Genomic DNA, 57671 nt, shown 5'->3' on the forward strand with positions numbered 1-57671 from the left:
ACGATCAAGGCCCAGGTGATCGACAGCCTCGGGCTGAAGATCCTCTTCCTGACGCTCGTCGCCGTGTACGCCGGCTACCTCATCCTGTTCAAGCAGCGGTCCAAGGGCTGGATCGAGATCTGCACCTCCCTCGTGATCGCCTCGATCGCCACCGTCACCCTGGCCAGCCCGGGCACCTTCCTCATCGGCAACGCCGACGACACCGGCGTGCTGGGGAAGACCAAGCAGTTCTCGCTGGACATCGCCGACGTGATCCTGGAGGACAGGTGCGCGTCCGACGGAAAGTCCCCGGCCAAGAAGGACGGCCAGGCCACCACCTGCGACGGCCAGGGCAAGGGCAAGTCCAAGAGCGATTCGGTCGCCCGGCCCATCACCGACGGGCTGGTCGACGCCTTCATCCAGCGCCCGGTGTGGGTGCTCTACACCAAGAAGCCGATCGACGGCGCGTGCAGCGCCGCGTACGGCAAGGCGACGCTCGCCCGCTACAACTTCAACCGGCTCGTCCTGCCCAGGCTCATCGAGGAGGAGAACAACAAGGGCTGGATGGAGAAGCTCGGTGACGCGTTCAGCGACGTGTTCTCCCTGGACGGGCTCAAGGACAGCCTGCTGATCGCCACCGGTAACCCCTGGGCCATCTACACCGTGGTGAAGGGCGAACAGAAGGAGGCGGTCGAGGAGTTCAAGAAGAAGGCGGAGGGCACCGAAGCCTGGAAGACCTACATCAGCGGCAAGAACGGCTCCGACCAGGCGGCCGACCCGAAGGTCCAGAAGGCGTGCGGCGGCGACGTCCCCATGGACGACCAGCAGATCTCCGCCTCGCTCGACAACCTGCTCAGCGTCTGGTTCATCGCGCTCGCCGCGATCATCGTCGTGGTGCTGGTGGTCGCCGTCTCCTGCACCTTCCTGGTCTCCCAGGTCTGGATGGCGATCGAGGTCATCCGCGCCCAGCCGGCGCTGGTGGCCGGCATCCTGCCCGGTGGCGGCCGCACCGCCATGTGGAACTGGGTGTCGGGGGTCGTACGCGTCATCCTGGCCATCTTCCTGTCGGTGATGTTCCTGGCGTTCTTCCTCGTCATGGTCATCGCGCTGCTCAACGCCGACACCGGGGAGGTCATGACGGTCAAGTTCCTGACCATCGACTTCCTGGCCGTGGCTTTCCTGATCTTCCGGAAGAAGATCACCGCGGCGGCCAAGAACATCTCCACCAACTTCGGCCAGCGGATGGGCACGAAGACCGGCACCAACGTCGACCCGGACGACGTGGCCGCCAACTCCTTCCAGGGCGCGACCGAGAACGGCAAGTCCGGCCTGGAGCAGCTCAAGGACGACGGCGCCACCCTCAGCAAGGTCGGCGGCCGCGCCCGCGACCTGTGGAAGGGCAAGGCACCGGGCGGCGGAGGCGGCACGGGCGGCGGAGGCGGCGGTGCCGGCTCCGGCAGGCCGAAGAAGGGCCTCAAGGACCGGGTCCAGGGCGCCGTCAAGCTGGGCACCACCGTCGCGGCGGCCGTCGGCTCCGGCGGCACCAGCGCCGCGGTCCAGGCCACGGCGAAGGCAGCCCTCAAGGCCCGCCTCAAGAAGGCGGCGAAGAACCGGCTCCAGAAGAACCGCGTCGGCCGGGCCACCCTCACGGCGGCCCGCACCGGCCGGTATCTGAAGAACGACGCCCCGATCACCCGGAGCAGGTTCCGCAACGCCGCCGCCGCCGAGCGGCGCAACCTCGCGGACAGCGTCCCGCAGAGCGACGGCGACCGCATCCGCGAGGCGCAGCGGGAGGCCCGGAGGCGCCGGACCGGAAGCCAGACGCGCAGCGACAGCGAGCCGGACGCGCAGCACCTCAACCGCACGGTCAACGACCGGCGCAACGGACGGCGCAACGCGGGTCGCTCCTCCGGCCGCGGCCGGGGCGGACGCCGCAGGCCACGCGGAGGAGGCGGCGGAGGTAACGGCAGGTGAGCGCAGCCGCCAAGGCCGAGCCGATGAGCAGTGGCAAGAAGTGGGCCATCGGCTTGGCCATCACCGCCTTCGCCCCGTGGATCTTCTTCATCATCGCCACCTTCATCGCGGCGAGCATGCTGCCCGGCGGTGCGGCGAGCGAGGAGAAGGTCCCGGTCCAGGTCAGCTGCGTCAAGGTGTCCGGCATCCCCAAGCCGACCTGCGAGGCGTATCTGTCGGCGGAGGAGAAGATCAAGGAAGTCCGCCCCAAGTGCAAGAACCTCAGCTGGACCCTGCTGGCCGGCATCGGCAAGATCGAGTCCCACCACGGCACGTTCATGGGCCGCAAGGTCATCGACAAGTACGGCGACAAGTACGGCAACGTGGAACCGCCGGTGATCGGCCCGGTCCTGGACGGCACCCACAACACCCAGCGGATCTACGACACCGACAACGGCAAGTACGACGGCGACACCACGTACGACCGGGCCGTCGGCCCCACCCAGTTCATCCCGCAGACCTGGGAGAGCGTCGCCCAGGACGGTGACGACGACGGCGACACCGACCCGCAGAACGTCTTCGACTCGGCGCTGAGCACGGCCGCGCTGCTGTGCGGCAAGGGCGAAGTCGACATGTCCGACGCGAAGACCGAGCACGACGCGATCTTCCGCTACAACCACTCGGAGCAGTACGTCAAGGACGTCCTGAACGCCAAGGCGGAGTACGACGCCCTCGGCGACATCTCCGGGCCGATCAACGCCTCCGGAAAGGCCAAGCAGATCATCCAGGCCGCCAAGTCGCAGACGGGCCAGCCCTATTCCTGGGGCGGCGGGGACACCCTGGGCCCCTCGTACGGCATCTGCTGCTCCCCCGGCGGATACTCGGGCCGGGGCATCAAGGGCTTCGACTGCTCGGGTCTGACCGAGTACGCCTACGGGAGGGTGGGCATCATGATCGGAAGCACCGCGCAGGCCCAGCACGACAGCGGGAAGGTGCGGGTCACCCACCAGCGGAACCTGAAGGACGCGCAGCCGGGCGATCTCCTGTTCTTCTCGGACAACCCGGGGAGCGGCAGAGGGATCTTCCACGTGTCCATCTATCTGGGCGGCAACAGACAGATAGAGGCGCCGAAACCGAACGACTTCGTCAAGGAGTCCGACGTCCGGATGGGTTCGCTCGACAGCATCGGACACCTGAAGTGACCGGCGCGGAGCGCTCCGGCATCGTGATGCTCGCCATGGCGGCGGTGCTGTCCGTGGTCGGCGTCGCGCTGCTCTGGCCCGACATGAGCGGTGGCCGGGCCCCGGTGGCCCGGCCACCGGCCATCTCGCCCGCCCCGTCGCCCACGACGGCCGCCCCCTCGCCCGCGGTCACCCCCACGGTCGGGCCGAAGCCGACGCCCAGCCCCTCCCGCACCGCCGAGGAGCCCTCGCCGTCCCCGTCCGCCTCCGCCCCCCGCGACGGCGACGACCTGGCGGGGGCGGTCAGCGACGCGGCGCTCCTGAAATCGCTGCGGCTGAGCCGTCAGGCGGACATCCCGCCCACGCTGGAGGAGCGGCTCGTGGCCCTCGGCGGGAAGGTCCTCCTCGCCGACGTCACCGGCACCGGCCGCAAGGCCTTCCCGGACTACTTCAAGGGCGCGTCGGCCACGGACCGCTGGCGCGGCTGCCGCATCCGCGCGGGGGTCGGGGAGCGCTACGACAACCGCTCGGACGCGGCCCTCATCCATCTGGTGTGGGCCGGTACGAGCCCGATGGGCGAACGCGACGACCGCCGGCCCGCGACGGTCCTGCTGGTGCGGGACGTGGACGGTACCTGGGCGCCGCAGCCGCTGCCCGTGGAGGACTGACTCAGAGCAGCTCGACGTTCGCGCCGCGCAGCCGCCCCCGGCAGTCGAGGACGTGGCTCGCGTGCTCAGTGATGTCCTCCACGGAGAAGGCGTCGTGGTCGACGAGCAGCAGCACGACGTCCGCCGCGGCCAGCTCCGCGGGACTGGCCTCCACCCGTTCCACACCGGCGAGCGGGGAGCCCGGGTGCGCACCGAAGTCATCGGGCACGTGCGGGTCCGCCGCCCGTATCTCGGCGCCGAGCTTGGACAGCAGTTCCACGACCCGGAGCGCGGGGGACTCCCGGGTGTCGCTCGTGTTCTTCTTGTAGGCCAGTCCGAGAACGAGGACGCGCGCCCCGTTCACGGACCGGCGACGGGAGTTGAGCGCCTCGGTGAGACGGCGTACGACGTAGTCGGGCATGTGGCTGTTGACGTCGTTGGCCAGCTCCACGAACCGGAAGCTGTAGCCGAGGCTCCGCTCGACCTGCCACGACAGGTACGAGGGGTCGATCGGCAGGCAGTGCCCGCCGACCCCGGGACCCGGGCTGAACGGCATGTATCCGAAGGGCTTGGTCGCCGCGGCCTCCAGAACCCCCCAGATGTTGATGCCCAGGTCCCGGGCGAGGACGGCCAGTTCGTTCGCGAGCCCGATGTTGACGTGCCGGAAGATGTTCTCCAGCAGCTTCGCCAGCTCCGCCTCCTTGCAGGAGGCGACGGGCACGACCGTCCGGACGAAGCCGGAGTAGAAGTCCACGACGGCGGCGAGCGATTCCCCGTCCACCCCGGACACGATCTTCGGGGTGTTCTCCAGCCGCCAGTCCGGGTTGCCCGGATCGATCCGCTCGGGGCTGTATCCGAGGTGGAAGTCGATGCCGGCCGTCAGCCCGGACCCCTTTTCGAGCAGCGGCCCGAACAGCTCCTCCGTCGTCCCGGGGTACGTGGTCGACTCCAGCACCACCGTCGCCCCGGGCACCAGGTGCCCGGCCAGCATGGCCGCGGACTCCTCCACGTACGTCAGATCGGGTACGCCGTCCCGCAGCGGGGTCGGGACGGCGACGATCGCCAGGTCGAACCCGGCGCAGTCCCCGGGGTCGGCGCTCGCGCGGAACGAGCCGTCCGCGAGCACCGCCCGCAACCGCCCGGACGCGATGTCCTCGACGTAGGAGTCGCCCGCGGCCAGGCGGGCGATGCGTTCCGGCTCCACGTCGTAGCCGACGACACGGTGACCCGCCTCGGCGGCACAGACCGCCAGGGGAAGCCCCACGTACCCCTGGCCCACGACGACGACACGACGGTTGCTCATGGCTGTTCTTTCCTTACCGGGAAGCCGGGCTGGTCGGGCTGGTCGGGCTGGTCGGGCTAGTTGACGACGTCGGCGCCGATGACCTCGGCGTAGAGCTCGTCGTGCCGGCGGGCGGCGACGGACACGTCGAAGTTCTGCGCCCAGGCGGTCCCGTTCTTCGCGAGAGCGGCGCTGCGCTCGTCGTCCCGCAGCAGGGCGACGATGGCCTCGGCCACCGCATCGACGTCGTTCTCCGGCACCACGAGGCCGGTCTCGCCGTCGAGCACGAATTCGGGGATGGCCGTGTGCGCCGTGGTCACCACGGGGCGGCCGCTCGCCTGGGCCTCCAGGTTGCCCATGTGCTGGCCCTCGCCGTCGCCGCTGGCCGCCGTGCGGCTCGGGGAGACGTACAGCCTGCTCCAGCGCAGCAGATCCCGTACCTGCTTGCGCGGCTCGGCGGGGTCCGGCGTCAGCACCCGGATTCCGGCACCGGCATCCGTCTCGGGGGCCCGCTCCCCGTAACCGAGGAGCGTCAGCTCGGCATCCGGGATCCCGGCCCGTACGCTCTCCCAGGCCCGCAGCAGGACGTCGATGCCCTTCTTCTCCACGAAGCGGCCGACGAACGCCACGCGCGGCGCGGACGGCAGCGGCGTCGGCTCGAAGAACACGCAGTCCAGGCCGCCCGGGATGATCCGGATCTGCTCCTCGGACGCGCCCGCCTCGCGGGCGAGGCGGGCCAGGTACCGGGAGGGGACGACCACCCGGTCGATGTCCTCGAACGCCCCGGCGAACCGTGCCGGGTCGCTCTTCGGGAGCGCCGTGATGTCGTAGCCCCAGAACGAGGTGATCAGCGGCACCGAGAGGCGCCGGGCGATGGCGCGGGCGTCCGGCAGCCCGTACCCGTGGTGCAGGTGCACCAGGGACGGCCGGGCGCCGCCCAGCTTCGCCACGACCACATCGGCGGTGGGGGCGCCCTCGTCGGGCAGGCTGCCGTCCGGCTCGGTCAGCGAGATGACCCCGGGGTACGGATACACGTGCTGGTTGATGATCTCGCCCCGGCTCACGATCGCCTTGCCGTGCTCCGTGGCCGTGACCGGCCCGTGGACGAACGTGTCGCTGAGCCACAGCCACTGGGTGACGTAGTGCAGGACAGTGGGCTTGCTGGAGGTCATGACGGCACCAATCCGTACCAGGGGGCGGGGTCCACCGGCTGACCCGGCTTCGACGTGGTCAGGTGGTCGAGCGCCCAGGCCAGGCCGTCGGCGTCCGCACCGCCGGGCGCGGTGCCGGCGGCCCAGGGGATGCCGGCGACCGTCAGCCCGCGTACATGGATGTCCGTGTACGTGCGCACCGCGATCTCCGGCTCGACGGGCGGGGCCGCCAGCAGGACGGCCCCCAGGCGCGGCGCCGCCACGAGCGCGGCGCCGATGACGGCGGGGTCGCCCGTGGTGTCCACCACGACATCGGCGTCCTCGCCCTCACCCCGCACGGTGCCCGTCGGCAGGGCCCTCGTCACGAGCCGGGCGAGCGCGCCCCCGCCCAGGACCCGGACTCCGCGCGCCGCGAGGTGCGACGCCTGCCCGGCGGCCCGGGCCGCCGTGCCCCACCATTCGGCCGCGGCCTGCCGCGCGATGTCCTCGCCCGCCGGGAACAGCCGTCCCCAGCAGATGGCGCCGGCGCCCGCCGCGTCCACGAAGAGCACCGAATCCGCGGGGACTTGGGCGCTCAGGGTCCTGCCGTCCGCGCTGCTGCGCCGGGCGGGCATCCAACGGGTCATCGGGTGGCTCCAGTGCTGAGGGAGGCCGGCACCACGGGCATGCCGCTCCGGGCTGATTCATATCCCGCTTCCACGATCTCCTGGACCGCCAGCGCGTCCCCGACGGAGACGGGCGCGGGCGCGCCGGCCCGTACGGCGGCCACGAAGTCCGCGATGGCGGCCGCCGTCAGGTCCTCGTCCGCGTACGGGGCCGTGCGCACGCCGTCCGGGACCGTGAGGAGCGAGGAGACCGCGGCGTCCGGAAGGATCTCGGCGTGCCCCGAGGCGCCCCACACCCGCAGGCTCTCGCCCGGACCCTCGGTGACCTGGGCCCCGGCCACGAACGTCGCGACGGTGGTACCGAAGCGCACCACCAGACCGGCCACGTCCTCGATCTCGGGCGCGACATCGGACGGCACGGTCTGGGCGTAGACGCTGTCCGCCTCCACACCGAGCAACGCCCGCACGGCGTCGATGTGGTGGAGGAGGTTCATGATCAGCACCCCGCCGCCGGACCGCTCCTTGGAGAGCCGCCAGGTGGAGGAGGCGCGGTTGCTGTAGCCGCCGTAGAAGTACGACGGGGGCTTGTGGACCAGGTACGTGGAGACGGCGGCCAGCGGGGGCCCCACGACGCCCGCCGCCATTCCCGCCCTGGCCTGGACGAAACCGGGGTGGTAGCGCAGCGGGAAGAGGACACCCGAGGTGACGGCGGAGCGCTCCGCCGCCTCCGCGATGCGCCGGGCCGAAGCCAGGCCCGCCGACAGGGGCTTCTGGAGCAGCACGTGCTTCCCGGCGTCCATCGCCGCGACCGCCAGCTCCTCGTGCGTGTCGTGCGGGGTCGCGATGATCACCGCGTCGACGTCGTCGCGGGCCAGCGCCTCCTCCACGGACCCGGCGACCGCCGCGCCGTACTGGTCGGCCACGTCCTTCGCCAGCGCCTCGTGGGGGTCGAAGCAGACGGCGAGCGTGGCGCCCTCGGCCGACGCCAGCGCGAAGGCGTCCTGCGCGCCGATGTCGCCGCAGCCGAACACCGCGAACCTCATCGGCCCGGTGGTGCCCGCGGTGGGGCCCCCGTGCTCGGCGGCGGCCTCCTGCCGGTCCCCGGCGGATTCCGTTTCCCGCCAGTCGAAGTAGGCCCCGACGATGCTCCGGTCCGAGACGAGCCGGCGGTAGAGGAACGCCGCGTCGGACGGGTCGTAGGCGGTGAGGAAGTCGCCGAACGACAGGGAGCCCGAGCCCAGCAGCCCGAAGAACTCCCCGGTGAACTCGGCCACCAGGTCCCGGCCCGCCCGGGCCGCGCTGTCGTCCAGCGTGTCGATGTGGGCGCCGATCACCTGGAGGCCGCGCCGGTGGATCTCCGCCACCTGCAAGGGCGCCGTGGCCGCGCGCGGAGAGCCGAGCACGACGACCCTGCCCCCGTCGGCGGCCGCGCTCAGGGCCAGCGTCAGCCCGTCGGCCGTGCCCGTGACGTCGACGACCAGCGGATTCCGCTTGCACGCGCCGTCCGTCACGTCGGCGGCCAGGACGAAGGAGGTACCGGCCTCGTTCCCGGCCGGCCCGCTCTTGGCGGCCGAGCGCGCGACGGCCGTGCACACGGAGCCCCGGGCGGCGGCGATCCTGCGGACGACCGTACCCAGCAGACCGGCCCCGACCACCGTGACGGGCTCGCCCGGCTCGTGCCTGCCCATGGACAGCCCGTGCATCGCCGTCAGGGCGAACTGCCAGAGGGCCGCGTCCTCGTCGCAGATCCCGTCCGGCACGGGGTGCAGTTCGTGGCGGGGCACGTTGACCACGCTCTGGTGGGTGACGCCGCGTGCCGCGACGCGGGTGCCGGCGGGCAGGTCCGGGGTGCCGTGCAGGACCCGGCCGCTGGCCAGGTAGCCGGGGACGTGGGGAAAGCCGACCGTCGCGTTGGGGAGGGCGAGGTAGCGGGCGCGCTCGGTGCCGGAGCTGACCACGCTGACCGCGACCTCGATCGTGAGCTCCCCCTCGGCCGGGGGCGGGACCTCGACCGCGTCGTCGGTCCGTGTCACTCCGGGACGCGGCCACACGATGGCGCGGGCGCTGTATGAATCAGGCATGGATGTCTTCCTCGGGAGTCACATGGATTCGGCGAACCAGGAGATCGTCTTCTTGAGGCCGTCCTCGAAGGACACCGTCGGCGACCAGTCGAGGAGCTCACGCGCCCGGGCGATGTCGGGCCGGCGCCGCTCGGGGTCCTCGACGGGCCGGGGCACGTACTCGATGTCCGAGCCGGAGCCGCAGAGTTCGACCACCAGCTCGGCGACCTCCCCGATGGAGATCTCGTCGGGGTTGCCGATGTTGACCGGTCCGGCGTGCGACGAGTGCAGCATGCGCGCGATCCCGTCCACCAGGTCGGAGACGTAGCAGAAGGAACGCGTCTGGGAACCGTCACCGGACACGGTGAGCGCTTCCGCGTTCAGCGCCTGGGAGATGAAGGCCGGGATGACGCGTCCGTCGTTGCCGCGCATCCTGGGGCCGTAGGTGTTGAAGATCCGCACGATCGCGGTGTCGACGCCCTTCGAGCTCCGATAGGCCGTGGTCAGGGCCTCCCCGAACCGCTTCGCCTCGTCGTACACGGCGCGCGGTCCCACCGGGTTCACATTGCCCCAGTAGCTCTCCTTCTGCGGGTGCTCCAGCGGATCGCCGTACACCTCGCTGGTCGAGGTGAAGAGGAACCTGGCGCCCTTCTCCTTGGCCAGGTCGAGGGCGTTGAGCGTCCCGAGGGACCCGACCTTCAGTGTCTCGACGGGGAGTTGAAGGTAGTCGGGCGGGCTCGCCGGGGACGCCATGTGGAGCACGAACTCCACCGGACCCGGTATGTCGAGAGGCTCGGTCACATCGAAGTTCTCGACCCGGAAGGGCCCGATCTCCGACAGCTGCCGGACGTTGTCCGGTATGCCGGTCGCGTAGTTGTCGAGGCTGAGGACCTCGTAACCGTCGAAGAGAAGACGCTCACACATGTGGGAGCCCAGGAATCCGGCACCCCCGGTCACTACCGCGCGTTTCCGCATCACTTCTCTCCTTCTGCACCCGAGTAGACGACGTGCGATGAATGCGCCGAGGTGTCCCGTACGACGGGGCGCCAGATCTGATACGTGCTGCCGCGGTACGCGTCGATGCGTCCGCGCACCTGGGCCACCGCCTCCACGCCGCTCAGCAGGACGAGGTCGCCCAGCACCCCGGGCTTCCTGCGCAGCAGGCGGCCCATCGCCCGCGCGACCATGCGCTTGTGCGTGGTCGCCGGCCGGTGCGCCAGCAGCCCGGCCGCGACGCGGTGCTGGCACGCGATGCGGCGGCGCTGCCCGTACAGCTCGCCGACCGAGTCCGGCGGGAAGTTGCGCACCTCCGCCTCCGGTACGTAGGCGAGGCGGCCACCGGCACCGATGACCTCCGCCTCCATGAGGACCTCGTCGCAGTTGACCGGGGCGGCCAGCTGGTGCGGCAGGAAGGACGAGCGCACCGCCACGATCTCGCCCAGCTTGGGCCGGTCGAGCGCCACCTCGTGGTGCAGCCGCCAGAGCAGGGAGTGCAGCCGCCCGGCCATGGTCGCCCGGCCTCCGGACGACAGCACCTGAGGACCCGTCATGGCGCAGTCCCGGTCACGGGACATGGGCAGGACAAGGCGCTCCACGAGATCGTCCGACGGGATCAGATCCGCTCCGGCGATGAGCACGACCTGCCCGGTCGCCGCTGCCAGGAAGTCATTGATCGCGGCCAGCTTCCCCTGGCGTTCGGGCCGGTCGATCACCCGGATATGGGCGTTCCGCTCCGCGAATCTCCGGGCTATCCCCACCGTGTCGTCCGTGCTCCCGCACGACACGACAATGATCTCCAGTATCTTGACCTCATTCAGCTGCTGCTGAAGAAAGGCATCGATGGACCGGGCCAGCGTCCGTTCCTCATTGTGGGCAAAAATGCCGACGCTAACTTGCATCAGAATCCTTCAACAAGTGCCGTAGATAGTGCCGTGGATTTGTCTGACCTTACGAGGCGTGCTCGGACGAAAGAGCCCACGCGGTGGCGGCCGCACGGCCGTACACCCGGTTCACTTCCGCCCACATTTTTGCCGCACTGAATCTCTCCTGCGCTCGCCGCCGGCCCGCCGCCCCCATGGCCCGCGCCCTTTCCGGGTCATCGAGCAGAAGACGTACGGAATCGAGGAGCCGGGTCCCCGAACCGGCTTCGACGAGCAGCCCGTTCTCCTCGTGACCGACGAGGTCCGGAAGCCCGCCGACCCCGGTCGCCACGACGGGCAGGCCCGCGGCCATCCCCTCGACCACGGCGCGCGGTGTCCCCTCGGTGTCCGAACAGCTCACGAGGACGTCCACGCCCGTCAGCAGCTCCGGGACGTCCCGGCGCAGGCCGGTGAACCGGATGCGCCGCGACAGCCCGCGCTCCTCGACCGCCGCCGTGCACTCGGCGAGCAGGGGACCCGTTCCGATCACGGCGAACGACACGTCGTCCCGCTCCCCGGCCAGGGCGGTGGCGACATCGAGGAACAGGTCCGGGCGCTTCTCCGGTGACAGGCGCCCGACGTAGACGACCTTGGCATGGTCCGCCGGCAGCCCGAGCTGCTCCGCGACCCGGACCCGGTCCAAGCCGACCGCCTTGCGTACTCCGTTGGCCACGTACTGCACCTCGGGGTAACCGGCCCGCCGGAGGCGCGCCGCCTCCGGTTCGCTCGCGGTGATGATGGCGGCGGCGGACCGCAGGCAGCGCTCGTTCAGCAGCGTCATGGCCCGCAGTTTGACGCCGGTGCGGATGAAGCCGTGGCTGGATATCACGAATGCCGAATTCCGCGCACCACTGTCCCCGGGAAACAGTCTGAGCGCCGTGGCGACATAGTCCGACTCATATCCATGGGAATGGATGACCGCGGGACGGGCGGTCCTGACTTGCTGTCGCACGCTCCTCAGCCACCACCGCAGACCCCTGGTCTCGACATGGAGGTTCGCTATTCCCCTGGACTTCAGCAGCTCGGCGTACTCGGGGTTTCCGTAATGGCATACGAGGACGTCTACGCCGCTGCGGATCTGCTCCTCCGCGAGATCGGCTATGTGCAGGTCCGCACCGCCGACCTCGCCCGGCGGCTGCGGCCTGATGAGGTGGAGGACGGACGGGCCCGTCACTGACTCCTCCAGTAGCGCTCGGCCGGAGTCCCGGACCCCAGTTTCCTCGCGTGGCCGGTGATCTCCTGGCGCCGGAATTCGGGCTCGAACCAGAGGATGGGGTGCTGGGACGCGTAGCAGTCGATGGCGTCGAGCTTTCGCTCCCAGTCGTCGTCCGAGAAACGGCAGAGGAACGGACTTCCGTGCGCGAGGGTTTCTTCCCAGCCCGCACAGTGGTCGTAGAGGATGTACGGCAGCTCTTCGTACCAGACGACCGATTCGGCGGAGCGGTCGAGAAGCCTGGCGGCAGCGGAGACGAGAAGGTGGTCGACATGGTTTCCCACGCCCAGGGGCGCCAGAACCAGATCGGCGGACCGGAGAGCGGGGACCGTCGAAAGGGCCTCGGCGATTCGGTCCACCATCTCCTTTTCCCGGACATCCCCCTGCGATACGAAAATGTCCTGGCCACCGGGGTACAGATGCTGCCCCGCGTCATCGCAGCGGTAAAGCGCCTCCGCCATGTCGAGCCGCACGGTGTCCACACCCAGGAGGGCGTGGGCATGGTCGTCCTCGGTCTCACGGCTTCCCATCGGGTCGTCGCGCAGACCGATCGACTCGTGAAAGCTCACCGCCGCCTCGGACAGGGGATTCTGCGGCTTCCCGTTGAACAGGGTCACCGTCGTCGCCTGCCGCCCGAGCCGGACGTACGTACCGAGGAGTGCGCCGCAGGAAAGCACGGCGTCGTCCAGATGCGGCGATATCACGGCGAGAGAATGCGCGTCGCGTATCGCCGGGGGAAGTTCTTCCATGTCGGACCGCCTCTCTAATACCGAGGCAGGTCCCGCGGCGGACCGCCGACCATGTTCAGGTACTCGTGGAATTCCAGCCCGAAGAGCTTCCTGCGCTGCGGGCTCAGCCCCTTCTGAACCTCAGGGGTCATGCTGAGCACCATGTTCTCCTGCTGCCGGATGTACGGTCGGCAGTAATACGCGAGCACCCCGGTCCGCCGGCTCCCGGAGGAACGGTTGGCGCCGGTACCGTGCCAGAGCCTGCCGTCCACGACCATGGCCGTGCCGGCCGGCCCGACGGCCGGCGCGAGTGCGTCGCTCGACGGAGGTTCCGACCGCAGATGGCTTCCCGGGGCGACGAGGGTGGCGCCGTTCTCCTCCGTGAAGTCGTCGATCATCCAGATGACGTGCGCGGCAAGGGCGTTGGGCCAGGGCCGGTCGGCCCAGAACTGGTCCCAGTGCGGGACCATCGCCGTGCCGCCGGGGCCGGTGATGTTGGCGCTGAGGTTGGACACCAGGGGGTCGGGCCCGAGAACCGTCTCCATGAGGGACATGGCCACCGGGTGCTCCGCGAGGCGCAGGAACTCCTCCCCGCGGTTGAACAGCGACCAGACGCGCTGGTTCGAACCGGCCGCGTACACGTGGTCCGCGCTCCGCGCCACGTCGGCAGCAGCCTCGGCCGCGATGCGCTCGCGGATCAGGGCGAGCTCCTCGCCCGTCAGCGCGCCGGTGAGCCGACAGCAGCCGCTCTCCAGCAGATCCTTTTGGGCCGTATCGAGGTCATCGGTCAGGCCGGGCAGCGGTTGCATGGCTGCGGTCGTCACTGTTCCCCCTGGTTACTCTTCACTGAACTCCCAATTCTATAACCATACTTGAGCCGCACTCTACGGTTGCAAAGGAAAGCGTTTTGATGCTTCATCAGTCCCTCACCATCGCGAGCCTCAATCTGCACTGGGGCTGCGGCAGCGGCGGAACGCCCTACGACGTCACGGCCGCCTGCGGAACTCTGGCGTCCGATGTGATCTGCCTCCAAGAGGTCTGGAGTCCCGGAGGCGAACCGAGCATCGCCAGGAAGGCGGCCGCTGAACTCGGCTATAACGTCCTGGAGTTGCCCTTGACGGCACTGGCGGATATCAACGGCTTTCGCGTGGTGCGAACGGAATCCGAGGCCACCGGCTCATGGGGTCTCGCCGTCCTGACCCGGTTTCCCGTGACGGCGAGCGCGGTCATCGATCTCGGCCGGGCGGCCGGAGACACGGTGCGCCGCGCAGCGCAGTTGGTCACCCTCGAATTGCCCGACGGCACATCGATGCAGGTGGCGAATACTCACCTTACGCACCGACTTCTTTACGCGCCTGGACAGTTGAAGAGACTTTTCTCTCAACTGCGCTTCTTCGAAAGCACTGTTGTCATGGGTGATTTGAACATGGTGGGACCGCTGGCCGGCGCCGTATCCCGGCGGCGCCGCCCGGTGAGGGGCCGGACCTGGCCCGCCGGCCGCCCGGTCGCCCAGCTCGACCACGCCCTCGTCTCATCCGATCTCTCCGTCCTGAAGGCGGAAGTGCTGCCTCGTCTGGGCTCCGACCACCTGCCGATCCGCGTCGCGCTCACCGTCCCGCCGGACCGCCGGGGGCGCTCCTGATCACGGAGCGGGAAGGTCCGGGTCACCGTCCGGCCATTCGGTGAAGCGTCCGGCCCCGTCGACCATCTGGCGGCCGAAGGAGAGGTTCAGCGCTCTGTGCCGCTGCTTCGCGACACCGTCGCTGCCCCGGCGCAGCAGCTTGGCCATCCGCGCGAGCGGCGCGTTGTCCCGGAGCTCGACGACGAACCCGCCGTCGAGATACAGGACGTCGAGCTGGGCGGCGAAGAAGGCCGCCAGCGCGTCGTCCAGGTCCGACACCAACGGCTCGTCGTGGATGTTGAAGCTCGTGTTGATGAGCAGCGGTATCCCGGTCCGCTCCTCGTAGGACGCCAGCAGCCGGTGCAGGAACGGATCGGCGCCCCCGCTCACCGCCTGGGGCCGCGCCGTGCCGTCCACATGCACGACCGCGGGCGCCGTGTCCCGTATCCGCGGACGTACCGGCAGGCACATGGTCATGAAGGGGAGGCAGTCGCCGACGTCCGACGGGATGCCGGACAGGTCGAAGACCTCGTCGACTCGCTCCGCCCTCAGGACCGGGGCGAACGGCATGAACTCGGTCCGCTGCAGGCTGGCGTTGAGCCGTTCGTTGACGACCGGGTCCGCCGCGCTGCTCAGGATGGAGCGCCGACCGAGGGCGCGGGGGCCGAACTCCTGGCGGCCCCGGACCACCGCGACCGACTCGCCCTGCGCCAAGTGCGCCGCCAGGGCGCCGGCCGGGTCGTCGGGCCGGCTGAAGACGATGCCGAGCTCCTTGAGCCGGACCTCGGTCCCCTCGCCGGGCGTGGTGCCCAGGGCCATGCTCAGGGGGAAGGCGGCGGCCGGGGACGCTCCGCTCGCCGCGGCCTCCTGGTGGGCGGCCGCGGCCGCGGCGCCGATGCTCAGACCGTCGTCTCCCATCGGCGGTGCCACGAAGACCTTCGAGAAGCCGACCCTCGCCAGTTCGAGGTTGACCCGCACATTGGCGAAGACACCGCCCGACAGGATCAGCGGCAGAGCGGTCCCCTGCGTCTGCTCCAGCCACTGGGCCACGGCGAGGAGCTTCTCCTCGAGAAGGTCCTGGGCCGCGCGCGCTATGTCGGCGTCACTGAAGGGGAGTTCGGCCCGGTAGCGCTGGACCAGATGGCGGTTGGGCTCGTAGAACGGCGGGATCTCCTCGTCGAAGAACCCCACCCAGCCATAGAAGTTGTGCTCGGCCGAGCGAATGCGCCGGTGCAACTCCCATACCTGTTCCCGGCATTCCCTGCTCGGCCGGCCGTGCGCCGCCAGGCCGGTGATCTTTCCCTCGTGTTTGCAGGGACTGAATCCCAGCAACGCCGTCACGTCGGTGTACAGACCGGCCAGGGCGACGTGCTCGCTCATCGAGGCACCTGCGAGCCGGGTGATCTCTCCCCGGCGCACGTGGTAAGCGCCTGCGGTCACGGGGCAACTGTAGGCACCGTAATCGGAGGTGAGGACCAGGGCCTCGTCGTAACCGGAGAGCACGAATCCGGTGTACGCGTGCATGTCGTGGTGGTCGAAGAAATGCAGCGGCTTCCCCAGCGATTCCAGCCGCTCCCGCCAGATGCGCGGGAATTCGTCCACCGGGTAATTCGGGACGGTGTGCAGGAGATCCCGGAAGACCGGGGCCGACTCCACCCGTTCCGGGGCATGGGACAAGTAGGGGATTCCGATTCCGGCCACGTCGCCGAAGTCGATCGTGGAGAGCGCGCGCCGGGGAAAGCGCCCCTCCATCTTCACCCGCGAGAACCGCTCCTCGCTCATGGCGTATACGGGATGCCCATGGCGGTCCGAAAGACATACCGAGCTGTCGTGCATCCCGTTGTAATTCAGTCCCACATAGGCACCGGGACCTGCGGTCCAGAGCTCACCCATTCTGCACGTACTCCAGGAAGAGGTCATGGACTCGGCGCCGTGCCGAGCCGACTGTGGGGCACTCCGAGGCGACGGCCCCGGCCCCGGACTGCACTCAGACGTAGGGCAGAGCGACCGGTCTGAGACCTCGGCGGGCGGCTTCGCCCAGGACCGTCCGAACGGCCTCCACCGTCTGGGACCGGTCCCCGCCGCCGTCGTGCAGGAGCACGACGGCGCCGTCCTCCAGGCCCTCGTTGACGTCGGAGGCGATCCTGTCAGCGCCGGGTCTCTCCCAGTCCCAGGCGTGAGCGCTCCAGAAGACGGGCGTCAGTCCGGCGTCCGCCAGCTCGGCCATCACCTCGTCGGTCACATCGCCGTACGGCGGCCTGACGTAGCGGCAGTCCTTGCCGGTCTGCCGCTCCAGCAGTTCCCGCGTGCGCCCGATCTGCGCGCCTCGCTCCTCCGGACTCAGATCGGGCAGGTGGGGGTGGTCCCAGCCATGGATCGCGACCGTGCAGCCCTGGTCGAGCATCCGGGCGATGAGAGCGGGGCTCTCCGCCGCTCGCGACCCGAGCACGAAGAAGGTGGCCGGGGCGTCGAAGGACTTCAGGACATCCAGCAGATCAGCGGTCCAGGGTTCCACCGGCCCGTCGTCGAACGTCAGGGCGAAGCAGTCCTTCCAGCCGCTCGTGTGCGGCAGATCGCGCAGCGTGGTGATCGGCGTGGGGATGCGTTGCGGCGTAGGGATACGTTTCATCTCAACCGACCTGGGGCCGGCCCCCGATGTACGGCCCGGTGAGCGCTCTGCGCTGCCGGTCGGTCCACTCGTGGTCACCCGCCACGAAGGGCGACGCCTTCTCCCACTGCACGCTGCCGTGGCAGTACTTGTAGAGCAGGGCCGAACGGTCCTGGGCGCCCCGCCAGCCGAGGGCCCCGTGCGTGACCGCCTCGGTGAAGATCACGGCGTCCCCGGCCTTCATCGGCACATGGACGACCTGGGCGCGGCACTCCTCGTCGAGGTCGTCGAGGTCCGCGAAGTCCGCCGGCAGCGGGAAATTGGACTTGTGGCTGCCGGGAATGCAGCAGAATCCGCCGTCCCCCTCGCCGACGTCCTCCAGCGCGAACTGGACGACGACCATCGAGTTGTACATCTGTCCGTTCTGGAAGATATACGTCTGCGTCGGGTCGAACGGGGTGGCGCCGTTGTGCAGGGCATGCGAGGAAGTACGCCCGCGGGCGAAGATTCCATATGAATGGTCGAGCCGGTACTCGGCACCTACCAGCGCTTCGAGATAAGGGCCCAGTTTCGGGTGGGCCACCAGGGAACGGACCGCGGGCCCCCAGTCGAGGAGATAAGAGTCCTGGAGGTAACGGTATCCGTCCGCACCGCTCCATTCCGCGTCGTCGTAGTACTCGCGCGGAAAGCCGGCATGGAGGTACGAGTGCTTTTCCAGTGCGGCGTCGACTCCGTAATCCGACACCTCCTGGCGAAGTGCGCCCAGTTCGGTATCTTTAAGGACAGAACGGACAACAAGGTATCCGTTGAGGTCGAAGAGGTACTGTTCTCGGCCATTCATGAGCGACAGTCCACCACAGGCGAAGCTGATCCGCCAGCAATTTCCTGTGCAGACAGGGCTGTTGACCACCGGTCCTTCGAACTCCTCTGATAGAAACGGCCACATGACGACCACCAGCAGACGAGAGCCTTCAGGCCACGTTCTCATAGTCGCTTACTGGTTCCCGCCGGTGCGTGGCGGCGGGATCCCGCGCCCGGTCAAGATGGCGAAGTATTTGCAGCGCATGGGCTGGCGTGTGACCGTACTCACGATCGAGGCGGACGGCGCCGAGGACCCCGGCCTCTCGGTCGCACCCGCCCGGGTCGTGCGCGTTCGCGAACGCGACATGCGCCCGGCTCTGCGGACGACCGCGTCCGCACTGCGTGGCGTTCGGCAGATGTGGGAGAAGGCGACGAGGCCCGGAGCGGGCGGCGCGGCGGACGCCGACCTGATCGACCTGGGCTTCGCGGAGGACGAGTCGGAGATCGAGGCGTCCAAGATCGGCTGGGTGACCCCGGCGGTCAAGGCGGCCCTCCGCATCCATGACGCGGACCCGGTCGACGTCGCCGTCGTCTCGCTGCCGCCGGCGTCCTCCGGCACGGTGGGCTGGTTCCTGAACCGGCTGCGCAAGGTGCCTTACGTGGTCGAGTACCGGGACCCGTGGACCGTCGGGGCGTTCTGGACGAGCGACGCCAACGGCAGGCGGCGCGCCGATCCCGCCACCCGCACCCGGTACGCGGCCACCCGGAAGCTGGAGGAGACCCTGCTGCGCGGGGCCGCGGCCGCCGTGATCGTCAATGGCAGCCGCAACGTGGAACGCCTGCGCGCGTCGTTCCCCGCCGCCATGCGGGGCAAGCCGGCGGTCCAGATCAGGAACGGGGTCGACCTGGAGGACATCCCCGCCCCGCCCGCGTCGCGCGCGACCGGCAGGCTCAGGGTGCTGCACGCCGGCTTCTTCTACTACTTCCACTCCCCGCACCATGTGATCAAGGCCATGCGGCAGATCCAGGAGACGGACCCCGGCGTCCTCAAGGACGTCGAGTTCGAGTTCATGGGCGGCGGGTTCCCCGACGCACTGCTCAAGGCCTCGGAGGAGTGGGGCATCAGGGACAACCTCGTCGTCACCTCGTCCCGCCCCTACTCCGAGTCGCTGCGGAGCATGAGCGAGGCGAACGGCCTGCTGGTGGTCCTCCCGCCGCTCGAAAGCTACCGGGACTGCATCCCCACCAAGATCTACGAGTACCTGGGCACCGGCCACCCCGTCCTGGCCGTCGTCGCCAAGGACGGAGCGGTCGCCCGCCTCCTGGAGGGCGTCCCGAACGCCCGGGTCGCCGACAACGCAGACCCGGACGCGCTGGCCGCCGGGATCACCGAATACCTCGCACTGCTGCGGCAGGGCGAACCGTCGCGGACACCGGACGACGAGGCCCCCGGCGCCGGGCACCACTACCTGCACCGGGCCGAGGAGCTGCACGAACTCCTCGGCAGCGTCCTGACACGGAACAAGAACGGAAATCGGGGAGAGACGTCGTGACCGAGTACGTGAAACAGGACTACTGGGACGAGGTGGCACGCCACCTCCCCGCCCGCGAAATCGGCGGCGATCTCGTGGCGGGGGACGACACACCGTTCTACCGCATCAAGCGCGCGGCTTTCCTGGAAAAGCTGCTGGCCCCCGCCCTGGCCGATGCCACCACCATATTGGAGGTCGGCAGCGGACCCGGCGGGAATGTCGGCTGGCTGACCAGGAGGGGCAAGAAGGTCACCGGCGCCGACATATCTCCGGAAATGCTCGCGCAGGCCCGGGCGAACGTCGAAGCGGAATTCGTCCAGACCGACGGAAGCACCCTGCCCTTCGACGACCGGAGCTTCGACGCCGTATTCGCCGCCACCGTTCTGCAGCACAACCAGCCCGCCGACGCCGAGGCCCTGCTGCGGGAGATGGCCCGGGTCGCGGCCACGTCGGTGCACCTCTTCGAGGACACCTCGGTGCTTCCCGTACGGGACCGCCCCTCGCACTGGCTGAGGCGTCCCTCCTGGTACGCGCAGGTGCTCGAGGCGAACGGCTTCGTGCTGACGAAGCGTGAACGGCTGCGCCAGACCGCCCAGGAGGCCATGGCGGTGCTGGTGCGCACGGCTTCGCCGCGGACCCGTCACGAGGGGGCGCGCACGACCGAACGGCACCGGAAGATCGAGGCCGCCCTGCTCCCCGCCACCCGTGCGATCGACGCCGTCGTGCCGCCCGCGGTGGGGCTGACCAGGATGTCGTTCAGCCGCCGGGGCTGAGCACCCGGGCGCCCCCGAGGTTCGGCCGCCGGCTCGTGTCCCTCCCCGCGCACACGAGCCGGCCGCCGCCGCGGGGCGACCCGGGGGACCCCGCGCGCCTGTCCGGTAGTCTTGCGGAATGCGTTATTTCATCCAGTACCCCGCCGGAACCAGTGAACTCGTCGCTGATGCCATGTCGCACTTCGTCGAGGACTTCCGCATGGAGTACCAGGACGACAGCGCAATGCTCTTCTCCTCCACTTCCTCCATGGAACGCGTGGCGTCCATTCCTTTCGCGAAGAACGCTTTCGCCGTATGTGCCGAAACGCGCCGCGGGGATATCGACGCGAATGTGTCCCGACTGGCCGCCTCGCTGAAGAAGTCGCAATTCCCGGCGCTTCCGGGTGAACGCGCACGGGGATTCCGCGTCATGGTCCACGTCGACGGCGAACTGGCGTCCATCGGCGGCGCCCCGAAGCGGGAGATCGAGCGCACGGTCGCCGCCTGTACGGGAATGCGCCTCGAACCGAGCGGCCGGGGACAGGAATACTGGGTCATCGGCCGCCTGGACATGGACAGCCTCATGTTCTGCGCCCGACTCCCCAAGCCCGCCCGGCCCAAGAAGGCCCGTGGCGCCCTCTCCCACGAGTTGTCGGCGATGCTCGTCCTCGCCTCCGAACCGCAGCCGGAGGACACCTTCCTCGACCCGTTCGCCGGAAGCGGTTCCTTCGTCGTCACCCGGCTCGGCATGCCCGCCCAGGAGATCATCTACTCCGACCTGGACCTGGCCGAGCACCGCGACCAGCTGCCGGGCGAGGCCCTGCGCGACCGCCGGGTCAGGCTCCTCGCGGAGGACGCCATGAGCCTCCCGTCCCTCCCTGACGGCTCGGTCGACGTCATCGTGACCGACCCCCCGTGGGGCGAGCACGAGGAACTCCCCGTTCCCTACGAGGAGTTCGCGGCGAGCACCTGCGACTCCTTCGCACGGGTGCTGCACCCCGACCACGGCCGCTTCGTCCTGCTCTGCAACCGCCGCGGCGCACCGGTCTTCGACCACGCCTTCGGCGCCGCCGGATTCCAGGTCCGCGCGACACACGAGATCCTGGTCAACGGCCACCCCGCCACCGTCTTCGTCGGCGCCCGCGGTACGACCGACACCCCCGCGCCCCGCCCGCAGACGGCCGCCGCGCCTCGCCGGAAGCCCGCCGACCGCCCGGGCAAGCCCCTGCTCATCGGCATGAACACCTACCGCCGCTCCCTGAACCGCTTCTCACGCTGACCCCGCGAGCGTGTGTGCAGGACGTCCGCCACCGGCGCGGGGTCCAGCGGGCCGACGTGTGACGCGCCGGGGAAATAGCGCACCCTGAAACGGTGGCCGGGGGTGGCCGCGCCGACTTCCGCGACCATCCGGTCCTGGAGCGCGGTGGCGATCGTACGGTCCCTGCCGCAACGCAGGTACGTGCGGGGAACGCGTCCCCAGTGCCCGGCCCGCACAGGCGGTGACGGACTCGTCGGTCTGCATGCCGCCAAGGATCCGGTGGAAGTCCGCGTCCGGACAGTCCGCGCAGATCATCTCCTTCAGGCGCGCCAACTTGCCGTCGCCGCCCGTACGGAAGTTCAGCCTCAGCCCCCGGACCCACCCCGGCGCCAGACATTCGCGCAACACAACAGAAAAAGCCCCAGGTCACGGCGAGTGAGTCCTGAGGCTGATCCGAGCCGCCTTCGGGATTCGAACCCGAGACCTACGCATTACGAGGACCCGCAAGATCATCCCGTCCAGTGCCGGGCCGTGCCACAGAATCCTGTTTCCCCAGGTCAGCCGGGTACGACCCGGCCTCCCCGTGCCGCCCCATCCACCCCATGTCATCCTGTCCGCTCACGCAGCGCTCACGCAGCACAGCCCCCGTGCGCCCAGTCAATCCGCTGCGATCAGCCCCACCGGCGACAGCAGCCTTCAGCTGCTCCGGCTACCAAAAGGTCTTGTCGGAGTAGTACTCACTCCAGTCCTCCTGGGCAAGAGCGTCATGCCACTTGGTAGCGATCAAGGTACCGTCGAGGAACTGCCCCCCAGACAACTCCTCCGGAAGGTGCCGGCTGAGGATGTCGGTCACATCGTCGTGCAGTCCGGACACTCGCCCGTTGTGAGCTTGCTCGACGCGGTCGACGATGGCGCGTAGCACTCCGACTCGGAGCCGGAAACGGCCGAGGGTTGTAACCAGGTAGTCGCCACGCATCTTCTTCTCGCCGAAGTCGATCGCAGCGAGGAACGGCTCGTAGTACGCCTGGATGAACTTGTCCGGGTCCACCTGCAGGTCGACGGCCTCCGGCTCTTCCTCCGGCGGGTCGATAGCGAGAACTCTGAGAAACTCCGAGCCATCAGGTTCTCTCGGAAAGTGGGCGACACACCCGTAGGCGATCTCAGGCCTTTCACCTGCTACCGACCTGATCGTGCGTTTTTGCGCGGTCAGGTCATCCCGAACCTTCTGAGGCACGGGGCCTGAACGCCCCTTCGCCTCCGCCACGACCCAGGTGCCGCTCAGGCGCTGCCCGAACAAGTCCGCGCGCTTCTTGGTGTTCGGAGCGAAGGCCACCCCATGGCGACCCCAGTACCGGTCAACATGCATGAGGAATCGGACCGAGACGACCTTCTCGCTGAAGATTCCGGTCATCGCTTGGCCGAGCATGTACGACAGGGAGACCTTCTCCGACCGGTCCAGCTCGCGCGCAAGGTCGGATCGAACGAGACGACCCAGCGGCGCCCTACGTATATAGGCAGGGATGATCGTGGTTCGGTGGAGCCACTCGTACACCGAGGTCACCCCATGCTTCGACCGATCCTCGGGTGCCCGGCCCGTGACAAATAGCGCATGCGCCAGGTCGTCGGCTGAGAACACCATCTGGTGCGTCCGCGGAAAGCTGGGCGGAAAACTCTCCGCCCGGTACCAGACCTCGAACATGTCACCCTGCGCCACCGCGGCCCCCGCCTCCTCTTTACCACCAAGCCTAAAGGTCCGGCCTGCAGCGGCACTTCGATCGACCGTCGGCCGTACCCGCAACACTCCTGCACACCTCAGATTGACTACCGCCCGCCCGCCGCCGCCTCGTTGGCCGTCACCGACGGTCCCATGGGTGCCGAGTGTCAGAGCCGGCCCGCCAGCTGAGGTCACCTGGCAGCAAAGGCCAAGACCTTCAGGGGAGTCTCAGGCAACCGAGCAGGGAACGGCTGGCCCGGTCCCCAAATGAGACGGCATCGGCTTGAGCCTTTGCCGGGTCATCCGCGAAGTGCAGTTCCTCCTCGCACTCTGGACCGGCGCCTGCCCCACCTGTCACCGCACCATCCCCGCCCCCACCAACCTGACCAAGCCCCACTAGGGCCTGACCTGCAATGTCATCGATCACCCCGCCGCCCTGGCGGGTTGAGGTCACAATTTCGGATCTTCCGACCCAACCTCCGGCTCCGTGCGCGCGCGCCGGGACTGGTAGAGGTAGGCACCGATCAGCCGAATGAGCTCTTCGGCTCGTTCACTCTCGCCGGTCAGCGCGCCAGTCAGTTTCCCGAAGGCCCCCTCGTTGAGCACGGCTGCATCGGTAAGGGCCTCACGCAGGTTGGGGGAGATGAGGAACTGGTCCTGCGCGTTGTTGTCGATCTGCTCGGCGATCCGCGGGTCCTCCTCAGCCATCCCGGCCGCGGCCGTGACGAAGCCGCCGATCTGCGGGTCCGCGAATTCGCCGCCGAACAGGCTGTTGATCTTGGCGATCACTTCCGACAGCAGCACTTGCTGCGGATCACGGGCCACAGCGGTACCGATTCCAGTGACGCCTCGCAGTCCCGGCGTATCCTGGTCGCCGGACAGGGCTATGGCCGCCTTCCCCTGGTCAATGTGCCGCACCCGCTTGAGGACTATCCCGGACAGGTCCACATCGGCGCGTGGATCGTCGACCGCGAGGAGGCGCACCAGCTGGCGCAGGAACTCGGCGAGCTTCTCCAGGTCGGTGGTCGCGTAGTCGACGACCTGAGACATGAAGTCGTAGAGGCGGACGTAGGAGCCGCAGTCCTTGCGGAAGGTCCGCAGTTCGTTCAGTGCCTCACTGTCGTCCCTCTCGGTTGCGTCGGCCCATCGACTGGTGAACTCGTCGCGGGCCGGCGCGATCGCCGCCGTCAGCGCCGAGTGCCGCTGCTGACCCCACCAGGCTTCGGCGTAGCGTTCTACGTCGGCTCGGGTGTAGATGCCGGGCTGGGCGAGCTTCATGGCGAGCTGGTGGACGAGGTTGGGGTCGGTGGCAGTCTCGACATGGGCCTCGGTGTAGTACTGCAGGAACGCTTTCTGGATGTCAACGGGATTGTTGACGAAGTCGAGGACGAACGTCTGGTCCTTCGCCTCGCCAGACGGGGCACGGTAGGTGCGGTTGAGGCGGGAGAGTGTCTGGACGGCGTGGACGTCGGGGAGCGGCTTGTCGACGTACATCGCGCACAGCAGCGGCTGGTCAAAGCCGGTCTGGAACTTCTCCGCTACCAGCATCAGCCGGTGGTCGGGGCGACGGAACTCGCGGGCGAGATCGGAACCGAGGCCCGGGTTTAGGGACGCTTCGGTAGCGTTCTCCAAGCCGTAGTCCTTGTCGGTGATGTCTCCAGAGAAGGCGACAACCGTCTTGAGCTTGTAACCCTTAGCGCGAATGTACTTGTCGGTTTCGATCTTGTAGCGGGCGGCTGCGTGGCGCGAAGAGGTGACGATCATGGCCTTGGCCTGGCCGTCCAGGAGGTGTGCGACGTTGGCCCGGAAGTGCTCGACGATAATCCCGACCTTCTGCCCGATGTTGGACGGGTGAAGGTTCTTGAACCGCATGATTTGTTTCGTCGCGACCTTCGGGTCCACCAGTTGACCCTCGTCGTCGCTGCTGATCGTGGTAACGATGCCCTCGGCGCTGCGTTCTTCGATCTCGAAGGCGGTTTTGTACGTCTGGTAGCCACGCAGGACGTCGAGGATGAACCCCTCCTCGATGGCTTGCCGCATCGTGTACACGTCAAATGACTCGGGCGTGCCATCGTCGCCGGGGCGCCCGAACAGAGTCTTCGTTTTGTGCTTCGGTGTGGCGGTGAACGCAAGGAACGACACGTTCGGTGACACGGCTCGGGCAGCCGTCTCCGCAGAGATCTGCTGCTCGCGCTGGGCACGCTCATCATCGGCGGAGAGGAGCTCGTTGACGACGTCCTGGGCGTCCACCACCTCGTCCTCGTCTACCTGCCCACCCTCGGTGAGGACCTTCTTCAGGGCGTTGGCTGTCTTGCCGGACTGGGAAGTGTGAGCCTCATCGACGATGACGGCGAATGCTTTGTCGCTGAGCGTCGTGTCGATCAGGCCCTTAACGTAGGGGAACGTCTGGATCGTGACCACGACGACCAGCGCAGGCCCAGTCAGCGCGTCGAGTAGGGCCCGGGACTTCGAACCGCCGGAGCGGCGCACCGCGGCGGAATCGATGACGGCCACCGAGTCGCCGGAGTCGTCGACCTGGCTGACGGCATCCTGGAGCTGCCGGTCGAGGACCTTGCGGTCCGAGACGATCAGGACCTTGTCGAAGATCTTCCGATTGACCCCATCGTGTAGCTGGGCGAGGTTGTGCGCGGTCCAGGCGATCGTGTTGGTTTTGCCCGAGCCAGCCGAGTGCTCGATCAGGTACCGCCGGCCCGGACCGCCAGAGCGGGCCTCGTCAACGATCCGCTGTACCGCACGCCACTGGTGGTACCGGGGGAACAACAGCGTCGTCGACCGCTTGATCTTCCCGGTGGCCGGGTCCTCGTCCTCGTCCTTGCGCAGGAACATCAGCGCGCCGAGGATGTGGAGCCAGTTGTGCCGTTCGAGGACCTCCTCCCATAGGTAGGAAGTGGCCGCGCCGTTTGGGTTTGATGGGTTGCCCTTTGCACCGTTGGCGTGGCCCCGGTTGAACGGCAGGAAGTGGGTCTTGTCGCCGGCCAGCTTTGTGGTCATCCAGACTTCGTCGTCGTCGACGGCAAAGTGAACCAGGGCGCGAGTGCCGAAGCCGAGGAGCGGCTGGCCCTTCGGCTGCCGGTCCTGCTTGTACTGCTTGACTGCGGTGCGCCACTCCTGCTTGAAGAACGACTTGAGCTCCAGTGTCGCCACCGGCAGCCCATTCACGAAGAACACCAGGTCTATTGACCTGTTGTCACCGCGTGCCGACGAGTAGTGCACCTGACGCGCCACTCGCAGTCGCACCGACTGGTACGCCTTCGTCACCGTGGGATTCAGGGCCGTCGCCGGCGCGAACTGGCACATCCGGAAGTGCGCTGTCGCACCGCGGGTGTGAGAGAACCTCCGTCGCAGCACGTTGAGGGTGCCGCCGCCCGAGCCCATAGGAACGTCCAGGCGTGCCACGAGCGCGTCGAGTAGAGCCTCCTTGTCGGCCTGCTCGGTCGGGGTGCCAGCCTTGACGACCTTCTCGTACTCCCTGGGCTGCATCGTCTGCAACCACCAGTGCACGTCCTCCGGCCACAGGGCGCGCTTGGCGTCATAGCCGTCGTCGGACGAGCTGTACTCCCAGCTGTGGGCCGCCAGGTACTCGCTGATCTCGGTCTCGAACGCCTCTTCACGAGTCTGATCCGACACAGCCATCCTCAGCCTGCCTTCTGGAAAGTACGCGCGTCGATCTGACCGCCGACTGCGGCCGTAATCAGCGCGGCACGCCGTTCCTTGGTGAACATGATGTGCTCTCGTGCCTTGGCAATGAGAGAATCGACCCGCTCTGTAGCGGCCGCTACCTCAGCCAACAACTGGTGCTGCTTGTGGACGGGCGGCATGGCTAGTCGCAGGGCCCGTAGGTCGCCTACGGTCAAGCCACCTTTCGTAGCGCCATTTTCACTACTGATGCGACGCAGGTATTCGTAGTTCGAGCGTAGGCTCCACAAGAGGTACTCGGGCACCCAGTAGCGCTTGTCAGGCTCAATGTACGCAAGATGCTGGTTGATGGTGGACTCGATCCGGAGGATCGTCGCCGCACCTCGGGTCTTACCTTGCCCGGTGAGCGCAACCAGAATTGATCCAGGTGACACGATTGGCAGATGGCACTCAAGGACAGCCGTTTTGGTTACGCGCCGCGAAGGCTCGCGGACCTCTGGCAGGTTCACCACAGATGAGTTGACCCACGGGACCTCACCGTCAACCCAGTAGCGGTCCTCGCTACTCCGTGGGGTTGATCCGTTCCCCATGCGCGTTCGACGGTGAAGCTTGTCAGGCGGATTCCCGTCTTCCTCAGCCCGAGAGAGGATCTCAGAGACCACAACGCTCCGGCGCTCGCGGAGCAGCGCCACGAACTCCTCCTGCTTGGAGACCAAAGCGTCGATCTGTCCAGTCTCGCGGTCCAGGAAATCAGCAATAGCCCGCTGCTCAACGAGGGCAGGCGCGGGGACCTCAAATTTTGACACCTTGTCGGCGGTGAAGTGAGGAATCGTGGCAGTGCTTGTGACGAGGTCGACCCGGCCACGCGTGAGTGCGTCTTGCAGCGCATAGTCGAGGAACCTTCCATCGGCACGCCCAGAGAGGGGACGCAGGCGAATGATCGAGTTCTGGAAACCCCACCCTGGCAGATCCTCACGAACCACGGCTGACCGGCCGTAACCGGCACCACCTTCGACGATCACAACGTCGCCGCGTCGCAGGTCAAGGGCCCGCAGTTCGCTCGGATGGAACCACATCGGCTGCTCTGGCAGATTAATAATCTTCCCTTGAGGCTGGACGTGTGCCGCTCGCAGGTATGGGGCGGAAATATCAGACGGGCTCTTAGGGTCCGGCTGAACCATTTTCCCGAGTGTGACGCTCGCCAGTCGTTTCACTGGCAGAACAATGCTCACGCCTCTACCTCTCGCAGCATCTCCATGATCTCGCCAACAACGCGGTTGAGATCAGCGTCGATTTTCGCCAATGGGCGGGGCGGAGTGAAGCGATAGAAATGACGGGTGAACGGGATCTCGTAGCCGGTCTTCGTCTTCTTGTCGACCCAGGCGTCAGGAACGTGTGGCTTGACCTCAGCCTCGAAGTAGGCGGCGATGGTCGTTTGAGCGGCATCGTGGGTTTTGGGATGGCCGCCCCAACCGAAGGGGATGTTTTCGGTGTCGCGCAGAGCCGGGTCGGGCTCGATCTCGCCCTTTTGCGGGCCGGAGGTGTAGCGACAGATGTCGGCGTCGTCATCGTGTTCGCCGATCGTCTGCCACAGCGTCTTACGCTGAGCCGGGGTCAACGTGACTGAGCACTCACTCAGGTGCTTGCCGAGGTTCTGGAGGAACTCCTCCCTGTTGAGGTAGAGCTGCTCACCGAAGGAGGTGAGGGCCTCAACTAGGCCGGAAATCTTGCCAAGGGTTTTGTGCTCGGCCACGCCGGCGATCCGCTCAGTGGTGCACTGGAACTTGAGGCGCAGGGGCCGCTCGACCGTGATCGTCCAGTAGGCGAAGTCACGGTTCTCAAAGATTTTCGAGATGTCCGATGCCTCGTGGGAAGTGAACGCCCGTACGATCGCGGTGCGGGCATCCCCAGGAATTTCGACGCGCTTGGAGCCGATCGACTTGCGCAGCTTGGAGCCGAGCCCGGTAGCGTCGATGAGTTGTACGGTGCCCTCGCGTTCGGCGGGCTTGGCGTTCGAGAGGATCCACAGGAAAGTCGGGATGCCGGTGTTGTAGAACATATCGTTCGGAAGAGCGACGATTGCCTCGACCAGGTCGTTCTCCAGCATGTGCCCACGGATGTTGGACGGTCCGGATTCCGCGCCGCCGGTGAAGAGCGGCGAACCGTTGAGGACGATGCCAGCCTTTCCGCCGCGCCCGTTCTCGTCCACGTCGCGCATCTTCGATGCAACGTGGAGGAGGAACAGCATTGCGGCGTCCCCTATACCGGGCAGCCCTGGGGCGAAGCGTCCCTGGCCGCCGCGCTCGTGCTCGGCGGCTACCTGGGAAGCGATCGTCTTCCAGTCGGTACCGAACGGCGGGTTGGACAGGACGTAGTCGAACTTGTGGTCCTTGAATCGGTCCACGACGAGAGTGTCGCCCTGGCGGACGTTAGTCGGGTCCTGGCCCTTGATGAGCAGGTCGGCCTTGCAGATCGCGTAAGTGCGCGGATTGATCTCCTGGCCGAACAGGGCCGTTGAGGCAGACCGGTTCAGGTCATGGAGGTGCTCGTCGGCGACGGTCAGCATGCCGCCGGTGCCGACGGTAGGGTCATAGATGGAACGGACTTGGCCTCGGTCTCGCAGTGCCTCGGTGTCCTCGGCATAGACGAGGTCGACGAGGAGGCGGACAACATCGCGGGGTGTGTAGAACTGGCCCGCGCCGTCGTTGGCGGACTCGGCGAACTGGTAGATGAGGTTCTCGAACAGGTCGCCCATGTCCGCGTTCGAGACGGTATCCGGGCTCAGGTCGATCCCCTGGAAGTGCTTGACGACCGGCGAGAGGCGGTCGCGGGAATCGAGGGTGCGTAGCACGTTCTCGAAGTCGAAGGATTTGAACACGTCCAGATTCGACGAGAAGCCAGAGACGTAGTCGATGAGGTTGGCCGCGAGATTGTTCGGATCCTGCAGAGCCTTCTTCAAGCTGTACTTACTGGTGGTCCAGAAGTTCAGCCCGGCATTGTCCAGGGTGCGCGTCTTGAGCTTCAGGTGGGTACGGCGCTGCTGATCACCTGGGTACTGGCTGATGATCTCAGCCATCGTCTCCCGGTGCGGTTCCATCACGCACTCCAGTCGGCGCAACACGGTGAACGGCAGGATCACCGAGCCGTACTCGGCTTCCTGGTACGGGCCGCGCAGGGTGTCGGCGACGCTCCATACGAATTGGCTGAGGACGCTCACGCAGGTCTTCTCCGGTCAAAGGCTCGGGCGCTTACAGCTCTGCTCGACGAGAGCCGTGTCGCGTTACCCGAACCCTATCCGCGACCGACACCAGGTGGAGCAATAGCCAACAGATGTGGGTTGGTGGTGGGCGAACAGGCGGCAGTGGTCATGACGTGTTCGACGAGGAGGTTGGAGGCGATTGGTTACAGCTCGCGTAGGCCGGTCAGGACTCGCCCGATGAGCATCGGGGCCGCCTGTTGGCCGCCGAAGCCAGGCTCACCCAGGCCGCTGCTGGGACGAGCGGGGACCTCCGCCCAGACGATCTTCCCGGGGTATGGCTGCGTGGGTGAGTAGCCCCAGCGGTTGGCCATGGTCTGGATGAGGACGAGTCCGCGGCCCCCTATGGCCCTGGAGTCACTGGCGCGAGGTGCCGGCGGTCGCGGGTCAGGGTCACTGATCGCGAGGATGATGCCGCCGTAGGTGGGCCAGAGCATGAGCACGATCGTGCCGATGCCGACGGAATGAGCGGCCGCTTCCGTCGTCTCCGCGGGGCGTGCGTGCTGGATCGCGTTGGTAGCCAGCTCCGAGACGAGGAGCCGGGCGACTTCGATGCCCTCGTCGGGGAAGCGCCAGCGCTGGAGGATGTCGACCGTGTGGCGACGGGCCCAGCCGACGGCGTTGGGGGTGGCGGCGAGGGTCAGCTCGCTGATGGGCGGTGGGACCTGGTTCATGTGGGTGGCTCCCTCGGCGGCGTGGCCGGGCGGGTGCGGCGCTTTGGCGTGGGTGGAGGCCCGCGAGGCCGGGACGGCTAGGACGGGGCGTCTCAGCCTCGCGGGCTGTTTGAGGGGGCTTACTTCGTGGCGACGACGTAGACGCTGCCCCAGCGGCGCTTCGGGTTGGCCATGCTGGGGTCGAAGGTCCAGGGCTCGACGGTGGTGAAGCCGGCCTCGGTGAAGAGCTGGACGAGCTTCTCGTGGTCGTACGCCCACAGGTGTGGCGTGTACGTGGGGTCGTCGTCCTGGTCGCGGAAGACGAGGTTCACGAGGTCGAGCCGCGTGTTGATGTCGCCGCGGCAATCGCGCTTGGCGTACCAGCGCTCGATTGTCTCGTCGGAGGTGCCCATGGGGCCGGGGTACTGGCGCAGGGCGAAGGCGGCGTCGGGGACGCCGGTGATGATCCGGCCGCCCGGCGCGAGGACGCGGTGGGCCTCGCGGACGTAGTGCTTGGCCGAGCGCGGGTAGTCGATGTGCTCCAGGAAATGCTCGGAGAAGATCTCGTCGGTGCTGTCGTCCTGGAGGGGGACGCCCTCGCGGATGTCCCAGAGGAGGTCGGCCGGCGGGACAAGGTCGATGTTGAAGAAGCCGTCGATGCGGTGGGCTCCACCACCGATCTGGACCTTGGCGGGCTTGTCGTCGATGCGGCCGTTGGGCCAGGCGCGTCGGCTGGCGTGGTGGTAGCGGTGGAGCTCGATCTCCTTGGCGGCGGCCCGGAGGGTGCGGGCAAGGCCGTGGGTGGTGGCGGGGTCGGCGAGGACCGAGGCGATCTGTTCGCCGAGGAGGTCGATGGAGGGCATGCCGGAGGGGCTCATCACGGATCTCCTGCGTGTGAGGTTGCTCGGGGTGGGGTGTGCCGCAGGTGGCGGCGGTGTCAGGCGGCGCTGGGCGCGGGGGCGGTCCACTGGTTGTTGCGCATGAGGGTGTACTTGATGTCCACCAGCCGCGGAGCGATGGTCAGCGCGAGCTCTTCGGCTGGGTGGAGGTGGCCGGCATCGTCCTGCTCGGCGCGCCAGACCCGGTAGTCGAGGTTGGGGTAGGCCGGGTTGATGCCGATCTCGCCCTTGGGCATCGTGCCGTTGAACGGGGCGACGATGTCCATGTGGTTCCAGTAGTTCCAGGCTTGCAGCGCCTTGTGCTGGTCGAAGTAGAAGTAGAAGTCGGGGTAGCGGCCAAAGGTGCGCAGTTCCCGGTGGATGAGGTGGCCGAGGAGCGGTCCGAGCTGGGTGGCCAGGGAGTCGAACTCCCAGCGCGTGTGGTGCCAGGCTTCGGGTGCATCGCCGGGCGCGAAGAGGCGGGCGGCGACGAGGTAGCTGATCCGCTCGACCAGGTACGCGCTCGCGTGGCTGGTGTCGATGGTCGGGTCGACTCGGTGGATGAGCGCGGCCAGCTGCTTCGGACGGGGACGGAACCTCGCGAGGTCGAACTTGCCGGCCATGGCGGGGAAGGAGGCAAACAGCATCTCCTTGTACAGCCAGTTGTTCAGCTCGCCGAACTCGGCCAAGCGCCGGGTGTGGCGAGACGTCGAGTGGAGCATCAGGTACTCGGCGACCGCTTCGAAGTACAGGTAGCCGAGGATCGGCAGGCGCGGGATCGTCTCGTCGAGCAGCTTGAGGAACGGCTCGGCATCGACCTGGGTGCGCTGGTAGGCGACCGCGGCAGCGGAGGCGAGGAACGCGGCCGAGTTCTTGACCCGGCTGACGACGGTCTCGCGCAGCTGGTGGCGTTCGTTCTTGCTCAGCAGGTACTCGAGGTGGCTGTAGATCTGCAGGTGGATGAGGCCCAGTCGCAGGTAGTCCACGCCGGCGAGCCCGCGATACACCTGCGGCGGGGTGTCGATCTCGAAGATCAGTGGGGTGGGGACCCGATCGGTGACGCCGAGCTTGGCCAAGAAGGTCGGCGCCTCCTTGGTCAGAACATAGGCGCCGAGGTTGTGCATACGGAAGCCCCGCTCGGTCTCGGTGAGCGGCGCGCAGTAGATGCTTCCGACAAGGCAGCCGCCCGACGGGTAGAGGACGCCCTGTCGGCTGATCTCCTCCAGGGCGTGGGTGACGTGCAGCAGGTGCAGTTTGCCGTTTCCGCTGAGGGCCTCGAAGAGAGCGTTCTGCCGCAGCAGGTGTCCGTTCGGGGTGTCCTCGGCAAGGCGTCTCTCCCAGGCCGTGGTGTTGGCGCCGAGTGGCGCGGCCTGTTTGGTGACGCTCGGGATGAGAGCGGAGTCGAAGAAGGCATGGGCGTCGGCCCACAGGTGGTAGGCGTCGAGGAAGTCCATGGTCAGACCAGGCCCTTCTCGGCGAGCGCGTAGCGGACGGCTGCGGGGCTGCTGGCCCCGGTGAGGTAAGCCCGCTCCGAGACCAGGACCAAGTCGAAGGCGAGCCCACGCAGCTGCTCGAAGGCGGGTTCCCGGACGTACCGCGAGTCGGGCCACCACTTGAGTTTGGGCAAGCGGTAGCGGTCCAGGGCGTCGGCGGCCTTGACCACGTCGGTGATGCGCTCGGCGCGGGCGTGGTCGGCCTTGTCGTCGGGCGCAAACTCCTCGTACGGGAGGTCGTGCAGCCGTACGGCCGTGGCCGCCTGCACGATCCGCCGTGGTGTGGCGGCGAGGCCAAAGTGACCCCAGACGGCGTCGGCGTTCGCCGCGAGCCAGACGGCCGCGCGGGCGCCATGCCCGCGGTCCTCTTGGTCGTTGCGCCGCTGGCAGTCATGTACGGCGGCGGCGAGGATCGCCGTGGTGGCGTCGGCGTCGTCGAGGCCGTTCGCCTCGGCGAGGACGGCGGCCAGCGCCGCCGCCCTCATGGCGTGCCGTACGCCGTGAAGCGACGTGTACAGCCGGGGGTCTGCCCACCATCGTGTCGGCATTCCGCCGTGCAAGAGCACTTCCTTCGACTGTGGGCGCAGGACCGGTGCCGGCGTCGGCGGGAGGTCCGGCCTGTGGTCGCTGATCCATGCGACGGTGGCGTGGTCCATGTGCTGGTGGAACGGGAGCTGCCCTCGGGCAGCCAGGTCGATCAGACTTGCGGTCAGCGGGGTCGTGCTCACTCGTGCCCACCCCCTTGGTGGTCTCCGCGGTGATGTTCCCTACCGGATCGGCGCGGCCTGCTGTTCGCGCTCCTTGCGTTCCTTCTCGGCTGCCTCGAAGGCGGCGGTGAAGTCGGCCAGCTCCTGCTCCGTCATCAGGGGCACGCCGAGCGCCTCAGCGACGTCCGTGATCCTGGCCTCGGCCTCGGTGCGGGCGGCGTCCGAGGCCCCGTCCTCCAGCAGGATCTCGAACTCGGCGTGGTAGCCCCACGCCTCACTCCACTTGACCGCGATTTCGACGTCATCGAAGCGGAAGTTGTGACGGAGGTTGAACGCCTCGTGCATGGACGTGTCGAACCCGAGGGCGTTGAATACCTGGACCGCGGCGGGAACGTCGGCGGGAGCGATGGCGAACTCGGTCTCCGCGAAGGCCGCTCCCTGCCCGATCTTGCTCCCCTTGAGGGTGATCTTGGCGGTGCCTGCGGCCGTGTTGTCCGTGACCTTCAGGAGTTGGTCGGGCAGCACGTAGAAGTAGATGTGCTTGTCGTCGGTGCCCAGGTCCTCGCCGTCCGTCTTCAAACGGGTGACGAGCTGGTCGTGAGTCTCCTTGGTGAAGCGGGCACGCATCTCGATCTCGATGGCCACAGGCTTGTCTCCTTATTTCGGACATGGCGAAGCCAGCCGGACCTCGTCGTGCGGTGCGGTCCGGTCGGGCGCCGCTATGAGTTTGGTTGTCAAGCTGGGTGATGCGGCCGATGCGGGTGCCAGCCGCATCACCCAGGTCAATCGGTAGGTCTCAGCCGAGGTCGCCGAAACGTGCCTCGACGATTCCCGAGTGCAGGTAGGTCGGCAGCGAGACTCCTCCTACCGAGGTGCGGCTGGTGGCAACCTGCTCCTCCGTCTCGCTGGGGAAACCCTCCAGCAGACGCAGGCACTGCTGCACCCATTCGCGCGACGCGGGCCAGTCACCCAGGTCACGATGGCGTACGGCCAGGGCGTAAGCGGTCTCGGTGGCCGCCCAGCGGTCGGTCGCCAGCTCGCGCTGGAAGATCGACTCCAGCTCGTCGGTGGAGGCAAGGCGGGTCTGGTTCGTCATGGTGCCCTCTCGGTTCAAACGGTGGTGCCCCAGTAGTGATCAACGCCCAGGCATCCCCGCAGTGACGCCGTGCCCCGCTGCTAGTAGGTGTAGATCTCGGCCAGCGTCTTGTAGTCCTGCAGTTCGTCCTTCTCGAACCACAGCTCCACTTCCTGCTTGGCCTCCTCCGCGTTTCCGGAAGCGTGCACGAGGTTCGCGACCGCCTTACCGGAGGCGATGCTGGCCCCCGAGCTGTAGTGAGAGAGGTCTCCCCGCACTGTGCCGGCCGGAGCCTGGTTCGGGTACGTGCTACCGACGATCTTGCGGACCGTCGCGATTGCGTCGAAGCCTTCCAGCACCAGGGCGATGACCGGACCCTGCTGCATGAACGTCGAGGTGACGTTGTAGACCTCGGCCCCCAGCCGCTCCTCCAGGTCGAAGTAGTGCTTGCGGGTGAACTCCTCGTCCATCCACTTCATCTTCGTGCCGACGATCTTCAGTGCCGCGTCCTCGAACCGCGAGATGACCCTTCCTGCCAGGCCACGCGCCAGCGCATCGGGCTTGAGCAGGACGAGCGTGCGCTCGACAGTGTGTGCCTGAACCTCGGCCATTGACTTTCCCTTTCGCCTTGCCAGATAACAAACATGACGTGCTATCAGCCGCCGTCGATGAGGTTACCGGCGCTGGCCGGATGGTTCAGACATGCGGTCAAGGCACCAGCATGGCGATCATCCGCGTGAAAGGGGGGCCGGTCCCCAGCGTCCCGTTCTGGCCAACTTGCCCATATCTGTCATCCGCTGAGCCAGCGCACCTAGAATCTCCCTACGGTCGTCCGGCGACTTTCGCGCCTCTTGCACTTCTCCCAGGTGCCGAGCTACGAGCAGCGACTTCCCCGGCTCCCGATGACTTCGATTCTTCCGGCGCTCTTAGCGCGAGCCAATGCAGTGCCGGTGCAGCAGGAGTGCAGTACGGCCTGACGGCGTTCCTGCACTGCGACAGCGATGAGGGGGCAGTCCTTGTGGACGTGGTCGAGCGCTGGAGTGGCCGGTACGCGTGCCTGCTGCAGTCCGCTCTACGGCTCGGGAACGAACAATTCGCCGCTCACCTGGGCATTGCGGTCAGGACAGTGGCGGCGTGGCATGCTGACTCGTCCGTCATGCCTCGCCGGGAGATGCAGCAGCTGCTTGACACGGCGCACGAGCAGGCCCCACCCGCCGCACGTCAGCGCTTCGCGCTTCTGCTGGCTAAGGAGCAGGCGCCGTCAGACTCAGTCCCACCCGGTGCGCAGGCACTGCGTGTGGCCATCGCGGTAGTCGTCCGCGAGAGCGACGTCCTTCTGGTCTGCCGTCGGGACAGCGACGCAGCGGGGATCACATGGCAGTTCCCGGCTGGCGTCATCAAGCCCGGCGGAAAGGCGGAGACCACCACGGTGCGCGAGACGTTGGACGAGACAGGGGTCCACTGCGCGGTACGCAAGCATCTCGGGAACCGGCTGCACCCTGCCACCGGAGTCCTGTGTGAGTACTTCCTCTGCGAGTACCTGGCCGGTGAAGCCACCAACAGCGACACCGCAGAGAACATCGACGTGATGTGGGTGCCCAGAAACGCGGTGCCCCGCTTCATCTCCGTCGATACGATCTTCCCACCCGTCCTGGCCGCCCTGGAGGAACAGACGTGACGCAGCAGACCACGGATGAGCGGCCAGGCATCGCCGCCGCCATCGTCGTTCACGAAGGCCGTGTGCTCATGGTCCGCCGCCGGGTGAGCGAGGGACAGCTCTCCTGGCAGTTCCCTGCCGGCGAGGTCGAGCCCGGTGAGACCCGCGAGGACGCCGCTGTACGGGAGACCCAAGAGGAGACCGGGCTGACCGTCAAGGCGGTCAAGCTGCTCGGCGAGCGCGTTCACCCCAAAACGGGCCGCCTCATGTCCTACACCGCCTGCCAGATCCTGGGCGGCACAGCTCACGTCGCCGATACCGAGGAGCTGGCCGAGCTTGCCTGGGTCGCCCATGGCGACATCCCGGAGTACGTACCGTACGGACTGTTCGAGCCGGTGCAGGACTACCTCAACGCGGCCCTGCCTTCCTGAGCGGCCTCGGGACCAGGGCTCACCCAGACAGGAGAACGCGGGGTCACACTGTCGCGTCTGCTGATCAAGGGCGAGATGTCCCTGGCGGGATCTTCTCCAGAATGGTCCAGCTCCACGAGCGCCCGTTGGTCATCAGAGTGGTGTCGTCGGCAATGCGCCATCCACTCATCCATCGGCCACCACCGTGGTTGCGTGCCCTGCAGGAGCAGGTGCACACGTAGCCGAGGGCGTTCATGCAGCGATGGTTGCACCTCTCGGAGCGATTGAACTCCCGGCCGAGCAGGATGCGGCCGTGCTGCTGCACAAGGGTGCCTACCACTTCGATGAAGTGGTCCGTGGACACGGCCCAGGAGTCATTGTCTCTTTCCCACTCCGGCCTGGCTCGACCATGCACGTAGTCGTGCACGAACTGCTCATGCCTCTGCCAACTGCGCTTGGGGATCCAGTAGCCGGTGCGGCCCCGGGCTGGGAGAGTGACGATGGGTGCATCGCTATCGCCCCACAGCGGGATCCACGACGGCCTCGGCACAGGCGCCTCCCGGATCGTGCTGCGGCGGGGCCGTGGCGTGGAAGGAGAGGTGCTGGGACTGCCGATTCGGTAGAGCGGTGTCTGAGGTGCCCCTGGCTGATAGCGCTGCTTCGCAGACTCTGGGCACAGTCCAGTTCCCAAACCTCCGCGAGGATGGGCAAGCACCTTGCCCGTACGTCGATCTATCCGTATGACGCCCCCGCAGAGATGGCACCGTCCCTTTTCCGTGGGGGAAGTGGGCAAGGCATTCCCTTCGCTCAAGGTCTGAACGCTCAAACGGTTAGGCACCTTCGGGCTCGGCGGGCCCAGCCTAGAGATGTTTCCCTTTGCTGGATATCGAGTTGGCAATGTCGGGTGCACCTCTACCCCTCAGGCCCCGAGGCGTCTTCGGCATGTGTCAGGGGATCGATCCACGGACCGTGTCCTACGGCGCGACGGGATATGTCTCTATCGCCTGCGATGAGACTGGTAGGCACCGGGGACGCCAGCCCCCGCAGTGGCCTGCGATGTCTTGGGATGCTGAGCCGCGACATGAGCAAACGCAGCCGAACGGCTGCGGGCGGCTTCGGCGCGGGGGTTGGGTGCGGGGTTACGGCTGGTGTGCTGGATGCGGGTGATCAGGACGCGGGCGGGTTGGCGGGCGCTCGTGAGTTCGCGCTGGGCGGCGGCTTCCTTGAGGAGCTGGTGGGGTTTGTGGCCGCCTGCTTCGGCGTTGGCGAGGACGGTGGCGAGAGCCGGCCAGGCGGGGTCGGTGAGGATGCGGTCGGCGTGGTCGGGGATAGCCGCCCGGACGTCATGGGCCAGGGTTCGGCTGGCCTGGTCGCTCGGCCGGCGAGCGGCAAGGTTGTCGATGACCGGGACGAGCGCATGGTCGGCGGCTGTCTGGAGGTTGTGGAGGGTCTGGCGGGCTGCTTCGGCCTGGTGGGCGTGATTCTGTGCCTCGTGCCAGCGGGCGGCGATGATCGTGGCCCAGACGAGAGCGGCGAGTAGGGCGGCGAAGGCGCTGCTGTCGGGTCCGGTGGCGGTGTGGGCGATGTCGCGGGCTGCGCGGCGCAGGGTATGGGCGGCCTGGTTCTCGGCTCGGATTTGGGAGCGCTGGGCGCGGGCGAACGTCCGTGCTGCGGTGCGTAGTTCGGCTCGGGAGTGGTCAGGTGCCTTCTGTGCGGTGGCCTCGATGAGTTCGCCGAGTGCCGTGATGCGGGCCTGGGCGCGGCTGTCGCCGGTCATGCCCTGCTGGAGGGTGTCCAGGGCGTCGACGGCCTGGTGCCAGGGGGTGGTGGGGCGCTGGCGGCGTGCGGTGGGGTGTTCCTCTGGCGCGGTGGTTTCCAGTCGGGCCTTGAGCTTGGGAAGGGTGAGGTCGGGGGCGATCCTTCCGCCGGAGTGGAAGATCTGTTCGCCCTCTTTGTTGAGGTCGCCGGGGCGGCCGGCGGCGTAGCCGAGGAGGTCTCCGGACGGTCCGCGGCGGGGTTTGATCGCGATGCCGTCGGCTTCGAGGTAAGCGAGGAGTTCCTCCGTGTTGCTGGCGTGGGGGATGGCGGTGCGGATGCGGTCCTGAAGCCAGTCGCGACTGGTCTGCTCCCAGCCCAGGCGTTGGGCCTTGTGCATCTCCGCCTGCGTGGGACGGTTTCCGTTGGTGCGGTCGCCCTTCTTCAGTCGGCGCAGGCCGTAGTCCGTCTCGATCTGGCGGCAGGCGTCGCCGACACGGATGCCGCTGCCGTGGAGCTTGGGGCGGCGGCCGTCTTCGCGGACGGTGGTGGCGAGGATGTGGATGTGGTCGTCCGCGTGGCGTACGGCGATCCAGCGGCAGCCGAGGTCGTCGCCGGGCTGGGCGATGCCGGCGGCTTCGACGATGCGCTGGGCGATGTCGGCCCACTCGGTATCGGAGAGGTGCCGGTCCTCGGGGGCTGCGCGGACGGGGCAGTGCCAGACGTGCTCGGTGATCTTCTTCCCGAACTCGCTGTTCCGCAGGTGCACGGGTTCGTCGAGGTGGTGGGCGAGCTGGGTGAGGGTGGCGTCCGGGTTCCGGCCGGGGTCGGGCATGCCGAGCATGGCGAAGCCGGCGACGATGTGCGGGTCGAGGTGCTCGTCGTGGCGGCCGGGGCCGTAGAGGTAGGCGAGCAGGCCACGGGTGTTGGTACCGGCCGGTTTGATGGCGGCGATCACGCGGCCTGCTCCTTCTCCGTCTCGGCGGGGGCACGCAGGGCCTGGGCGATCAGGTCCAGCAGGTGGTGCAGCTCGTCGAGACGGTGACGTACGTCGGACGGGGTGAGGTCGCTGTTGAGGGCGCGGGCGATCTGGTTGACGTTGACGCCGATCCGGTTGAGTTCGCGCAGTACCTGGGCGCGGAACATGTGGGTGCGGCGGCGGTCCTCGGACAACGGCAGGTTCGCCGTGAACCGGCCGGTGATGAAGGCGAGGGCGATGTCCGCGGTGAAGCCGGATTCCCCTTTGTAGCCGTGCTCGGCCGCGGCCTCCTGGAGCGCGGCGTGCTCGTCGCCGGTGAAGCGCAGCGGGCCGACACGGACAGTCCGCTTGGTGCCGGTGAAGCGGCGGATCGTCGGCTGCACGCTCTGCGGTGCTCGTTCGCCGGCCGTCGGGTCGGTGGCGGGTGCGGGGTTAAGGATCTGCTGCTGGACGGCGTGGAGCTCGTCCCGGTCGGAGCCGTCCCCGGGCCCGACCTCCCGGCCAAGCGCCCCTTGGCGCTGGGCCGACTCCGCCACCCCCGGGGCGGAGATACCCGAAGACCGGCCTTGAGTCGGACTCGGGGTACTACTGGCTCCGCCCGGGGCAGCCCGTCCGAACGCCTGCCGCAAACGTGACAGCAGCGTAGGCGACGGTGCTGAGGCAGGCGGCTCAGCGGCGGCGTCGGCAGGTAGGCGCTGGTTGTGCTGCATGGAAGATGCTCCAGATACGGCTCGGCGGACACGATCACAGCGACCCGGTAGTGCGAGCTATCGCGTGTCCACAGGTGTGGAAATCGGCGGGGCGACCGGCGGGTGCTCGGTTGACCGGAAGGGTTCCGGTCAACCGAGCACGCCAGGTGTCAGCCGCCGGAGACCTTGATGCCAGCGGCTTCGAGTTCCGGCCGGAGCAACTCCATGACTTCGGTCTGCCGCGCGCTGCTCATCGTCAGGTTCTGATCCTTCACGGCAGCTCGCAGTTGATCACGGGTGAGTTTGCCGTGCTGATGACCGATGGTTCGGCCGATGTCCACCAGTTCCGCAATGGTCGCCTTCGGCGGACGGCCGCCGACTGATTTGGCCTCTGGCACCGGGGACGTAGGTTCCGTCCGCTCCTCGCCGGAAGCTTGCGGATCGTCGGCGGCAGCGTTCTGCCATTGGCTCTCACCATGCTCACCGACCGGCCGGTTCCGCACGGCTACGGAACCGATACCGGAGGTGGCATTGGCCGGGACGACGAGTTGGTGGACCTGTCGCATCAGCACGCCGAACGCGACCATCGCGGCGGCCGGAGGGACGGCGGCGACCACGTAGTCGAGGAGAGGGGCGCTGCGTTCATCGTCCATGCCGCTGACCCCGGCGACGTTCAATGCGATGGAGCCGACCGATCCGGCAGCGGTCACAGCGATCGCCCAGAGATCGGTCATACGCCGGAGCGCGGCGCGCAGCATGAGCAGTTCGCCGACGACGATGAACGCGTCCAAGGTGGCGGGCCAGGCCCACCGGCGAATGGTGGATGCGCCGAGGCCGTGCTGGCCAGCGACATCAGCGAGGTGCGCGTAGGACAGCCAGAACGCTCCGGCTGTCAGGGCCACGATGACGATGCCAGCCGCGCCGAGCGCGAGCTGCTCGACGTCGGGACGCTTCGGTCGCTGCTCTTCGACTGGGACGTCATCTCGTACCTGCGGCGATGACGCGGTGAGGTGCGGGGCGGTCAAGCGGGAGTCTCCTTGGGGTAGTGGTGAGGGGCGTCTTAGCCGTCTTGGCCGTTGCATGTGCAGGTCAGCGCGGTACACCAGCGCGCCTGGCGTGCCGTCTTGGCAGAAGCTCTGGCGTCTTGTCCCGACTCGGGACAGGAATGAGGCGGAGTCCGCCCGGCTTGTGTCCGAGCGCCTACGGCTGCTGGGACGGCCGCGCTGCGGCAGCCGTCCCAGCAGGCAGGGCTCCGAGCTGCGGCGATACGGCGAGGACGCCTGGGGCGGGGCAAGACGGATCTGGGCGCCGCCCCCTGATGGCTGCACATGCTTAGGCGCGTGCGCTGCCGTCTTGCCTTCGGCAGCCGTCTTGCTGGTGCGTGCCCTGACCTGCACGATCACGGCAGGGACGGCAAGTACGGCAACCAGAGGTCAGGGCGTCAGCCTTCGCCTCGACGAGCGTCGACCGGGTGGACGGTCGGGCAGTACCGCCGCCAGGCGTCCAGGAACTTGTTGCGCGTGTAGCCCTTGCGCTGAGTCCGGTCGGCCATACGCACGTTGCCGGGCCGGATGTCGTAGTCGCGCAGCATCCCGCTGAGCTCCCGGGAGGTCAGGCCGTAGCGTCCACGCTCTCCCCACGGGGCTTCGGCGTCCGCGTTCAGGTGGTGCAGGAGGTCTTCGGTGGAGAGGCTGTCCGCCTCCCGCTGCGCGAAGAAGACCCGTCGGATGTCAGCGAGGATGCGCGCCCCACTCGGGTGGTCTTCCTCAGCTGCCACCTCGGCGGTGACCATTCGTGCACACGCGATCCGCGCGAGCCGTGGCCAGCGGCCGCCGGCCAGGTCCGCGACGATCACCAGGGGCTCCCAGGTGTCGGCGGCTCGGTCCTCGACCGGCATGTCCGGCTCCAGGCTCGCAGCCTCCTCCAGTAGCGGGAGCGCCCAGGTACGGATGCGGTCGCGCAGCTCGTGCAGGGCAGGGATGTCGCGTCGCGAGCGGAAGGGTTTGACCTTCTCGCCCTCAGCCCTGCGACGCATGCGGATGACGACCGACCGATCCATGACCGTGTCCGGCAGATCTCCGATGCCTGCGATGGCCGCCATGGCGAAGGTGGCGAACTTGTGCGGGGTGTGGTCGTTACCGACGACCCGGGTGACGTACCGGCCGCGCTGGTGGCCGGCGTTGAGGAGGCCGCGTGTCTCCTCGTTCTTCTCCGCGACCTTGGGGCCGAAGATGGTGTCGGCCTCGTCCACCAGCAGCGTCGGCGGCTCCTCTTCGTGGATCGAGCGGAAGATGGCCGCTGGTGTGGTGTTGATGGTGAGCATCGGCTCGTGGACCGTCTCGGTCAGCACGTCCAGGAGCCTCGACTTACCGCACCGCTTCGCAGGACCCACCACTGCCAGCCGTGGTGCGTGCTGCCACGCGGGTTGGAGCTGCGTCGCCGCCACCCACAGGGTGATCGCGTCCAGCGCCTCGGCAGAGGGCGGGATCACGAACTGGGCTATCTGGGATCGGAGTTCGTCCAGCAGCTCCGAGCCAGGCGTCGGCTCCGCGTCGGGGATGGTCTCCAGGCCCCTCGCCGGGTCCGTCCCGCTGCTGCCGCCGTCCGGACCGTCGCACGCGTCCGCTGTCGAACCGTCGGCTTGGGAGGGGCGCAGGTGGGCGCCGGGCTGACCGGGGATGGCCATGGCAGGCCACGCCGCTCGGGCGGGGGAGGAATAGGAGTCGGGGTTCTCGGGTTGCACTGGGCGGCTCCTCGTCTGGCGGCTGCGGGCTTGCACGCCCTTGCCGCCGGGTCGGATCTCACGGGATTGCTGGGGAGTCCTGGAGCCTCCGGCGTTGCACCGCCGGAGGCTCTCCCCTGGCTCGCGGGGGCCTCGGTACCGCGAGCGACCACGGACAGTACGTCCACGCCGTGCCACAGTCCAGCGTTTCTGTGTCAGCTCAGCGCAGAATGGCCCATGGCGCATCAGACGTCTCATGCGGCCAGCCCAAGCAAGACCAACAAGTCTGCGGTCACCACTCGGTAGGCGTTCCCGAGCCGCAGCACCTTGCACGGGTACTGGCCACGCTTGGCAAGCTCGTACCCCTTGCTCCGGCCGAGCCCCAGTGCCCGGTTTCCCGTCTCCAGGTCAACGGCGGCAGGGAGACCCAGAAGCTCCTCGCGGCTCATCCCCTTCGCCCATCCAGCGTCTTCGCTCCGGCGCATGCGCACTCCATCCATGACTGAGCCCACGGCGAACGCGACCCTCGCGTCCGTCTCCAGGTCTTGGAATCAACGCTAAGCGAGTTAATGTGTCTTCATGACACAACGACGTAGCCATCCTAGAGAGAAGAAGGCCGACGACGGGGACGACGTCCCGGAGTGGGTGGACCAGGTCATGTCCATCGTGGCCGCCGAGGTCCGCAGACGACGGAAGGAACTGGGTTGGAGCGCACAGGACTTGGCCGACAGGTGCGCGGAGATCGGCCATCCGATCCCCCGCAACGTCATCGCCAACATGGAGTCCGGACGCCGCTCCAACCTGCCCTTGGTTGACGTCATGGTGCTGGCCGAAGCACTGAACACTCCACCCATCTGCCTGCTCTATCCCGTCGGCTACATCGAGGACGTGCAGCGGCTCCCGCTCCAGGACTCCACTTCCACTCTGGATGCGCTGCGCTGGTTCACGGGGGAGGAGACCGATCTCGGCGCGGACGACGACATGCTCCGCTACTTCCGAGCCCATCACGCCGCCCAGGAGCGGCTGCGAAGTGCGCGACGCGACGAGGAGTACGCGCGCTACCACGCCCAGACCGCCCCGAATGCCGACCGGAAGGCCGAGGCCCTCCGCTCCCAGGCCCGCGCCGCCGAGACGGCCGACGACGCAGAAGACCGCCTGCGCAGAGTTCGCGCCTTCATCGAGGAAGAGGGCGTCACGCCCCCGTTCCTGTGGCCCGACCTGGCCGACGTAATCGACTCATCCGGGAGCGATCCCGAAACCAGCGAGGAGAATGATCTTTGAAGGGCTCCACCTACCGCCGCTGCTCCTGCCGCGACCCGAAGACCGGCAAGGAACTCGGCACCTCCTGCCCCAAGCGCAACAGCAGGAACCACTGCACCTACTCCGTACGACAGGAGCTCTCACCCCGCGAGGACGGCAGCCGCCGCTCCTTCGCCCGTGGCGGGTACGCCAGTCTCAAGGCAGCCCAGGCCGACCTCGACCACGTACGCGCCCTCCTCGGGCTCGCCGACTCGGACGACCCCGAGGGCACCGAACTCATCGCCGAGATGCTGGCCGAGGTCAGCCGCGAGCGGTCATCTCTGCCCGAGGTCGAGGAGACGCGGCGGCGCCTCAACTCCGGTCAGGACCTCATAGGCAGCCTGACAGTCGCCGAATGGCTCGACCAGTGGCTGGCCGGCAAGCGCATACGCAAGTCCGGTCTCAACCGCTACGAGACCGATATCCGCGTCCATCTGAAGCCGCGCATCGGCAGCCGGCGCCTGGACCGGCTGCGCGTCAGCCACCTCAGCGAGATGTTCACCGACATTCGCGAGGCGAACGCCCAGATCCTGGAGGACAACGCCCAGCGGCGAGCCGCTCTCGACGAGCTGGCGACGGTGCCGTGGAAGGGCGTCGGGAACCGCGCCCGCCGCAAGGCCATGAAGGCCGCGATCGACGAGATGCCGCCCTTCCGGCGCGTCACCGGACCGGCCACGCGCCTGCACATCAAGGCCACCCTCCGGGCGGCCCTGAACGACGCGATCGGGCAGCAGATCATCACGTTCAACCCGGCCGCCCATGTCGAGATCGACCCCGTGCGCAAGCCGAAGGCGCTCGTGTGGACGGACGAGCGGGTCGCCAAGTGGGAGCAGACGGGCGAGAAGCCGTCCCCCGTGATGGTCTGGACTCCTCAGCAGACCGGCGCCTTCCTCGACTTCGTCGCCGAGGACCGGCTGTACGCGATGTGGCACCTGATTGCATTTCGCGGCCTGCGCCGAGGCGAGGCGTGCGGCCAGCCGTGGTCGGAGACGAACCTCGACACCCACTTCCTCACCGTCTCCTCTCAACTCGTCCAGGACGGCTGGGAGGTGGAAGCGTCCGACCCCAAGACCGACAGCGGCTACCGCGTGGTCGCCCTCGACGACGACACCGTCGACGTCCTGAAGCGCCACCGCGAGCGGCAGGACAAGGCCCGCGAGGAGTGGGGCACGGCCTGGGTCGAGACCGGCCACGTCTTCACGCAGGAAGACGGCTCCTGGCTCCATCCGGGCAAGGTCACCGATCTCTTCGAACGGCTCGTCGCCGCATCCGGCCTTCCGCCGATCCGCCTACATGACCTCCGCCACGGCGCGGCCACCCTCATGCTCGCTGCTGACATCGACATCAAGATCGTGTCGGACACACTCGGGCACAGCGACACCCGGATCACGCGGGACATCTACCAGAGCGTGCTCCCCCACGTAGGCAAGAACGCCGCCGAGGCGACCGCGAAGCTCGTCCCCCTCCAGCGCAAGGCCGAGGCCGAGAAGGCTGCACGCAAGGCCGCGAAGAAGGAGAAGGCCCGGAAGGCTGCGGCCATGGAGGCCGACGCCGGCAAGGGCGGCAAGCCGAAGAAGGACGAGGCGAAAGCCCAGGCCAAGGCCGCCAAGAAGGCCACCCGCCGCAAGCCCAAGAAGTAGGTACCCGAGCGGCTCCGCTCACGCACCGCTCACGCAGGCAACGTCACGGCAACCCGGCCGTGTGACCCGCCATGCCCCGAGCAACAGAAAACCCCAGGTCACGGGCTATGTGACCTGGGGTTTGACTGAGCCGCCTTCGGGATTCGAACCCGAGACCTACGCATTACGAGTGCGTTGCTCTGGCCAACTGAGCTAAGGCGGCGTGCCCTGTTCGCACCATGATGCGATCAGCAGCGACGCCAAGTCTACACAGTTTCCGGGGGTGCTCCGAACCACCCCGCTTCGGCGTCGTTCACGCAGGTCAGGTGCACTTCTTGGCCGCGGCCGGCGGGGTGCCCTCCAGGAGGTACGTGTTGATCGCCGTGTCGATGCAGTCGCTGCCGCGTCCGTACGCGGTGTGGCCGTCGCCCTCGTAGGTGAGGAGGGTGCCCGAGGAGAGCTGGCCGGCCAGGGACTCGGCCCAGGCGTACGGGGTGGCCGGGTCGCGGGTGGTGCCGACGACGACGATGGGGGCGGCGCCCTTCGCCTCGATGCGGTGGGCGGTGCCGGTGGCGGGGACGGGCCAGTGGGCGCAGTTCAGGGCCGCCCAGGCGAAGCCCCTGCCGAAGACCGGGGACGCCTTCTCGAAGGAGGGGAGGGCCTTCTCGACGGACTCGGGGCCGGTGAAGGCGGGCGGGAGGTCGAGGCAGTTCACCGCGGCGTTGGCGAACATCAGATTGGTGTACTTGCCGCTCGGCTCCCGCTCGTAGTAGCTGTCGGCCAGGGCCAGCAGACCGGAACCGTCGCCCGACTCGGCGCCGGTCAGTGCCGCGCGCAGCTGGGGCCAGGCCGACTCGTCGTACATGGCGGCGATCACGCCCGTCGTGGCGAGCGATTCGCCCAGCTCGCGGGATTCGCCCGTGGGGATCGGGTCGGCGTCGAGGCGGTCGAAGAGCTTCTTCAGGCGGTCCGCCGCATCGGAGGCGGACGTGCTCCCGAGCGGGCAGTCCTTCTGCTTCACGCAGTCCTTCGCGAACGACTGGAACGCCGTCTCGAACCCCGCCGTCTGCCCCCGGTTCATCTCCACCGACGAGAGCGAGGGGTCCATCGCCCCGTCGAGCACCAGGCGGCCGGTGCGGCCGGGGAACAGCTCCGCGTACGTCGCCCCCAGGAACGTGCCGTACGACGCCCCCACATAGTTCAGCCGCTCGTCGCCGAGCAGGGCGCGCAGCATGTCCATGTCGCGGGCGGTCTCCACGGTCGAGACATGCGGCAGCACCTCGCCCGAGCGCTTCTCGCAGCCCGAGGCGAACTTCTCGAAGGCACCGCTCAGCTTCGTGACCTCGGCGTCGTCGTCCGGGGTCTGGTCCACCTGCGTGTACGCGTCCATCTGCGGCCCGGTCAGACACTCGACGGGCTCGCTGCGCGCCACCCCGCGCGGGTCGACGGCCACCATGTCGTAACGGGCCCGCACCTGGGCGGGGTAGCCGATCCCGGCATAGCCCTGGAGGTAGCCGATGGCCGATCCGCCGGGGCCGCCCGGGTTGACCAGGAGGGAGCCGATCCGCTTGCCGGGGCCGGTCGCCTTCTTCCGCGAGACGGCGAGCTTGATCTCGTCGCCGTCCGGCTTCGCGTAGTCCAGCGGCGCCTTCATCGTCGTGCACTGGAACCCGCTGACACCGCAGTCCCGCCAGCTGAGGTGCTGCGCGTAGAACGGCTTCAGACCGGCCGGGACCGGCGAGGGCGACGCGGACCCGGCGCCGGCGGAGGACGTGGCCCCCGACGACGCGTCTCCGCCGCTGCACCCGGAGACGAGCAGGCCGACAGTGCCGAGCGCGAGGGCGAGAGTGCGGAGCGGGCGCCTGGTGTCCATGCCCGGAGCGTAGCCGCCCCCTCACCGCACACCCGATTCCCTCCCCTTTCGGGTGATGCGCCGCGCCCTGCCCCTCAGCCCGCGCGCAGCGCCACCGTCAGCGCCTCCACCGCGAGCAGCGGCGCCACATTGCGGTCCAGGGCGCGGCGGCAGGCCGACACCGCCTCGATCCGGCGCAGCGTGCGCTCCGGGGTGGACGCGCGGGCGACGCGGTCCAGGGCGTCCTCGGCGTCGGCGTTGGCTATCGCGATCCGCGAGCCGAACTGCAGGGCGAGCACATCGCGGTAGAAGCCGGTCAGCTCCGTGAGCGCCAGGTCGAGGCTGTCGCGCTGGGTGCGGGTCTTGCGGCGCTTCTGCTTGTCCTCCAGCTCCTTCATCACTCCGGCCGTCCCGCGCGGCATCCGGCCCCCGGCGGCGGCCCCGAGCGCCGCCTTCATGTCCTCGGTCTCCTTGGCGTCCACCTCTTCGGACGCCTGCTTGGCGTCCTCGGTCGCCGTGTCGATCAGCTCCTGCGCCGCCTTGAGGCAGCCCCCGATGTCCTCGACGCGCAGCGGCAGCTTCAGCACCGCGGCCCGCCGCGCCCGGGCCCGCTCGTCCGTGGCGAGGCGGCGCGCCCGGCCGATGTGCCCCTGGGTCGCGCGGGCGGCGGCGGCGGCCCGCTCCGGGTCGATGCCGTCCCGGCGCACCAAGACGTCGGCGACCGCGTCGACCGGCGGCGTACGCAGGGTGAGGTGGCGGCACCGCGACCGGATCGTCGGCAGCACGTCCTCCAGCGAGGGCGCGCACAGCAGCCACACCGTGCGGGGAGCGGGCTCCTCGACGGCCTTCAGCAGGACGTTGCCCGCGCCCTCGGTGAGGCGGTCGGCGTCCTCCATGACGATGACCTGCCAGCGCCCGACGGCGGGCGAGAGCTGGGCGCGGCGCACCAGCTCCCGGGTCTCCTTCACCCCGATGGAGAGCAGGTCGGTGCGGATCACGTCGACGTCCGCGTGCGTACCGATGAGGCTGGTGTGGCAGCCGTCGCAGAAGCCGCAGCCCGGCGCGCCGCCCAGCGCACGGTCGGGGCTCGTGCACTGGAGCGCGGCGGCGAAGGCGCGGGCGGCCGTGGAGCGCCCGGAGCCCGGCGGGCCGGTGAACAGCCAGGCGTGCGTCATCTTCGAGCCGGGCGGCACCGGCTCCCCCGCCGCGTCGGCGGTGACCAGCACGTCGGCGTCCCGGGCGGCGGCGCTCAGCTGCTCCTGCACCCGGTCCTGGCCGACCAGGTCGTCCCACACGGACATGGGGCACCGCCTTTCCGCTTCGCTCGACGCGTGGCTCCCGTCGCTCCGGTCTCCCATTGTGAGGGACGGGTCTGACAACACGGACGCCGATGGCCCCGCACCCGGGGAGGGCGGCGGGGCCATCGGCGTACTTCCGTCGGCGCCGGGCGGTCAGCGGCGGGGCCGTCGTCCCCGGCCGCCCGAGGACTCCGGGCCCTCGTCGTCGTAACCGCCGAGCAGTTCGTCGGCCAGACTGGGCAGGTCGTCCAGCGGGGTCTCCTCCGCCCAGTCGGGCCGGGGGCGGCGGGGCCGCTGCTGCTGCGCGTGCGGATCGGTGATCTGCGGCAGCTCACGGGTGCGCTCGTTGTCGCCCTCCGGCTGCCGCTCGTCCCGGAAGATGCCGCGCGGCACGCGGTCGGCCGGGTCGGAAGCCGGTACGGCCGGCAGCACCGTCGTCTCCTCGGAGTCGTCCGAGAACTTGGGGATCACGGTCGTCTCGTCCTGGTCGGACGGCCGGGGCCCGCGGCCCCGGCCGGAACCGGACTCCGGATCAGCTGGCGCGGGAACGGGCTGCGTGATCTCGTTCGGGTCCACGATCGGCGTGGGCACGGTCAGCTCGTTGTCGGGCCCGGCGGGCTCGTCGCCGCTGCCGGAACCCTTGGCCTCCGGCGAACCCCCGGAGTCCTGCCGCAGCCGGGACTCCTCCTCCCGGGCGGCCCGGGCGCGGGCTTCCTGCTGCGCGGCCAGGGCGCGGGCCTCCTCCTCGCGGGCGGCCCGCTCGCGGGCCCGCTCCTCGGCGGCATCCGCTTCGGCCCGGGCCTTCGCCTGGGCTTCCGCTTCCGCCTGGCGGCGGGCGGCCTCGGCCCGGACGAGGGCCTCCTCGGCCTTGCGCTGCTTCTCCAGCCGCGCGGCCTCGGCCTCCTTGCGGAGGCGGGACTCCTCCTCCGCCTGCCGGCGCAGTCGGGCCTGCTCCGCTTCGTACGCCGCTTCCTCGGCCTCGCGGCGCCCGCGCTCGGCCTCGGCGACGCGCCGGGCCTCCTCGGCCTGCTGCCGTTCCTCCTCGGCCTTGCGGGCGGCCTCCTCCTCGGCGCGGCGCCTGGCCTCCTCCGCCTGGCGCTCGGCTTCGCGGCGGCGGGCTTCCTCCTCCTCGCGGCGCTTGCGCTCCTCCTCCTCGGCGCGGAGCTTGGCGAGCTGCTCCTGCCGCTCGCGCTCCAGCCGTTCCTCCTCGGCCTTGCGGGCGGCCTCTTCCTCGGCCCGGCGCCTGGCCTCCTCCTCGGCGGCCTTGCGGGCCTCCTCGCGGGCCTTGATCTCGGCCTCGGAGAGCGGCAGGACCTGGTCGAGGCGGTGGCGTACGACCGTGGTGATGGCCTCCGGTTCCTGCGCGGCGTCCACCACGAGGTACCGCGTCGGGTCGGCGGCGGCCAGGGTCAGGAAGCCGGAGCGCACCCGGGCATGGAACTCCGGCGGCTCGGACTCCAGCCGGTCGGGCGCCTCGGTGAACCGTTCCCTCGCGGTCTCGGGCGCGACGTCCAGCAGGACGGTCAGATGCGGTACGAGGCCACTCGTCGCCCAGCGCGAGATGCGGGCGATCTCGGTGGGGGCCAGATCGCGGCCCGCGCCCTGGTAGGCGACCGACGAGTCGATGTAGCGGTCGGAGATGACGACGGCGCCGCGCTCCAGGGCCGGGCGGACGACCGTGTCGACGTGCTCGGCGCGGTCGGCGGCGTACAGCAGGGCCTCGGCCCGGTTGGAGAGCCCGGCCGACGACACGTCGAGCAGGATGGACCGCAGCCGCTTCCCGATCGGGGTCGCGCCCGGCTCACGGGTGACGACGACCTCGTGGCCCTTGGCCCGGATCCACGCGGCGAGCGCCTCGACCTGGGTGGACTTGCCGGCTCCGTCGCCGCCCTCCAGGGCGATGAAGAAACCGTTCGCGGCGGGCGCGACGGCCGGATCGCCGCCGCGCAGCGCCTCGCGCAGATCGCGCCGCAGCGATACGCCGGAGCGGTCGTCGGTCTTCGCGAGGACGATGACCGCGACGGGCAGCAGCAGGGCGCCGACCAGCATCAGGGTGAACGCGGCGCCGCCGTGCGCGAAGACGAAGTCGCCGATGGTCAGCCGGTGCGTGCCGATGGCCGCGGCGACCAGGGGGCCGCCGAACGCGCCGAGGGCGATGAGGATCCGGACGACGGCCTGGAGGTGCTCGCCGATCCTGGTCCGCCGGGCCTCCTCGGTCTCCAGGTCGACGAGGACATGACCGGTGTTCGCGGCGACGCCCGCCGCGAACCCGGCGAGTACGGCGAGCAGGACGACGGTCGCGGTGTCCGGGACGAGGCCCATCGCCAGGAGGGCGATGCCGGTGACGGCGGTGGCGAACGAGAGCATCCGCCGCCGCGACAGGGTGGGCAGCACCTTCCCCGCGGTACGGATGCCCACACCCGTACCGCCGGTCAGGGCGAGCACCAGCAGGGCGAGGGTGACGGGCCCGCCGCCGAGGTCGCTGGCATGCAGCACGGCGACGGCGGCCGCGGCCGCGATGGCTCCGGCGACCGCGGCGCAGGTGGCGACGATCAACGGGATGGAACCGGTGCGGCCCTTGTCGGGGCCGTTCCCCCCGGACGGCCGGCGCAACCCCTCCAGGGGCGAGCGCGGGCGGGGCGTCTGCGTACCGGGCAGTTCCAGGAAGTACAGGGTGGAGATGGAGGCGGAGAACAGTCCGGCCGCGACGTACGAGCCGAGGGCCGCCTGATGGAACGAGAACCAGTCCAGGCCGGAGCCCAGCAGGCTGCCGATGACCGTGGCGACCAGCAGAACGGCCGCGGCGAGGGGGACGGCCGCGAAGTCCGTACGCAGGGACAGCCGGCGCAGTGCGTCGAGGTGGTCCGGCAGCGGCCGCACCGCGGCGCCCTCGATCGGCGGGGCGGGCAGCAGCGCGGGCGCCGCGCTCTCCTTGGCGACGGTCCAGAGCCGCTCGGCCACCCCGGACACGAAGACGGTGACCAGGATCATCGTGAGCGCGTTGGAGGGCGTCCAGTCGATCCACAGGGGCGCGACGACGAGCAGCAGGAGCCGCACCGCGTCGGCCCCGATCATCAGCCACCGCCGGTCGACCGGCCCGCCCGGCGCCGTGAGCGACGTCAACGGCCCCAGAAGTACGGCTCCGAAGAGCAGGGTGGAAATGATCCGGGCCCCGAACACGGCGGCGACGGCAAAGGCCGCCCCCCGGTATCCGGTCCCGAGTGAGCCCTCGAGGACCGCCGCTTGCAGCGACAGCAACACCAGCACGAGAAGGGCGAGTGCATCGCCGGTACTGCCGACGAGCTGTGCGCTCCACAACCGCTTCAGCGGAGGAACACGCAACAGGGCTCGAACGGCGCGCTCGCGTGAGTCTGCGGCAAGTGCGTCGGAGGTGGGGCTCACGACCGTAGGCTGCTCGGCTCGCGTCATCCGCCCAGCCTAACGGGCCACCCACATCCCCCGTGCCCCCACCCGAACAAACACCCACCCAGCCCCACCACGGAACCCGGCCCCGCCGGCGTTCGAGGCGCGGGGCCCGGGGCAGAGCCCCGGTTTCGGGAAGGGGTGGGTAGGGGACAGGGCCCGCCGCAGGCGCCGCCCCGCCCCGCCTACTCCTCCGCCGCAGCCTTCTTGGCGACAGCCTTCTTCGCCGCCGTCTTCTTCGTGGCCGCCGTCTTCTTCGTGGCCGCAGCCTTCTTCGTGGCCGCAGCCTTCTTCGCCGGCGCCTTCTTCGCCGCAGCCTTCTTCGCCGTCTTCTTCTTCGCCGGCCCCTTGGCCCGCTTCTCCGCCAGCAGCTCGAATCCCCGCTCCGGCGTGATCTCCTCGACGCTGTCCCCCGTACGCAGCGTCGCGTTCGTCTCCCCATCGGTGACGTAAGGACCGAACCGCCCGTCCTTCACCACGACCGGAGACCCGCTCACCGGGTCCGTGCCCAGCTCCTTCAGCGGCGGCTTGGCCGCGGCCCGCCCCCGCTGCTTCGGCTGCGCGTAGATCGCGAGCGCCTCGTCGAGCGTGATGTCGAAGATCTGGTCCTCCGACGTCAGCGACCGCGAATCCGTGCCCTTCTTCAGGTACGGCCCGTAGCGCCCGTTCTGTGCCGTGATCTCGACGCCTTCGGCGTCCACGCCGACCACCCGGGGCAGCGACATCAGCTTGAGCGCGTCGTCCAGCGTCACCGTGTCGAGCGACATCGACTTGAAGAGCGAGGCCGTCCGCGGCTTCACCGCGTTCTTGCCGGTCTTCGGCGTGCCCTCGGGCAGCACCTCGGTGACGTAAGGCCCGTACCGCCCGTGCTTGGCGACGATCTGGTTCCCGCTCACGGGATCCGCCCCGAGCTCGAAGTCGCCGCTCGGCTTCGCCAGCAGCTCCTCCGCGTGCTCGACGGACAGCTCGTCGGGCGCCAGGTCGTCGGGGATGTCCGCCTTCTGGTACCCCTCGGCGTCCTTCTCGCCCCGCTCGATGTACGGCCCGTACTTCCCGACGCGAAGCTTGATGTCGTTGCCGACGGGGAAGGACGAGATCTCCCGCGCGTCGATCGCGCCGAGGTCGGTGACGAGCTCCTTGAGGCCGCCGAGGTGGTCGCCGTCGCCGTTGCCCGCGTCGGAGGCCGCCCCGACACCGGCCGTGTCGTCGCCCTCCTGCGTACCGAAGTAGAACCGCTTCAGCCACGGCACGGACTGGGCCTCACCGCGTGCGATGCGGTCGAGGTCGTCCTCCATGCGGGCCGTGAAGTCGTAGTCCACCAGCCGGCCGAAGTGCTTCTCCAGCAGGTTGACCACGGCGAACGAGAGGAACGACGGCACCAGGGCCGTGCCCTTCTTGAACACGTAGCCGCGGTCGAGGATGGTCCCGATGATCGAGGCGTACGTCGACGGCCGGCCGATCTCGCGCTCTTCGAGCTCCTTGACGAGCGAGGCCTCGGTGTACCGGGCCGGCGGCTTCGTCGCGTGGCCGTCGACGGTCATCTCGTCGGCGGACAGCGCGTCGCCCTCGGTGACCTGCGGCAGCCGCCGCTCGCGGTCGTCCAGCTCGGCGTTCGGGTCGTCGGCGCCCTCGACGTACGCCTTCATGAAGCCGTGGAAGGTGATCGTCTTGCCGGACGCGGAGAACTCGGCGTCCCGCCCGTCGCTCGCCCGCCCACCGATCTTGACGGTGACCGAGTTACCGGTCGCGTCCTTCATCTGGGAGGCGACGGTCCGCTTCCAGATCAGCTCGTACAGCCGGAACTGGTCCCCGGTGAGACCGGTCTCGGCAGGGGTGCGGAAGCGGTCGCCGGAGGGGCGGATCGCCTCGTGCGCCTCCTGCGCGTTCTTGACCTTGCCGGCGTACGTACGCGGCTTCTCGGGCAGGTAGTCGGCTCCGTACAACTGCGTGACCTGCGCCCGGGCCGCGGAGACCGCGGTGTCCGAGAGGGTCGTGGAGTCGGTACGCATATAGGTGATGAAGCCGTTCTCGTACAGCTTCTGCGCGACCTGCATCGTGGCCTTCGCCCCGAAGCCCAGCTTCCGGCTCGCCTCCTGCTGGAGGGTCGTCGTACGGAAGGGCGCGTACGGGGAGCGGCGGTACGGCTTCGACTCGACGGACCGCACGGCGAACGAGGAGTCCGCGAGCGCGGCGGCCAGCGCCCGGGCGTTCGTCTCGTCCAGGTGCAGCGTCTGGCCGGAGGCGGACTTCAGCCGCCCGTCCGCACCGAAGTCGCGGCCCTGGGCGATGCGACGCCCGTCGACGGCGCTGAGCCGGGCCGTGAAGGTCGAGGGGTCGGAGGCGTCGCCGCCCCGCCCGGTGGCGAAGGTTCCGGTCAGGTCCCAGTACTCGGCGGAACGGAAGGCGATGCGCTCGCGCTCCCGCTCGACGACGAGCCGGGTGGCGACGGACTGGACGCGGCCCGCCGAGAGCTTCGGCATGACCTTCTTCCACAGGACCGGCGAGACCTCGTAGCCGTAGAGGCGGTCGAGGATGCGGCGGGTCTCCTGGGCGTCGACCATGCGCTGGTTCAGCTCGCGCGGGTTGGCGACGGCGGCGCGGATCGCGTCCTTGGTGATCTCGTGGAAGACCATCCGGTGGACGGGGACCTTGGGCCGCAGGACTTCCTGGAGGTGCCATGCGATGGCTTCGCCCTCGCGGTCCTCATCGGTGGCGAGGAAGAGTTCGTCGGACTCGGCCAGCAGCTGCTTCAGCTTCCTGACCTGGGCCTTCTTGTCCGCGTTGACGACGTAGATCGGCTCGAAGTCGTTCTCGACATCGACGCCGAGACGGCGCACCTCACCGGTGTACTCGTCGGGCACCTCGGCGGCGCCGTTCGGGAGGTCACGGATGTGCCCGACGCTCGCCTCGACCACGTATCCGGGGCCGAGGTAGCCCTTGATCGTCTTCGCCTTGGCAGGGGACTCGACGATGACGAGTCGGCGGCCGCCCTGTGCGGTCTCGCTGGTCGGGGACAACTTCGCTCTTCTCTCCGGTCGACGCTCGGTGGGCATCCGGGGCAGCGCGAGGGCGCTGCCGACAGTGCTGTCGCTGCGGAGTGTGACGGTACAACCCGCCCCCGTGTCAAACGGCAAAAGCCCGCAACGGCCACTCGAACGGTAACCCGACTTCCGCCATTCCTGCCGCCCGGCCCGCTCGGTCCGCCGCGCACACGGCCACGGCCTGCGGGTTTCGGCGCGGTGCGGACCGCCCTGCGGACGCGGGGCACGAGGGGCACCCGGCCCGGGCGTGTTTCCGGCCTCACCACCGGGTCCCGGACCGGCCCGGCCCCGTACGCCTGACCCAAGGGCGCACTCACACGCGACCGAGGCACCACACCCCGAGGACGAGGAAAAGTACGCCGAACACGGTGGCGAGTGCGGTGGAGACCAGGGGGCGCACCCCGTACGCCACCGGCGCGCGGTGCAGCACGCGCGCCCCCGTCCACAGCAGCAGCGCCGCGCCGAACAGTGCGAACGTCGTTCCGGCGAGAGCAGCGGGCCCGCTCTCCATTCCGTACGCCTCCCTCTTCCCCTGCCACGTCTCGGTTACGCGGGGAGGCTCCCACCGCGGAGCGTCGCGGACGCCAACACGGGGTGAACAGCAGGACCGGTCACATCACGTCGAGCGTGGCGCGCCGCCTGCTCCCCCGTTCGAACAGTGCGAGCAGGACTACGGCGAGCAGGGCGTATCCGGCGCCGGTCAGCAGTTCCGCGGCGATGCCCCGGCCGTCGAGCCCGCCCCCGGCGGACAACTGACGCGCCGCGTCGGCGGCGTGAGTCAGCGGCAGGACGTCCCCGACGGCCCGCATCCAGCCCGGCAGGGTCTCCCGCGGCACGTTCGCTCCGGTCAGGAGAAGGAGTACGGAAGCGGCCACGTTCGATACGAGGAACACGTCCCGGAAGCGCAGCCCCAGCGCCCCCAGCGCCAGGCCGAACGCGGAACATCCGGCAGCGGCGGCGAGCAGGACCGCGCCGAGCCCCGGAAGGGCCCCAAGCGGAATGCGCAGATCGAGCAGCAGGCAGGCGGCGGAGAGCGTGAAGAGGCTGATGACGAGACCGTTCAGCACATACGGGAGCGCCCGGCCGAACCAGAGCGGAGCACGGCGGCGGGGGCTGAGCAGGACCGCGCCGAGCGTCCCGTAGCGCCGCTCGTTGGCGACGGCCATCGTGCCGCCGTACACACAGGCTGTGGACGAGGAGATCACCGCGTTGCCGAGCAGGTAGAAGCGGTCGTCGGCGACGCCCAGCTGCCGTCCCAGGAAGACGAAGAAGAGGAGTTGCAGCAGCGGACCGACGAGCAGGGTGCCGATGAACATGGGCGGTGTCGTCCAGTTGAAGAGCGCCCGGTACGAGAGGGCGCCGCCGATCACCACGAGCCTGGCCGAGGAAACGATCCGGCGGTGGCGGCCGGGTGCGGAACCGGAATCCGCGTGGGGGGTACGGACGGGCATGCGGGCAACTCCTGGGGAGTGGGGCGGAAGGGGAGGCGGGACGCGACGGCGCGCCGGGTCAGGCCAGGGCGAGGGTCGCGGCGGCCCGCGCGCGCTGTTCGACGCGGCCCAGCACGAGAACGGCGAGCAGCGCGTAGAGCGCCCCGAGTCCGAGGGCGGCGCCCATCGGCACCAGCACCTCGGCCGCGCCCGCCCCGCCGGAGGTCGCCGCGTGCACCGCGCGGGAGCCCCAGGTGGTGGGCAGCGCCCAGGAGACCGGACGCGTCCAGTCCGGCAGCACGGTGATCGGCACGAGCATCCCGGAGAGCAGCCACACGGGCGCGTCCAGCGGGTTGGCCAGCGCATTCGCGTTGCGCAGCAGGACGAAGGTGGCGGCGAGCAGCAGCCCCATCATCCCGAGCGAGAGGACGCAGACCGGGACGGCGGCCAGGAAGAGCACGGGATGCGCGAAGTCCAGCGGCACGTCGAAGAGCACGGCACCCCACAGCACCGTCGCACCCATGGAGTAGGTGCCGATGACGGCGGTGGCGAGGGTGATGGGCAGCAGGACGAGGGAGAGCGGGGTGGGCGAGGCGACGAGCGTCTCCAGGGTGCCCAGCCAGCGCTGGTTCTGCACGGCCCCGCCGGATCCGAAGAGGACCGAGGACCAGATACCCATCAGTCCGGCTCCGACGGCCGCGGTCAGCAGCCGGTCCGGGTCGTCGGCGGCGCGGAAGAGGTAGACGGAGAGGGTCGCGTAGACCAGGGGCACGA

At 68.9% G+C, this 57671-nt stretch carries 47 protein-coding genes, 1 tRNA gene and 1 pseudogene (2 of these 49 running past the window's edge); 12 read left to right on the forward strand and 37 right to left on the reverse strand.

The window, feature by feature from the left end; translation table 11 throughout:
• The 3 genes in view from ACFZAT_RS15325 to ACFZAT_RS15335 are tightly spaced (each overlapping or abutting the next) and all read left to right on the forward strand, a layout consistent with a single transcriptional unit that may run on beyond the window.
• Positions 1-1953, forward strand: partial view of a hypothetical protein gene (locus ACFZAT_RS15325; RefSeq protein WP_391264483.1) — the 3' portion only. Its footprint begins 417 nt before the window's first position; only the last 1953 of its 2370 coding nucleotides appear in the window; the start codon falls outside the window, past its left edge; its stop codon occupies positions 1951-1953.
• Positions 1950-3134: an NlpC/P60 family protein gene (locus ACFZAT_RS15330; RefSeq protein WP_391264485.1), complete on the forward strand. Its 1185-nt coding sequence runs from the start codon at positions 1950-1952 to the stop codon at positions 3132-3134. The genes ACFZAT_RS15325 and ACFZAT_RS15330 overlap by 4 nt, the downstream gene beginning before the upstream one ends.
• A complete protein-coding gene (locus ACFZAT_RS15335; protein WP_391264487.1) occupies positions 3131-3781 on the forward strand; it encodes a hypothetical protein in 651 nt (216 codons plus the stop codon). Before ACFZAT_RS15330 ends, ACFZAT_RS15335 begins: the two co-directional genes overlap by 4 nt.
• A 1-nt stretch (position 3782) precedes the next feature.
• Here ACFZAT_RS15335 and ACFZAT_RS15340 read toward each other — a convergent pair whose 3' ends face one another.
• From ACFZAT_RS15340 to ACFZAT_RS15370, 7 genes are read right to left on the reverse strand one after another with little or no spacing between them, the layout of a single operon-like run.
• Positions 3783-5063, reverse strand: coding sequence for a nucleotide sugar dehydrogenase (locus ACFZAT_RS15340; RefSeq protein ID WP_391264489.1), 1281 nt, complete (start codon positions 5061-5063; stop codon positions 3783-3785).
• 56 nt (positions 5064-5119) lie between these two features.
• Positions 5120-6214 carry a glycosyltransferase gene (locus ACFZAT_RS15345; RefSeq protein ID WP_391264491.1) on the reverse strand — a complete coding sequence of 365 codons (1095 nt, stop codon included), beginning with the start codon at positions 6212-6214 and terminating at the stop codon, positions 5120-5122.
• Complete coding sequence (locus tag ACFZAT_RS15350; protein ID WP_391264493.1) at positions 6211-6819, reverse strand: hypothetical protein; 609 nt, start codon at positions 6817-6819, stop codon at positions 6211-6213. The genes ACFZAT_RS15345 and ACFZAT_RS15350 overlap by 4 nt, the downstream gene beginning before the upstream one ends.
• The gene (locus ACFZAT_RS15355) at positions 6816-8879 is read right to left on the reverse strand and encodes a Gfo/Idh/MocA family oxidoreductase (RefSeq protein ID WP_391264495.1); all 2064 of its coding nucleotides are present in this window, start codon (positions 8877-8879) and stop codon (positions 6816-6818) included. Before ACFZAT_RS15355 ends, ACFZAT_RS15350 begins: the two co-directional genes overlap by 4 nt.
• Positions 8880-8897: 18 nt before the next feature.
• Positions 8898-9833 carry an NAD-dependent epimerase/dehydratase family protein gene (locus ACFZAT_RS15360; RefSeq protein WP_391264497.1) on the reverse strand — a complete coding sequence of 312 codons (936 nt, stop codon included), beginning with the start codon at positions 9831-9833 and terminating at the stop codon, positions 8898-8900.
• Complete coding sequence (locus ACFZAT_RS15365; RefSeq protein WP_391264499.1) at positions 9833-10756, reverse strand: glycosyltransferase; 924 nt, start codon at positions 10754-10756, stop codon at positions 9833-9835. The genes ACFZAT_RS15360 and ACFZAT_RS15365 overlap by 1 nt, the downstream gene beginning before the upstream one ends.
• 49 nt (positions 10757-10805) lie before the next feature.
• Positions 10806-11885, reverse strand: coding sequence for a glycosyltransferase (locus ACFZAT_RS15370; protein WP_391265016.1), 1080 nt, complete (start codon positions 11883-11885; stop codon positions 10806-10808).
• Here ACFZAT_RS15370 and ACFZAT_RS15375 point away from each other — a divergent pair.
• Positions 11823-11954, forward strand: coding sequence for a hypothetical protein (locus ACFZAT_RS15375; RefSeq protein WP_391265032.1), 132 nt, complete (start codon positions 11823-11825; stop codon positions 11952-11954). The two genes, ACFZAT_RS15370 and ACFZAT_RS15375, sit on opposite strands and share 63 nt — an antisense overlap.
• Here the strand turns inward: ACFZAT_RS15375 and ACFZAT_RS15380 are convergent.
• Together ACFZAT_RS15380 and ACFZAT_RS15385 are read right to left on the reverse strand one after the other, a co-directional pair.
• A complete protein-coding gene (locus ACFZAT_RS15380) occupies positions 11948-12739 on the reverse strand; it encodes a PIG-L family deacetylase (protein WP_391264502.1) in 792 nt (263 codons plus the stop codon). The two genes, ACFZAT_RS15375 and ACFZAT_RS15380, sit on opposite strands and share 7 nt — an antisense overlap.
• A gap of 14 nt (positions 12740-12753) precedes the next feature.
• Positions 12754-13542 carry a phytanoyl-CoA dioxygenase family protein gene (locus ACFZAT_RS15385; protein WP_391264504.1) on the reverse strand — a complete coding sequence of 263 codons (789 nt, stop codon included), beginning with the start codon at positions 13540-13542 and terminating at the stop codon, positions 12754-12756.
• A gap of 86 nt (positions 13543-13628) precedes the next feature.
• On the opposite strand from ACFZAT_RS15385, the gene ACFZAT_RS15390 reads away from it, so the two are divergent.
• The gene (locus ACFZAT_RS15390; RefSeq protein WP_391264506.1) at positions 13629-14360 is read left to right on the forward strand and encodes an endonuclease/exonuclease/phosphatase family protein; all 732 of its coding nucleotides are present in this window, start codon (positions 13629-13631) and stop codon (positions 14358-14360) included.
• Here the strand turns inward: ACFZAT_RS15390 and ACFZAT_RS15395 are convergent, their stop codons facing one another.
• The 3 genes from ACFZAT_RS15395 to ACFZAT_RS15405 form a co-directional block, all read right to left on the reverse strand.
• On the reverse strand, positions 14361-16121 hold the full coding sequence (locus ACFZAT_RS15395; RefSeq protein WP_391264508.1) for a carbamoyltransferase C-terminal domain-containing protein: 1761 nt from the start codon (positions 16119-16121) through the stop codon (positions 14361-14363).
• A 205-nt stretch (positions 16122-16326) separates the two neighbouring features.
• Positions 16327-16968: a polysaccharide deacetylase family protein gene (locus ACFZAT_RS15400; protein WP_391264510.1), complete on the reverse strand. Its 642-nt coding sequence runs from the start codon at positions 16966-16968 to the stop codon at positions 16327-16329.
• A gap of 1 nt (position 16969) precedes the next feature.
• Positions 16970-17788: a phytanoyl-CoA dioxygenase family protein gene (locus ACFZAT_RS15405; protein WP_391265017.1), complete on the reverse strand. Its 819-nt coding sequence runs from the start codon at positions 17786-17788 to the stop codon at positions 16970-16972.
• Between the two features lie 103 nt (positions 17789-17891).
• On the opposite strand from ACFZAT_RS15405, the gene ACFZAT_RS15410 reads away from it, so the two are divergent.
• From ACFZAT_RS15410 to ACFZAT_RS15420, 3 genes are all read left to right on the forward strand, one after another.
• The gene (locus ACFZAT_RS15410; RefSeq protein ID WP_391264512.1) at positions 17892-19301 is read left to right on the forward strand and encodes a glycosyltransferase; all 1410 of its coding nucleotides are present in this window, start codon (positions 17892-17894) and stop codon (positions 19299-19301) included.
• Positions 19298-20053 (forward strand): methyltransferase domain-containing protein, encoded by a 756-nt coding sequence (locus tag ACFZAT_RS15415; RefSeq protein WP_391264514.1) that lies wholly within the window; start codon positions 19298-19300, stop codon positions 20051-20053. The genes ACFZAT_RS15410 and ACFZAT_RS15415 overlap by 4 nt, the downstream gene beginning before the upstream one ends.
• A 118-nt stretch (positions 20054-20171) precedes the next feature.
• Positions 20172-21311 carry a TRM11 family SAM-dependent methyltransferase gene (locus ACFZAT_RS15420; RefSeq protein ID WP_391264516.1) on the forward strand — a complete coding sequence of 380 codons (1140 nt, stop codon included), beginning with the start codon at positions 20172-20174 and terminating at the stop codon, positions 21309-21311.
• On the opposite strand, the pseudogene ACFZAT_RS15425 reads toward ACFZAT_RS15420, so the two are convergent.
• From ACFZAT_RS15425 to ACFZAT_RS15480, 12 genes and pseudogenes are all read right to left on the reverse strand, one after another.
• A pseudogene (locus ACFZAT_RS15425) lies at positions 21278-21659 on the reverse strand (alpha/beta hydrolase); the annotation flags it as partial. The gene ACFZAT_RS15420 and the pseudogene ACFZAT_RS15425 overlap by 34 nt on opposite strands.
• A 340-nt stretch (positions 21660-21999) precedes the next feature.
• Complete coding sequence (locus tag ACFZAT_RS15430; RefSeq protein WP_391264518.1) at positions 22000-22989, reverse strand: hypothetical protein; 990 nt, start codon at positions 22987-22989, stop codon at positions 22000-22002.
• A gap of 465 nt (positions 22990-23454) precedes the next feature.
• Entirely contained in the window at positions 23455-26652 is a 3198-nt protein-coding gene (locus tag ACFZAT_RS15435; protein WP_391264520.1) for a type I restriction endonuclease, read from the reverse strand.
• 8 nt (positions 26653-26660) lie between these two features.
• On the reverse strand, positions 26661-27893 hold the full coding sequence (locus ACFZAT_RS15440; RefSeq protein ID WP_391264522.1) for a restriction endonuclease subunit S: 1233 nt from the start codon (positions 27891-27893) through the stop codon (positions 26661-26663).
• Entirely contained in the window at positions 27890-29878 is a 1989-nt protein-coding gene (locus ACFZAT_RS15445; protein ID WP_391264525.1) for an N-6 DNA methylase, read from the reverse strand. The genes ACFZAT_RS15440 and ACFZAT_RS15445 overlap by 4 nt, the downstream gene beginning before the upstream one ends.
• A gap of 185 nt (positions 29879-30063) precedes the next feature.
• Positions 30064-30591, reverse strand: a complete 528-nt coding sequence (locus ACFZAT_RS15450) for an ATP-binding protein (protein ID WP_391264527.1) — start codon at positions 30589-30591, stop codon at positions 30064-30066.
• Positions 30592-30710: 119 nt separating this feature from the next.
• On the reverse strand, positions 30711-31448 hold the full coding sequence (locus ACFZAT_RS15455) for a methyltransferase domain-containing protein (protein WP_391264529.1): 738 nt from the start codon (positions 31446-31448) through the stop codon (positions 30711-30713).
• 59 nt (positions 31449-31507) lie between these two features.
• Positions 31508-32902: a hypothetical protein gene (locus ACFZAT_RS15460; protein WP_391264531.1), complete on the reverse strand. Its 1395-nt coding sequence runs from the start codon at positions 32900-32902 to the stop codon at positions 31508-31510.
• 2 nt (positions 32903-32904) lie between these two features.
• Positions 32905-33669, reverse strand: coding sequence for a hypothetical protein (locus ACFZAT_RS15465; RefSeq protein WP_391264533.1), 765 nt, complete (start codon positions 33667-33669; stop codon positions 32905-32907).
• Positions 33670-33708: 39 nt separating this feature from the next.
• Positions 33709-34293 (reverse strand): CYTH domain-containing protein, encoded by a 585-nt coding sequence (locus ACFZAT_RS15470; RefSeq protein WP_391264535.1) that lies wholly within the window; start codon positions 34291-34293, stop codon positions 33709-33711.
• A gap of 151 nt (positions 34294-34444) precedes the next feature.
• Positions 34445-34744 (reverse strand): hypothetical protein, encoded by a 300-nt coding sequence (locus tag ACFZAT_RS15475; protein WP_073963932.1) that lies wholly within the window; start codon positions 34742-34744, stop codon positions 34445-34447.
• 80 nt (positions 34745-34824) lie between these two features.
• On the reverse strand, positions 34825-35334 hold the full coding sequence (locus tag ACFZAT_RS15480) for a nucleoside-diphosphate kinase (RefSeq protein WP_073963933.1): 510 nt from the start codon (positions 35332-35334) through the stop codon (positions 34825-34827).
• Positions 35335-35741: 407 nt separating this feature from the next.
• On the opposite strand from ACFZAT_RS15480, the gene ACFZAT_RS15485 reads away from it, so the two are divergent.
• Both ACFZAT_RS15485 and ACFZAT_RS15490 read left to right on the forward strand, forming a co-directional pair.
• A complete protein-coding gene (locus ACFZAT_RS15485) occupies positions 35742-36401 on the forward strand; it encodes an NUDIX hydrolase (protein WP_073963934.1) in 660 nt (219 codons plus the stop codon).
• The gene (locus ACFZAT_RS15490; protein WP_391264538.1) at positions 36398-36811 is read left to right on the forward strand and encodes an NUDIX domain-containing protein; all 414 of its coding nucleotides are present in this window, start codon (positions 36398-36400) and stop codon (positions 36809-36811) included. Before ACFZAT_RS15485 ends, ACFZAT_RS15490 begins: the two co-directional genes overlap by 4 nt.
• 976 nt (positions 36812-37787) lie before the next feature.
• Here ACFZAT_RS15490 and ACFZAT_RS15495 read toward each other — a convergent pair.
• The 5 genes from ACFZAT_RS15495 to ACFZAT_RS15515 all read right to left on the reverse strand — a co-directional run bounded on the left by ACFZAT_RS15495 (position 37788) and on the right by ACFZAT_RS15515 (position 43420).
• Positions 37788-39503 carry a relaxase/mobilization nuclease domain-containing protein gene (locus tag ACFZAT_RS15495; RefSeq protein ID WP_391264540.1) on the reverse strand — a complete coding sequence of 572 codons (1716 nt, stop codon included), beginning with the start codon at positions 39501-39503 and terminating at the stop codon, positions 37788-37790.
• Positions 39500-40060: a plasmid mobilization relaxosome protein MobC gene (locus ACFZAT_RS15500; protein WP_391264542.1), complete on the reverse strand. Its 561-nt coding sequence runs from the start codon at positions 40058-40060 to the stop codon at positions 39500-39502. Before ACFZAT_RS15500 ends, ACFZAT_RS15495 begins: the two co-directional genes overlap by 4 nt.
• 323 nt (positions 40061-40383) lie before the next feature.
• A complete protein-coding gene (locus ACFZAT_RS15505; RefSeq protein WP_391264544.1) occupies positions 40384-41238 on the reverse strand; it encodes a DUF2637 domain-containing protein in 855 nt (284 codons plus the stop codon).
• A 416-nt stretch (positions 41239-41654) separates the two neighbouring features.
• Positions 41655-42899 carry a DUF3631 domain-containing protein gene (locus ACFZAT_RS15510; RefSeq protein WP_391264546.1) on the reverse strand — a complete coding sequence of 415 codons (1245 nt, stop codon included), beginning with the start codon at positions 42897-42899 and terminating at the stop codon, positions 41655-41657.
• Positions 42900-43189: 290 nt separating this feature from the next.
• A complete protein-coding gene (locus tag ACFZAT_RS15515; RefSeq protein ID WP_391264548.1) occupies positions 43190-43420 on the reverse strand; it encodes a hypothetical protein in 231 nt (76 codons plus the stop codon).
• Between the two features lie 94 nt (positions 43421-43514).
• On the opposite strand from ACFZAT_RS15515, the gene ACFZAT_RS15520 reads away from it, so the two are divergent.
• Both ACFZAT_RS15520 and ACFZAT_RS15525 read left to right on the forward strand, forming a co-directional pair.
• Entirely contained in the window at positions 43515-44216 is a 702-nt protein-coding gene (locus tag ACFZAT_RS15520; RefSeq protein ID WP_391264550.1) for a helix-turn-helix domain-containing protein, read from the forward strand.
• Positions 44213-45874, forward strand: a complete 1662-nt coding sequence (locus tag ACFZAT_RS15525) for a tyrosine-type recombinase/integrase (RefSeq protein ID WP_391264552.1) — start codon at positions 44213-44215, stop codon at positions 45872-45874. Before ACFZAT_RS15520 ends, ACFZAT_RS15525 begins: the two co-directional genes overlap by 4 nt.
• Positions 45875-46002: 128 nt before the next feature.
• Here ACFZAT_RS15525 and ACFZAT_RS15530 read toward each other — a convergent pair.
• The 8 genes from ACFZAT_RS15530 to ACFZAT_RS15565 form a co-directional block, all read right to left on the reverse strand.
• A tRNA-Thr gene (locus ACFZAT_RS15530) sits at positions 46003-46076 on the reverse strand.
• Positions 46077-46175: 99 nt separating this feature from the next.
• Positions 46176-47726: an alpha/beta fold hydrolase gene (locus tag ACFZAT_RS15535; protein WP_391264555.1), complete on the reverse strand. Its 1551-nt coding sequence runs from the start codon at positions 47724-47726 to the stop codon at positions 46176-46178.
• Positions 47727-47800: 74 nt separating this feature from the next.
• Complete coding sequence (locus ACFZAT_RS15540; protein WP_391264557.1) at positions 47801-49006, reverse strand: DNA polymerase III subunit delta'; 1206 nt, start codon at positions 49004-49006, stop codon at positions 47801-47803.
• A 150-nt stretch (positions 49007-49156) separates the two neighbouring features.
• A complete protein-coding gene (gene tmk, locus ACFZAT_RS15545; protein WP_391264559.1) occupies positions 49157-52432 on the reverse strand; it encodes a dTMP kinase in 3276 nt (1091 codons plus the stop codon).
• Between the two features lie 179 nt (positions 52433-52611).
• Entirely contained in the window at positions 52612-55443 is a 2832-nt protein-coding gene (gene topA, locus ACFZAT_RS15550; protein ID WP_391264561.1) for a type I DNA topoisomerase, read from the reverse strand.
• A gap of 337 nt (positions 55444-55780) precedes the next feature.
• Positions 55781-55978 carry a hypothetical protein gene (locus ACFZAT_RS15555; RefSeq protein ID WP_391264563.1) on the reverse strand — a complete coding sequence of 66 codons (198 nt, stop codon included), beginning with the start codon at positions 55976-55978 and terminating at the stop codon, positions 55781-55783.
• A 100-nt stretch (positions 55979-56078) separates the two neighbouring features.
• Positions 56079-56918 carry an ABC transporter permease gene (locus tag ACFZAT_RS15560; protein ID WP_391264565.1) on the reverse strand — a complete coding sequence of 280 codons (840 nt, stop codon included), beginning with the start codon at positions 56916-56918 and terminating at the stop codon, positions 56079-56081.
• Positions 56919-56976: 58 nt separating this feature from the next.
• On the reverse strand, positions 56977-57671 hold the 3' portion of the coding sequence (locus ACFZAT_RS15565) for an ABC transporter permease (RefSeq protein ID WP_391264568.1). It continues 97 nt past the right edge of the window; only the last 695 of its 792 coding nucleotides appear in the window; the start codon falls outside the window, past its right edge; its stop codon occupies positions 56977-56979.

The organism is Streptomyces sp. NPDC008163, assembly GCF_042956885.1.
GTDB classification, from domain to species: Bacteria; Actinomycetota; Actinomycetes; order Streptomycetales; family Streptomycetaceae; genus Streptomyces; species Streptomyces drozdowiczii_A.

Coding starts and splice junctions, on each gene's coding strand:
- ACFZAT_RS15520 (WP_391264550.1), top strand. CDS start 43,515: ATGACACAACGACGTAGCCATCCTAGAGAGAAGAAGGCCGACGACGGG.
- ACFZAT_RS15555 (WP_391264563.1), bottom strand. CDS start 55,978: ATGGAGAGCGGGCCCGCTGCTCTCGCCGGAACGACGTTCGCACTGTTC.
- ACFZAT_RS15510 (WP_391264546.1), bottom strand. CDS start 42,899: ATGGCCATCCCCGGTCAGCCCGGCGCCCACCTGCGCCCCTCCCAAGCC.
- ACFZAT_RS15420 (WP_391264516.1), top strand. CDS start 20,172: ATGCGTTATTTCATCCAGTACCCCGCCGGAACCAGTGAACTCGTCGCT.
- ACFZAT_RS15460 (WP_391264531.1), bottom strand. CDS start 32,902: ATGGACTTCCTCGACGCCTACCACCTGTGGGCCGACGCCCATGCCTTC.
- ACFZAT_RS15345 (WP_391264491.1), bottom strand. CDS start 6,214: ATGACCTCCAGCAAGCCCACTGTCCTGCACTACGTCACCCAGTGGCTG.
- ACFZAT_RS15400 (WP_391264510.1), bottom strand. CDS start 16,968: ATGAAACGTATCCCTACGCCGCAACGCATCCCCACGCCGATCACCACG.
- tmk (WP_391264559.1), bottom strand. CDS start 52,432: ATGACGCGAGCCGAGCAGCCTACGGTCGTGAGCCCCACCTCCGACGCA.
- ACFZAT_RS15480 (WP_073963933.1), bottom strand. CDS start 35,334: ATGGCCGAGGTTCAGGCACACACTGTCGAGCGCACGCTCGTCCTGCTC.
- ACFZAT_RS15405 (WP_391265017.1), bottom strand. CDS start 17,788: ATGAATGGCCGAGAACAGTACCTCTTCGACCTCAACGGATACCTTGTT.
- ACFZAT_RS15410 (WP_391264512.1), top strand. CDS start 17,892: ATGACGACCACCAGCAGACGAGAGCCTTCAGGCCACGTTCTCATAGTC.
- ACFZAT_RS15540 (WP_391264557.1), bottom strand. CDS start 49,006: ATGTCCGTGTGGGACGACCTGGTCGGCCAGGACCGGGTGCAGGAGCAG.
- ACFZAT_RS15535 (WP_391264555.1), bottom strand. CDS start 47,726: ATGGACACCAGGCGCCCGCTCCGCACTCTCGCCCTCGCGCTCGGCACT.
- ACFZAT_RS15390 (WP_391264506.1), top strand. CDS start 13,629: ATGCTTCATCAGTCCCTCACCATCGCGAGCCTCAATCTGCACTGGGGC.
- ACFZAT_RS15340 (WP_391264489.1), bottom strand. CDS start 5,063: ATGAGCAACCGTCGTGTCGTCGTCGTGGGCCAGGGGTACGTGGGGCTT.
- ACFZAT_RS15375 (WP_391265032.1), top strand. CDS start 11,823: ATGGCATACGAGGACGTCTACGCCGCTGCGGATCTGCTCCTCCGCGAG.
- ACFZAT_RS15475 (WP_073963932.1), bottom strand. CDS start 34,744: ATGACGAACCAGACCCGCCTTGCCTCCACCGACGAGCTGGAGTCGATC.
- ACFZAT_RS15455 (WP_391264529.1), bottom strand. CDS start 31,448: ATGAGCCCCTCCGGCATGCCCTCCATCGACCTCCTCGGCGAACAGATC.
- ACFZAT_RS15395 (WP_391264508.1), bottom strand. CDS start 16,121: ATGAGCGAGGAGCGGTTCTCGCGGGTGAAGATGGAGGGGCGCTTTCCC.
- ACFZAT_RS15560 (WP_391264565.1), bottom strand. CDS start 56,918: ATGCCCGTCCGTACCCCCCACGCGGATTCCGGTTCCGCACCCGGCCGC.
- ACFZAT_RS15350 (WP_391264493.1), bottom strand. CDS start 6,819: ATGACCCGTTGGATGCCCGCCCGGCGCAGCAGCGCGGACGGCAGGACC.
- ACFZAT_RS15430 (WP_391264518.1), bottom strand. CDS start 22,989: ATGTTCGAGGTCTGGTACCGGGCGGAGAGTTTTCCGCCCAGCTTTCCG.
- ACFZAT_RS15515 (WP_391264548.1), bottom strand. CDS start 43,420: ATGCGCCGGAGCGAAGACGCTGGATGGGCGAAGGGGATGAGCCGCGAG.
- ACFZAT_RS15380 (WP_391264502.1), bottom strand. CDS start 12,739: ATGGAAGAACTTCCCCCGGCGATACGCGACGCGCATTCTCTCGCCGTG.
- ACFZAT_RS15450 (WP_391264527.1), bottom strand. CDS start 30,591: ATGAACCAGGTCCCACCGCCCATCAGCGAGCTGACCCTCGCCGCCACC.
- ACFZAT_RS15360 (WP_391264497.1), bottom strand. CDS start 9,833: ATGCGGAAACGCGCGGTAGTGACCGGGGGTGCCGGATTCCTGGGCTCC.
- ACFZAT_RS15355 (WP_391264495.1), bottom strand. CDS start 8,879: ATGCCTGATTCATACAGCGCCCGCGCCATCGTGTGGCCGCGTCCCGGA.
- ACFZAT_RS15365 (WP_391264499.1), bottom strand. CDS start 10,756: ATGCAAGTTAGCGTCGGCATTTTTGCCCACAATGAGGAACGGACGCTG.